The organism is Butyricimonas sp. DFI.6.44 (assembly GCF_022132345.1).
GTDB lineage: Bacteria > Bacteroidota > Bacteroidia > Bacteroidales > Marinifilaceae > Butyricimonas > Butyricimonas muris.
In genome coordinates this window covers 1-57,671 of sequence record NZ_JAKNJD010000021.1, presented here as the reverse complement: position 1 = coordinate 57,671, position 57,671 = coordinate 1, and the positions used below count along the sequence as shown (strand labels likewise).

The following is a 57,671-nucleotide window of genomic DNA, read 5'->3' as shown; positions in this document are numbered from 1 at the left end:
ATAGCGATTACCTCGAAAGCCCGTAATAAAATCCGGCAGTTTCTGACCGAACATTCCCGCGCACAAGCGACGCTGGGAAAGGAGATGCTGGCTCGCCGTTTTAAAAACTGGAAGTTGGAGTTGACCGACGAGGTAATCCACCGCCTGCAACAACATTATAAATATAAGTTCGCTATTGATCTCTATCAAGCCATTGCCGAGGAGAAACTTGATATGGCGGGAATCAAGGAATTTATTACCAAGCCGAAAGAGGAAGAACGGGCTGCGACCACTCCCCGGGAGGAAGTGCAGGTGATGCCCACCCGCCCGATTAGCGAGGATGTGTTGTTAATCGACCGGAACGTGGATAACGTGGTCTACAAGTTCGCGCAGTGTTGCAACCCCGTGTTCGGTGACGATATTATCGGTTTCGTTTCCATCGGGCAGGGTATCAAGATTCATCGGGCAGAGTGCAAGAACGCCCTCGACCTGCAACGCCGTTATCCTTACCGCATCGTGCAGGCGGCGTGGACAAAGGCGGGCTCAACGTCCTATCAGACCGTTTTGAGTATCGTGGGACGGGAGGATGCCGGGATGGTAACTAAAATTACCGAGGTGATCTCGAAAGACCCGAAGATCAGTTTGCGCGGCTTGTCTATCAATTCGAGTGAAGGGTTGTTTGACGGGCAAATCACCGTGTTGGTAAGTGACACGGATCATCTGGCGCAGTTGATTTCCCGTTTGAAACGGATTCAAGGAGTCATTCGGGTGTATCGTCAAGATTCGGTGAAGGAATAAGCCTGAAAGAATATCTATATTTGTTTTATGGTTGGGCAATCTGTTCTTAACTCTTGCCTAACCTCATGAACGTATCATGGACGTATCATGAACGTAGCATAGACGTAAATTTGCGTTTATGCTACGTTCATGGTGTGTATATACAAGATTTTTGTGGTTAGGCAACGATTATGCAATGAACATTCAAATGTTTACAAGAAGTTATTGTATCTATTTGATAATTTGTTCTTTCGTTAATTTATTTATGAATTAATAAATGATCGTTTAATGCGTTGCAAATATACATCATTTTTATTTTCCGCAAACTTTTTTGATTAGTTTTTTGGTTCTCTCAATTAGATATTTAGTTTTTTGTCGATTATTCATAAGTGCTTTTTTTGACCGTGTCATTAAACGATGGTTTTTTGATATAAAATATTGTTTAGTGAAACAGCTTTCGTGCATCTATAATAAATATCACTGTTTAAGTGGGGTGTGTGGAACACATGGCAATAAATCAGGACCGGTAATAGGGTTAGTGCGCGAAGCGTGTCCGGTCTGCTGATAGAATAAACAATTACATGATCGAGGAGAAAAAAATACACTGGTATGTCGCTTACACGCGGGTGAATCAAGAATTACTGATCAAGAAGAAATTGGATGAATTGGGAATCGAGAATTTTCTCCCGTTAGAGGAACAGGTGCGGGATACGCCGCTTGGGCGGAAGACCATTCGAGTACTTCTGATTCACGGTATGATTTTTATCCGTACGGATAAGGTGACGAGTTTCTCCTTAATTAACGAGCATTCACTGAATATCGTTTACTTGAAAGATTTAGAAGGACGTCGTTCCTTGATCGTTCCCGACAAGCAGATGGAAGATTTCATGTTCCTGCTGGATTTCTCTCCTGATGGTATCGAGATATTGAATAAAGACCTCAAGCGAGGTGATCGGGTTCGGGTTATCAAGGGACCCTTGCAGGGGCTGGTGGGAGAACTGGTGCGCCTGAGGGGACACAAGCGGGTGGTGATTCGTTTGGAGGGTGTGGTGTCAATCGCCACGTCTTACATCCCGGGTTCTTTTCTGGAAAGAATAGAGTAAAACAAAAGGATTAATTTAAGATTTATGAATTATGAATTACGATTTATGATTTAAGAAAGTGCCAACGAGTATAATTAAAATCATAAATCTAAAATCGTAAATCAAAAAATACAAATGGAAAAAGGTTTATTTCACGATTTGTACAAGCGCTTGGAGGAGCTTGACGTTCGGTCATATCCCCCGGGGCAGTTGTCGGGCTTGTTACACGGTTACCTGACGGTGTATTCTATGGTACGGGTATACCCGTGGTTGGAGAATGATTTCGGCACCCCCGGTGATATTCACGAGCGAGCGAAATCGATCGTTCACTTGTTCCCGAGGCAATTGAGAAACGAGGATGTCCCCATCGATACCCGTGCCGGTTACGCGGCGGACATGATGGATGTCTATCAGGTGTACTCGGATTTGGGTTACTTGAGAAACGGTTTGGATGCGGCGTACCGGATTTTTGCGGCACGGGGGAATGGTAAGATCGCGTTGCCTTGCCGTACTCCGAATGTTTGTCGTTTATTGTGCAATTGTTACTATTTTGCCGGGGACGAGGAATGTGGAGAACTTGCCGGACGATTGGTAACAGAGGTGTTGGGGTATATGCGGGGCGGAAACCGTGGAATGTTGTTATCTTGGTGGGATGCTATTTGTTTGTATGATGACGTTGTAGGTGCGATGGAGTTGCCGTTGGAAGAACACGTGCGATTCGGGGAAGAGCGTGCGCGTTTGGTTGTCACCGTGAGGCAAGAGGAGGAGGAGATTGTTAAACGATTCCTGCAATCGCGGGAGAATGATTTTGATGTTACAGTAAAAGTGTTTAATATACTTGCAAAGCGGGAGTTCGCCGTTTGCAACGAGAGATATACCGGGTAACGCAACCCCCGGTAACAGCGTCTCCCTCGACGGTACTTCATAGGCCGGATCAAGCTATTAATACCGGAGGGGACGCTTCTTTAAACTTTTAGAGAATAAGAAGCCTTATCATTTTATAAATGGAAAATTTGATAAACGAGGTATCCAAGTACTTGGTTGAAAGGAAAAGATACGTGAGTTATAAGGTGATTCTTTTGGCGGATGTTTATTTGTCGCTTACTAGTTCGCTTGTGTCGCTTTTTTTTATTGATAGTTTTATCGCGGATCTGTCTTGGTCGGCTTATGCCACGGTACTGTTCGCGGGAGGGGTGACGACTTTTTTAGTTTTTTGGCTCTCGGGAACGAGTAAGAACATCATCCGTCACGCGTCAATGAAAAGTATGGGGAGATTGTGTTTCGCCATACTTTTGAGCGATATTCTTTTAGGAGGAGTGCTTTTTTTGTCCGGTTGGTGCTTGTTCGGCCATCATCTTTTTGCTTTTTGCTTGCTTGATTTTCTCGTGACAACAGTAGTTTTAAGCGGTTTTCGCGTAACGCTGGTACTGGTTTACGATTATGCGATTTCACGGGATGTTTCGGGTAAAAGCCGTGTATTGGTTTACGGGAGCGGGGATAAAAGTGTTGCACTCAAGAAGCGGATGTACACGAGTAAACACTATCAAGTAGTGGGGTTCGTGAACCCGGAGAGGTACTTGAAGTCCTGCGTGATATCCGATTTGCCGGTTTGTTATTTCGAGGACGAGGAAAATTTTTCCCGTTTCGTGAAGAAATATAACATTAACGCGTTGTTGTATCCCTCGCACGAGGAGGCTCGTCGGGAGGCGGATCGTTTGGTGCGTTTTTGTTCGGATTGTGGATTGAAAAATTTAGTGACGCCTCCGGTTGACGTGCTGGGCGATGGATTGAAGAAGACTATCGTTCGTGAAATACGGGTTGAGGATTTACTGGGGCGTGAAGAGATCAAGATAAACACGCGGGAGTGTGCTGAAAATTTTGCCGGCAAGGTGGTGATGGTCACAGGAGCGGCGGGCAGTATCGGTAGCGAGTTGTGCCGCCAATTGACGATTTTGGGTGTGGGGCATTTGATCCTGTTTGATAACGCGGAAACCCCGATGCACGAGTTCCGCATGGAACTGGAAAGGAATTTTCCGGGTTTGAAGTTTAGCCCTTTTATCGGGGATGTCCGTCAGAAGGAACGTTTGCGAATGGCTTTTGAAAAGTATCGTCCGGCGGTGGTTTTCCATGCCGCGGCTTACAAGCATGTTCCTTTGATGGAGGAGAATCCCTGCGAGGCGGTGCGGGTGAATGTGATTGGGTCGAGGTTGGTAGCGGACTTTTGCGTGGAGTACGGGGTGGAAATGATGGTAATGATTTCGACGGACAAGGCGGTGAACCCGACGAACGTGATGGGAGCCTCGAAGCGATTGGCTGAAATCTATGTGCAGAGTTTAGGGTTGGCGATGGAACGGGGAGAGGTAGAGGGGAAGACACGTTTCGTGACCACTCGTTTCGGGAATGTGCTGGGGAGTAACGGTAGCGTGATCCCGTATTTCAGGAAACAAATTGAGCAAGGCGGTCCGGTAACGGTGACAGACCCGAGAATAACCCGTTACTTTATGACGATCCCCGAAGCTTGTCGGCTGGTGATGGAGGCGGCGGTCATGAGTGCGGGGAACCAGATCTTCGTTTTTGATATGGGTGAACCGGTGAAAATCGTAGACTTGGCGGAAAGGATGATTCGATTAGCCGGGTATATTCCGGGTGAAGATATTAAAATCAAGTTTATCGGGTTGCGTCCCGGGGAGAAACTGTATGAGGAAGTGTTGAGTAACGAGGAGAATACCCTCCCGACGGGACATGCCAAAATTCGGGTAGCGCGGGTGCGTGAATACAAGCGGAACGATATCCTGAAGGTTTACGATAAGTTGGCAGAATTGGCCTTGGCGGTAAAGGTGGAGGATACGGTGCGGCTGATGAAACGGGTAGTGCCGGAGTTTAAGTCGAATAATTCGGAGTACGAGAGGTTGGATGTGAAATAGACGAGAGTTGAAAATTGAAAAATTAAGAGATGATAATAGCTGTGGATTTCGACGGTACGATCGTCGAGCATAAATATCCGGCAATCGGTAAGGAGCTTCCTTTCGCCATCGAGACATTAAAAAAGTTACAATCGGAACACCATAAGTTAATCTTATGGAGTGTACGCGAGGGCAAGCTTTTGGATGAGGCTGTTGCCTTCTGCCGTGATCGCGGCTTGGAGTTCTACGCCGTGAACCGCGATTATCCGGAGGAGGAGAAAGAGCAAAACAACCATTTCTCCCGCAAATTGAAAGTAGACATCTTTATTGATGATCGTAATCTTGGCGGTCTCCCGGATTGGGGCATGATCTACGAGATGGTGAGCAAAAAACTTTCCTATGAGGATTTGATGCGCGAATACGAGTCGGAATACGAACCGAAGAAATCGAAAGGTCTTTTCTCTCGTTTGTTTCGTTAAATCCGCGTCATCTGTGTTCAATGAAATAAAAATGATAACAAAATAATATGAAAATCAAAAGATTACTACTTTTATTGGCTTTACCTCTGTTGGTAGCGAGTTGCACCTCTTACAAGAATGTACCTTACCTCAAGAATCCAGAGGCTGTGAACGATTTTAAGGAGACACTTCCTTTGTATGACGCGAAGATCATGCCGAAAGACTTGTTGTGTATCACGGTCAATACGACAGACCCGAAGGCCGCGACTCCGTTCAACTTGACGGTGCAGACTCCGCTCAATGCGGCTTTGACAAATATCAGTACGACTACGCAACCGACCATGCAGCAATACTTGGTGAATAACAAGGGCGAGATCGATTTCCCTGTTATCGGTCGCTTGGCGGTGGGTGGTCTTACAAAGAACGAGGCCGAGGATTTGATTCGCGAGCGTTTGAAACCTTATTTGAAGGAATCCCCGATCGTTACGGTTCGTATGGCTAATTACAAGATCTCGGTATTGGGTGAGGTAGCCCGTCCGGGTAGCTTCACGATCGGCAACGAGAAGGTGAACGTGCTGGAGGCTTTGGCTATGGCAGGTGATATGACGATCTATGGTGTTCGCGATAACGTGAAGCTAATCCGTGAGGATGTGAACGGCAAGCGTAAGATCATCAACCTGAATTTAAACAATGCCGGAATCGTGACTTCCCCGTATTATTACTTGAAGCAGAACGATATTATTTACGTGACCCCGAACAAAACAAAGGCAAAGAACTCCGATATCGGTAACAGCACGACCCTTTGGGTGAGTTCGATATCGATTCTGGTATCTATCGCCGGTTTATTAGTGAACATACTTAAATAATTGAAAATTGAGAATTGAAAATTAGGAGAGATGGTAGACGAACAGATAAATAGTAATAGGAGCTTGGAGAATGAGGAACAAGAGATTGATTTTCTCGCTCTTTTATTCAAATACCTTTTTTATTGGCGTTGGTTTGTTGCTAGTATATTGATATGTTGTATCGCTACTTACCTGTTTCTGCGTTATCAAACGCCTGTGTATAATATTTCCAGTTCCGTGTTGATAAAGGAGGAGGATAAGCGAAGTGGTTCGGGTAACAATCCATTAGCGGCTATTCAAGATTTGGGCATGTTTTCCATGACAAATAATTTTGATAACGAGGTGGAGATCTTGAAATCCCGTACTTTGATAAAAAAAGTCGTGAATGACTTGAATTTAAATATTCGTGTAGCGAAAAAGCGAGCGTTCGGTTACGCGATTCCTCTTTATAAGAACACTCCGGTGCGGATTTATATGACACCGGAAGAAGCTGCTAAACTGGAGGAACCGATAAAGTTGGAACTCGCCTTTACGAAAGCAGGGAAATTGTCTGTTAAGGCTGAATATGTGCAAGACGGAGAAGATCAAGAGATGGTGCAGGCATTTGACCAATTGCCAGCGGTGTTGCCGACACCCGTGGGCGTTTTAAGCTTTACGCGAGGTGATACCTCGTGTATGGAAGAAGAGGAAATCGCTTTACGTGCGACTATAAACACTCCGATAGAGACCGCTGAGGAGTATATGAAAGATTTGAGTGTGAGTGCCTCTTCCCAGACCACGACCATTGCAAAGATCAGCGTGAAGAATACGGTGAAGGAACGGGGAGTGGATTTTGTTAACCGTTTGGTGGCGTTTTATAATCAAGACGCGAACGACGAGAAAAATGAGGTAGCCCAGAAAACCGCCGAGTTTATCGAGGAACGCATCGGTATCATTAACCATGAGTTGGGTGCGGCGGAGAGCGAGCTTGCGGATTTCAAGCAACGGTCCGGTCTGACTGATTTGACAAATGATGCCCGTTTGGCTTTGCAAGAGAGTTCCAAGTATGAGCAACAACGTGTGGAGAACGCCACGCAAATCCGTTTGGTTCAATATCTGCGTACCTATATCAACGATCCGGTCAACCAAGAAGAGGTCATTCCTGCAAACGTGGGATTGCAAGATCAAAATCTGGCTAGGGTGATTGAGCAATACAACACGATGATCGTCGAGCGTAAACGTTTGTTGCGTACCTCTTCGGAAACTAACCCGGCGGTGATAAACATGAATACGGGAATCGAGGCGATGAGGCGTAGCGTGGAAACAACAGTGAATAGTGTTTTGCAAGGATTGCAAATTGCCCAAAAAGATATAGAGCGTCAAGCGAGTAAATTCGAGAGCCGGATCAGCGACACGCCCAAGCAGGAGAAAGAGTTTATGACGATTTCCCGCCAACAAGAAATCAAGGCAACTCTATATATCATGCTGTTGCAGAAGCGGGAAGAGAATGCGATCACGTTGGCATCCACGGCTAATAATGGTCGTATTGTAGAGGAGCCCTTACCCGGCAAGGAGCCGGTAGCCCCGAGGAAGCTCGTTTTTTTATTGGCAGCTTTGGTGGTCGGCATGATTGTTCCGGTGGGAATCATCTTTATCGTGGAATTATTGAAATATAAGATTGAGAACCGGGGTGATGTAGAGCAATTGACGAATGTTCCTATTCTGGGAGAATTACCGTTAAGCCCTCATAAGTCATCAGATAAAGGTGCTATCGTGGTACGCGAGAATAAGAACGACATGATGGAGGAGACCTTCCGGGGATTGCGAACCAATCTGCTCTTTATGCTACAGAAAAACCAGAAGGTCATACTTTTCTCCTCTACGCAGCCCGGCGAGGGAAAATCTTTTGTGACCGGAAATCTTGCTGTCAGCTTGGCTTTTTTGGGAAAGAAAGTGATAGTAGTTGGTATGGACATCCGCAAGCCCGGCTTGAACAAAGTGTTCGGGCTGTCGATCAAGAGGGAAGGAATCTCGAATTACTTGATGAATCCGGAAGATACCGATCTTTTCGGGCTCGTGCGGTCCTCCGGCATTCACCCGAACGTGGATATTCTTTTAGGTGGAACAATTCCCCCGAACCCGACGGAGTTGGTAGCCCGTGATGCATTAGAGAAGGCGATAGAACAATTGAAAGCTCGTTATGATTACGTGTTATTAGATACGGCTCCGATTGGAATGGTAACAGATACGGCTATAATAAGCCGTGTAGCCGATATGTGCGTTTATGTTTGCCGTGCGGACGTGACCCCGAAAGCCGCTTTCTGTTACATCAATGTTCTTAAGGACGAGCATAAATTCGATAAGTTGGCGGTTGTGATCAACGGAATTGACTTAAGCAAGCGCAAGAACACCTATGGCTACGGTTATGGTAAGAAATACGGTTATGGCTATGGAAAACATTATGGCTATGGTTATGGCTACGGGTATGGTTATGAGTCTCAAAAGAAGTAATAAGAAAATTTTAGAAATTACAAAGAGTCATGAGAAATATACTGTTTAGTCCTCCTGATATAACAGAGATAGAGATCAATGAGGTCGTTGAGGCCTTGAAGTCCGGTTGGATTACTACCGGGTCTAAAACAAAAAAATTAGAACAACTTGTTGCGGAACGTTGTCGTACCCAAAAAGCCGTTTGTTTGAACTCAAATACGGCATGTGCAGAGATGACTTTACGCATATTAGGTGTAGGAGCTGGTGATGAGGTAATAGTTCCTGCCTACACTTATACAGCTACGGCAAGTGTGGTCGAGCATGTGGGGGCAAGATTGGTCATGATAGATTGTGAGCCCGAGAAGTTCACGATGGATTATGAGAGATTAGAAGCTGCTATAACCGAGAGAACAAAAGCTATAATTCCAGTGGATTTGTTCGGTATCCCCTGTGACTATGATACAATTTTTGATATAGTAGAACGGAAAAAGAATTTATTCCAGCCAAGTGATAACTTGATTCAAAAAGCATTGAATCGAGTTATCGTTATGGCTGATGGGGCGCATTCTTTCGGGGCTTCATATAAACAACTCCCAATAGGTTCTGTTGCGGATTTCACGAATTTCTCGTTTCATGCTGTGAAAAACTTGACAACGGCGGAAGGTGGTGCGGTTACATGGAGAGATATTGAAGGGATAGATAATAATGAGTTATATCACCAATACATGTTATTGAGCCTTCACGGTCAGAGTAAAGACGCATTTGCAAAAACGAAGTTAGGTGCGTGGGAATATGATATCATTGGGCCATGGTATAAATGTAATATGACAGATGTTTGTGCCGGCATAGGTTTAGGGCAAATAAGAAGATATGATGGGATTTTGTCCCGCCGAAGAGAAATCATAGACCGTTATAATAAAGGATTAGCAGGTTTACCAGTTACAGTGCTGACACATTATACATCAGATAGGATGTCTTCCGGGCATTTATACGTTATAAATCTGGACGGTAAAGATACCGAACAACGGAACAAATTTATAGAGAGAATGGCAGAATTAGGAGTTGCTACCAATGTGCACTATAAGCCGTTACCTATGCACACCGGATATCAGAAACTTGGATTTAAAATAGAGGACTATCCGAATGCTTATGAGCAATTTAAAAATGTAGTGACGTTGCCGCTTCATACCTGTTTATCGGACGAAGATGTGGATTATGTGATCGAGTGTGTGAAGGAATGTTTAAAATGAAATAAGATATGACATATGAAAAGATTGTATCATATAGTTCGAATCTCTTTGCTGAAAAATGGGTTTCAAAGGGCAAGGTATCTGAAACAGAAAAATATTTTTGCCTTAATAGGTGAGAATTGTTTTTGGCAACCTAGAAATGTTCCTCCAGAAGCAAAACTTATAAAATTGCATGATAATGTAGTGATTGCGTCAGAAGTATTGTTCGTTAATCATGATGTTATTCATTATATGTTAAAAAATATTAACGGGGGGGGGTAATTTGAACCTTGGTGCTATAGAAATAGGAAGTAATGTTTTTATAGGAAGTAGAAGTATAATTCTTCCCGATACAAAAATAGAAGATAATGTGATAATAGGTGCTGGTAGTCTTGTTCGAGGAAAAGTGGCAGGAGGAGGCATTTATGCTGGAGTACCCATTAAGCGTATCGGTGAATTTGATGATTTAGCGGCTAAACGTAAAGCGATGCCTGTTGATAAACGTAGGAAGGTTGAGCGATTTGACGATGTTTGGCGTGTATTTAATAATAAATGGGAACGTTCGTAAATTACACAGGCGATTGTTGTTAGTTTGAATTTTATTTTGAAATATGATTAGTGTATTTTGTAGTTGAATTAAATTTTAGGTATGTATGAACGATATATAAAACGAGGAATAGATTTTATTCTTGCGTTGATAGTTTTGCCATTTGTACTATTTGTAATAGTCATAATGACTCCATTTATTCTTATCTCAGCTCCAGGCCCAATATTCTATAGTGGATTAAGAAGGGGACGTAAAGGAATACCTTTCAAAATGTATAAGTTTCGTTCAATGTATGTTAATTCTCCGGATGTAAGGAACGCTGATGGATCTACATTCAATGGACAGGATGATCCTAGAGTGACACCAATAGGTCGGTTTATGCGGAAGACTTCTATTGACGAAATACCACAATTGTTGAATGTCTTAATTGGGGATATGAGTTTTGTCGGACCGAGGCCTACTTTAGCGACGAAATCATTTGATGAGGTTGAAGTCGAAAGAAGAAAACGATATGATGTGAAACCGGGTATTACGGGATATGCCCAAGCTTATTTTAGAAATTCTATTTCTCAAGAAGATAAATTTAGATATGATTTATACTACGTAGATCATGTTTCTTTTAAGTTAGACTTGAAGATTATGTTACAGACTGTGTTTTCTGTGATAAGACGGGAAAATATTTATGTTTCAAGAGAAAAAAATAATGATAATCGATAAAATTAAACAAGAGCTATTTATAAGTGAAACGATTGTTAATTATAGGAGCTTCTATTTTGCAATTACCTGCAATACTGAAGGCTAAAGAAATGGGTTTGTATGTCGGGGTTGCTGATTTTAATCCACAAGCGATTGGTATATCTTATGCCGATGAATACTTTAATGTAAGTACAATTGATGAAGAAGGTGTGTATCTAGCAGCAAAAGAATTTAAAGCGGATGGTATTGTCACACTAGCCACAGACATGCCAATGCGGGCTGTTGCTTATGCCACACATAAACTAGGTCTTGTTGGAATATCATACGATACGGCGATTAAGGCAACTGACAAGGGAGAAATGATAAAAGCTTTTGAACTTGCAGGGGTGGAACATCCATGGTATTATATACTCCGTACACCAGAGGAATTGAGTAAGGTTGTTCAGGAAATTACGTATCCCTGTATCAGCAAGCCTGTAGATAATGCGGGTAGTAGAGGCGTTATTTTAATTGAAAGTTCTAAGGATTTGGAGAATGCGATTCAATATAGTTCTCTAAATGGACGAAATGGAGGGGTGATTGTAGAGGAGTACTTAAAAGGTCGTGAGGTCAGTGTTGAGGTTATGGTTATTAATTGTGATGTCCATATTTTACAAGTTACTGATAAACTGACAACAGGGAGTCCTCATTTTGTCGAGATGGGACACAGTCAGCCTAGTTTATTGGGTAATAAGGATATTTTGGCGATTAAAGACTTGGTAAAGAGAGCTGTGAGATCTATAGGTATTAATAATGGACCGGCTCATGTGGAAATAATGCTAACAGATCGAGGACCGAAAATGATTGAACTTGGAGCCAGGATGGGAGGAGATTGTATTACAACACATTTAGTGCCATTGTCTACGGGTATTGATATGGTGAAGGCTACGATACAAATAGCGTTGGGAGAGAAATCTTCTATTGCTCCAAAATTTGATAAAGGGGCGGCGATACGTTATCTAAAAGAGACAGAAGGTATTATTAAAAATATTTCGGGTGTTGATATAGTAAATAAAATGGATGGTATTAAGCAAGTTGTGTTGACTAAAACCGTAGGTGATATCGTTGGTCAAATTAGTAGTAGTGTAGATCGTGTAGGGTATGTAATTGCTCAAGCGAATACAGTTCAAGCTGCTATCGACCTCTGTGAAAATGCCATGAAACAGATCTATATTACTACAGAGTAATAATAAAAACTTGAATATTGTTATGGAATTGAAAGGGAAACGTCTTTTATATATAGGTGGAAGTGCTTCAATAAATGATATTGCATACTATACTAAGAGCCATGGCATAAAGTTACTTGTCGCAGGGAAATTTATATCACAAGATATACGTTCTTTAACAGATGAACAATATATTATTGATGTTTGTGATAGAGAATGTTTGAGGAAACTACTGGTAGAGCGGGCTGTTGATGGTATATTGGTTATCGGAAATGAGGATATTATAACTAGTGTGATTGATGTGGCTGAGAGCATAGGGCTTGATTTCTATGTGAAACGTGATCAATGGAATGAATTGCAGGATAAAAAGAATTTCAAAAAGAATTGTATAAAGTATGGTATTCCTATTGTGGAGACGTACGAACTGACAAGTGATTTTCATTCAGATCAAATACCTCAGAGTGCTTATCCGGTTATTTTGAAGCCGGCTGATAGTTGTGGGTCAAAAGGAATCTCGATATGTAATTCTGGAAATGAATTGAAACAAGCGATTCAGAAGGCCAAATTATATTCAAGAACAAGTCGATTCTTATGTGAAAAATATATGGATTGTCCAGAGATTACCATTAAATATTTATTTGATCGTGGAAATATGTATGTGTGGGAAATAAATGATCGATTTGTTAATAGAGAACAGAAGAATGTGGGGGCAATAGCTGATTGTACTATATATCCATCAAAACACGTGAAGCTATATTTTGAAACGATGCATCCGAAAATGATCAAAATGCTTAAAGATTTTAATTTTTATAATGGAACGATGTTTGTACAAGCATTTGTTGATGGAGAAGTTATTCGGCCTTATGATCCCGGGATTAGGTTTTCAGGAGGATTATCCTATTTTATCACAAAGCATGTTTTTGATGTAAATCCATTGGAGTTGATGATAAATACGTCACTTGTTGGACGAATGTGTTTAGGAGATGAAAATCTTATTGAACGAATAAGTGTAGATATGAATGGTCGTTTCTTAGCCAATTATTCAATTTTAGCAAAGAGAGGAACTATTGCTAAAATTGAAGGTCTGGATCGTGTTGCAAAAATGCCAGAGGTGTTTAGAATGCTACAGTTACTTCATGTAGGAGATGAGGTTAAAATGATAGGTACTTTGCAACAGGTTTTTGCAAGATTTCATATAGAAGCCAAGAATAGAGAAGAGTTGAATAGGGTGATAAATGAAATATATAGCACAGTTCAGCTAAAAGATACAGAAGGAGAAGATATGAAGCTCTGTCAAAAAATCAGTATATTATAAGTAGGTTTAGATATGGAGGGATATACTGATGTCTTAGTTGATTTTGTTGTTGCGCTTAAATATGAGGATTTACCGCATGGTGTCATTGAACAGACTAAATTGTTTATAGCTGATTATTATGCAGCAAGTATAGCAGGATATAGAGTTAATAAGCAGTTTAATAGGGTGGCAATGTCTATTATAAAAGAAGAGGGAGGAGCAGAACAAGCGTCAATATTATTTGAGAAGAAAAAATATCCAGTGGGTAATGCCGCTTTTATGAATGCGGCTTATGCACATGGCGCAGATATGGATGATGGCAATCGAAAATCAGCGGGTCATATAGGGACTCATGTAATATCTGCCGTTTTTGCGTTGGGTGAGAAGCTAGGTGTAGCATGGAAGGATATTATTGTTGCCATAAATGTAGGATATGAATTTTTTAATAGAATAGCGGGTGCTGCCCAGCCAGGACTTTATAACAAGGGTTTTCATTCTACAGGGATTGCTGGTGCGATGGCTTGTGGAGCTGCTTGTGCTAAACTAATGAGGTTAGATAGATGCGGGGTCTATAATAGTGTATCTTTAGCAGCGATTCAGTCTAGTGGTTTGATTATTATAGATGAAAGTGGACAAAGTTGTAAGCCGATTAATCCTGCAAATGCGGCAAGGATAGGTATCCTTTCTGCTTTAATGGCAGAAAAGGGATTATTGAGTTCTCGAAATCCATTGGAGAGTAAAAAGGGGTGGTTTCATGCTTTTACAGATCATGTTGATGAAACGATCCTTTTGAGAGGTCTTGGTGTTGATTTTACTATTGGTGAAAGTTATTTGAAGTTATATCCAACATGCCGTCACACACATTGTTGCATTGACGGTGTTCTGAAAATTCGGGAACGGATGAATGATAAGAATACTTTTTTACCTAAGATTATAGAGAAAATTGAAGTGTATATTTATCCAAGTGCGATTAAGTCAGCGGGAATAATTAGGAATCCTCGTTCACAGGAAGAGGCGAAATTCTCAATTTATTATGCGATAGCTGTAGCATTCAGCAATGGAGATTTCTCCATAGAGGATCTTCAGGTTGAAAAAGCGGATTCTGTAATAAATAATTTGTTAGCGAAAATAGAATTAGTACCAGAGCCTTTGATGGAAGATAGAGCGTGTGGGATTAGGGGAGCTCGAATAAAAGTTGTATTGTGTGATGGAGAAATTTTAGAGGAAACGATATTAATACCGAAAGGGGAAGGAATAGGAGCGCTTGATTGGAATGATCTACAAATTAAAATGCACGCATGTTCATATGGAGTTGTCTCTAAAGAAACGTCTAATCGATTGATAAATAGGTGTATGAATGTTGATGTTAATGAAACTTTCGGATCGGTTATGTCATTTTTCGATAAGGATTTGCGATTGTTGGGTTATAAAGATCAACATGATTGTTAATGAGTAAAAGTAAGTAGATATGTCTAAAGTCTCGATTATTATCCCTGTATATAATGCGGAAAAAACACTTTGTAGGTGTCTTGACAGTTTAGTTGCACAGACTTATGAAGATATAGAGATAATTTTAGTAAATGATGGCTCTGTTGATAGTAGCCGGAATATTTGTGAAACATATAAAGATAAATTCTCTCAAATTTTATTGATTAATCAGAAAAACGCTGGACCTGCTACAGCTCGTAATGCTGGAATAGATTGTGCAAGTGGTAAATACATTTCTTTCGTGGACGCAGATGATTATGTTGAATGTAATATGATTGAAGAAATGGTTTGTGCTGCGGAAACTAGTCATGCGGAAATGGTTATCTGTGGGTATAATCAAGAGCATTCAGGCATTATTGTAAAACATGAATATAAATATGATTCTGGATTATATGTAGGGGAAGAAGCCAAGAAAATAGCAATAGATTTGATTAGTGATGTATCTACTAAAAGAATACCTCCTTATTCATGGGTAAGAATGATATTAAAAGATTCTTTGGAAAATCCTAAAATTCGATATGCAGAAGGGATGATTCGGAGTGAAGATTACTATTTGTTTGTACAGCTTCATTTCCGTGTAAAGAGATTGTATTTATTGGCAGATAAACCTCTTTATCATTATATGGAAATAGACAATTCTGTAACTCATAGATATGTTCCAAACTATTGGGCTTCAGTGAAAGAAATATATTGTGGATTGTTAGAAAAACTTCCTGATGATGAGGAAATTAAGAAACGATTAGGAGTGATGCTTACGCAGCGTTCTTTGGTTGCTTTAAATAATGTATCCAAAAAGAAAAGTAAGGATATGTTAAGAAAAGAGTTGTATGAGATAGTTTTGGATGAAGATTTGAATTTTGTTATTTCTAGGATGAATGATACCTCATATTTGAAATCTTATGTTTGGTTAATGAGTAATCATATATATTTCATTATATATTGGAGGTATTTGTTGAAGTTTTATGGAAGTAAAATATTTTCATAATTTTAATTAAGTGGAAATGATAAAAGTAGACAGGGTGAAATTTAATACTATATTTCGATTTAGCTTAGCATTCTCTTTAATTTCGATATATATTCTTGCCGTAAAAGATTATTCAGTAGTAATAATTCTTCCTTGCATGGTGTTTCTATTAGGTATGTATTTTTGTGTCAAGAATATTTACAATAATATTTTTTTATTTTCATTTTTAATTTGTTTCTTCACTTTCCTATTAGGTGGACAGTTACTCGATAAATTCATTAATGTGTATGGTTACGATTTTTCAGAAGATATAGAATTACATACTGATTTAGTTTTATTGATTGGGCTGACAGGGTTGATGTTTGGATATTTTTTGGCAGATAAAACAAAAGAAAATAGGCATGTTTTTAGTGCTGTGGATTATAATAGCACTTATTACGTGAACGTAAGAACTGTTAGTAAATATTTATTTTTTGTGTCATATGCATTATGGATACTTATCTTGTTAGATAATATTCTCTATGTTGTTCAATATGGATATATTAGTTACTATTTATCATATTCGAGTAGAGTGCCTGCTCTTATAAGAGTGTTTGGTTATATGGCTCCATCAGCATTCTTTTTGTATCTTGCAACAATGCCTGCCAAAAGAGAAGCTAAAATAGTTATTATTATGTACTCTTTTTACCTATTATTGTCGCTAGGAACAGGGAGACGAATTTATTTTATGACAGGAATCTTGATCATATTTGCTTATATGATGCTACGAAATGTTGTTAATCCTGAAAGAAAGCCTTGGATTAGTAAAAAACAGTTAATTTATATAGGTGCATCAATTCCTATATTGTTAATGTCTATGTATTTATTTGAATATATTAGATCAGAACATGTGGTGGGTACAGCTTCTGCATATTCCCCTTTACTAGGTTTTTTTGTTCGCCAAGGAACCTCTATAAATGTTATCAAATATACAGAATTATTTGAGGCAAGGCTAGATCCTGATGCTTATTATTCATTATATAATACTTTAAAGTGGTTACAAGATAGTTGGATTGATCATCTATTGAATTTAAATTTGAACTTTGAATTTGGACGGCAATCATTGGAAACTGCAATGTCTGGAACGTATCTTGCTGATTTCGTGTCGTATAATGCTAATCCGGCTATCTATTTGACGGGTATGGGATATGGTTCCTGTTATATAGAGGAATTATATGTTGATTTTGGTTATATCGGAGTATTCTTAGGTAATGTTATATATGGTATTCTGTTGTGTGTGTTATTAAAAAATGCGATAAATAGAGGAAATATATGGAGGATTGCGATTGGATTGTTTATGATAGATGCAATATTTAAAGCTCCAAGAGCTACATTCGATGCTTTTTGGGGACAGTTTTTGTATTTTAATTCGTGGGGGCCATTTTTGCTGATCTTTATTTTTGTTAATGTTTACATGACAAAGAATAATAGATATGTGAGATAGCTTGTTATAAACTCTATTTAGTGTAATGGTAGTAGGTTCTAATAGTATTTCCAAAAATAATAAACGTATCGCTAAAAATACATTTTTCTTATATATCCGGACGTTTCTGATAATGTTAGTGTCCCTTTACACCTCACGTGTGGTGTTGAGAGTGCTGGGTGTTGAGGATTTTGGAATATATAACGTGGTTGGAGGTATAGTAGCGATGTTAAATATTATTGTAAATACTTTATCCAGAGCTAGTACTCGTTTTATTACCTTTGCTTTGGGAAAAGGCGATGAGGAAGAATTGAAACAAGTCTTTTCAACCGTGATTTGTGTTCATCTTCTTTTGGCCGGACTTCTTGTTCTTGTAGGGGAAACTGTTGGTTTGTGGTTTGTATGTAATAAATTGGTTATACCGGCAGAAAGAATGACCGCTGCTTTATGGGTGTATCATAGTTCTATTTTAATTGCAGTTATCACTTTTGTAAATATACCGTATAATGCTTTGATAATTGCGCATGAGCGGATGGGTGCTTTTGCTTATATTTCTATAATAGAGGTGTTTTTGAAGTTGTTAATAGCATGGGCTTTGATTTATACGGCTCAGGATAAATTGATCGCATATGCCGTACTTCTATTTGTCGTTCAACTTTTAATACGGATAGTATATGGCTATTATTGTTCTACTCATTTCCCGGAGTGCAAGGTTAAGTTGGTTTGGAATGTACAATGGGTAAAAAAGATCTTTGCTTACGTGGGATGGACATTAAATGGGAGTTTTGCGATTGTGGGATATACGCAGGGTATTAATATACTCTTAAATCTTTTTTTTGGCCCTGTAGTCAATGCAGCACGAGCTATTGCTATTCAAGTAGAAGCCGCTGTTGTTGCTTTTGTGCAGAATTTTCAAACAGCGGTAAGACCTCAGATTGTAAAATCATATGCCGTATCTGATATGTTGTATATGCATAAATTGATTATGATGTCTTCAAAGTATGGTTTTTTTTTGATGCTATTAATCGTTTTGCCACTTACATTGTGCATAAATCCAATATTAAAGATATGGTTAGAAGATGTGCCTGAATATACTGCCGGTTTTGTACGTATAATGTTTGCTGTTGCACTGTTATGGCCTTTACGCGGTGCAATGATTGATGCAATTCATGCGACGGGGGATATAAAGAGGTTTCAAATATATGAAGGGACTTTTCTTTTATTGACTGTTCCTATTGCTTATCTGGCATTGAAATTTTATCATATTTCTCCAGAAATGGTCATGTGTATCTACCTTTTTGTTGAACTTTTAACACAGGGCATACGAATTTGGATTGTTTTGAGTAAAATATCTATTTCCTATCGTTGTTATTTTAGAGAAGTCTTATATCCGATTGGTATATCTTCTTTGTTTGCTTTTATTCCACTCTTCTTGATTCGTATGACAGAAAACGAGGAATTTTCTAAAGTTGTGCTTTATATGGCTACGTCTTTTTTTTACGCATTGATGTGCATATTGATTTTTGGAATGAAACGGACGGAGCGGATTTGGGCATTTAATTATATTAAAAAATTAGTATAGATATTTATAAGGAAAGTGACTTTCTGGTGATGAAGTGTATCAGTTGGTTAATACTGAAGGAACGAAAGTTCGGAAGGTTATGAAAATCATAAAAGGAGGTATAAAATGAAGTTAGTACTTGGAACAATGACATTCGGAGAGTCCGTATTTGCTCCGAATGTGGGTGAGTTTGTTGAGATGTTTCTGGATGCGGGATATGAGGAGCTTGATACGGCATACGTCTACAACGAAGGGAAGTGTGAAAAGCTGTTGGGAGAGGTTCTGCCTAGACTCCGCAACCCGTATAAAATTTCAACAAAAGTGAATCCTCGGATTACCGGTAAGTTGGACGGAGAAGCTGCCTATATTCAATTGAACGAGTCGTTGAAAAGATTAGGGGTTCCTGCAGTAGATACTTTCTATCTTCATTTCCCCGATCCTGCAACATCGGTGGAAAACGTTTTGGAGGCCTGTAATAATCTCTATCGAGAAGGAAAATTCAGAGAGTTGGGACTTTCCAATTTTCCCGCATGGATGGTTGCGGATGTATGGCGGATATGCGATAAAAACGGTTGGGTATCGCCGACCGTGTTCGAGGGCATTTACAACCCTTTGACCAGAAAAGCGGAAACTGAATTGAACGCATGCCTGCATCATTTTGGAATACGCTTCTATGCCTATAATCCGATGGCAGGTGGATTGCTCACGGGACGTTATGGAAGATATGAAGACACTCCGACAGATGGGCGCTTCACTCATCGTCCTAACTATCAGAAGCGTTACTGGAAAAAGAGCTATTTTGACGCTGTAGAAATTATCAAATCATCCTGTGAGAAAGAGGGTATTACTATTATTGAAGCAACTTATCGTTGGCTTGCTTATCATTCTATGTTGAGTGCAGAACGCGGAGACGCGATTATTATAGGTGCATCCAAGTTGAATCATTTGAAACAGAATATGGAAACGGTGAAAGCGGGTTCCTTGCCGGATTCTATTGTAGATGCCTTTGAAAAAGCGTGGCAGACCAGTAAGGCGGACAGTCCCGAATACTTCACTTTGTATAAAGGTAAAGGCTCTGTAGGAGGAGAGAAAAAATAATGTTGAATCAAGAAAGAGTATTTGAAGAGTTAGCAAAGCATGGTGTTACTTTCTTCACAGGTGTGCCGGATTCTTATTTGAACGGTTTTTGCAACTATGCCCTAAATAATTGTGGAAGCAGGAATATTATTGCTGCCAATGAAGGGAATGCGGTTGGTATTGCCTCCGGGCATTATTTCGCAAGTAAAGAGATTTCGCTTGTCTATATGCAGAACAGTGGGCTGGGAAATACGGTGAATCCTCTGGCAAGTCTTGTGGATAAGGATGTGTATGCTGTTCCCATGCTTTTGCTCGTCGGCTGGCGTGGGCAGGGAAACACTGAGCCGAATCATCCGCAGCATAAATTACAGGGGGAGATTACACCTGAACTGCTGGAAATCATGCATATCCCTTACACCATCCTTGAGGATGATGATGATAAGTTTGCTAAGACTGTGGAGAAAGCGGTCAAATATTGTAAGGAAACTCGACAGCCTTACGGTTTGATTGCACCGAAGGGTGTCATGGCGGCGAGCGATAAGCCGAATAACGTGGACAATACTTATCCGATGAGCAGGGAAGAGGCAATGGAAATCATTTTGAACAATATGCCGGGAGATGCCATCTATTCTGCAACGACAGGAAGAGCAACCAGAGAACTGTTTTTCTTGCGAGAAAAGAGATGCGAAACAAAAGAGCATGATTTTCTGAATGTCGGTTCTATGGGGCACGTGAGTTCTGTTGCGCTTGGGATTGCATTGGAGAAACCCGGACGGAAAGTTGTTGCTTTGGATGGTGATAGCGCCTGCATGATGCATATGGGTGCGATGACAATGGTCTGCAAACTTGATGTTCCAAACTTTATGCATATTGTATTGAATAATGGAGCGCATGAATCTGTGGGAGGACAACCATCTGCCGGTCATAAGGTTGACTTTACAAAAATAGCGGAAGCGTGTGGTTATGCGACAGTCGGACATTCTGTAACAACGGAAGTGGAATTGGTGGAGGCTTTGGATGTTCTACGTGATTGTGGTAAAGCATCTTTCATTGACTGTCGAATTCATAAGGGGTTGAGTAGGAAATTGCCTCCGATTGTATTTGACCACCGGGAAGTGATTGATGCTCTGATAGATGATCTGAATAAATGAAGAATTACAGTGAGAAATAAAATAGAGTCCCGTTTTAATCGGGAGAAAGAAATGTGATTATGAACAGTATGGAAAAAACAAGAGAATTTCTGAAGTCAATCGGGCTTCCTGGAGGGGATGCATATGATTTGCCGACTTCTGAAAAACGTTTCGTTGATGGCGGACAATACCGCTTTGAAGTCCCCGGGATTCAAGGCCCGAAGGTAATGCAGGCTCTTCTGGAGGCGATGGATGGGTACGGGCTGTATCTGCACCGTGTAACACAGACACAGGGTATTATGCGTTTAACTGATGAGGAAATCTGTAAGATGGTGGAGCTTGCTCACAAATGGCAGACCGATCTGATTCTTGCCATCGGTCCTCGAGCAACCACGGATACATCAGCATCGGTGCATACGGAGGAAGGTGTGCGTATGGGGTATCGTCTGCGTGGTCAGGAGCAGATTGTCCGTGCCATAGAGGATGTGAAACGCGCCGCCCGTCTAGGATGCCGCGGTTTCTTGGTTTATGATGAAGGATGCTTGTGGGTATTGAACGAAATGCGCAAAGCGGGAGAGATTCCCGCAGACTGTCACTTTAAGATATCTGCCCATACGGGACACGGAAATCCCTGTTCCGCAAAACTGTTGGAGAGTATTGGTGCAGACTCTATAAATCCTGTTCGTGACATCCAGCTCCAAATGTTGGCTGCTATGCGCCAGGCGGTGGACTGCCCAATCGACATTCATACCGAAAATCCGAAGTCCACAGGTGGTTTTATCCGTCATTATGAGGTACCGGAAATGATCCGTATTGCCGCACCGATTTACCTTAAGACCGGAGGTTCCGTGGCTGCGACTCATAGTTGGAACAGTACCGAGGATGATGCGCGTAAGCGTGCAAAACAGTGCAGTCTAGTGAAGCGCATGATTGATGAGTATTATCCGGAAGCAGTTTGGTCTCCGAGAGGTAGTCTGCTTTAAGATTGAGTTCTGATAGATTGAAAAGTCTGCATACATTGTCCGGAATCAATGTCAAAACATTATTCTGATAGATAGTAAAGGAAGAAAATAATCATGAGACATCATAGGTATAATCCGGGTTTCAAGTTTGTCGTGGAACCTGAGCCTTTTAATAAATATACTGACCGAGAGTTGCTTCAGTATTGCCTTGGCGCAACTATGTATATGCCGGGTTTTAAAGATTTTACTCCAAAAATATTAAATAACTCGATACCTGGCTTGACAACCATAGTTCTATGTTTCGAGGATGCTTGCCCGGAAGAAAAAGTTCCGGAGGCTATGAAGAATGTTCATTATTTGTTGGCAACGGTAACAGAAGCTGTGGAAAATGGAACGCTGGATGTCGATAAGGTCCCGTTGATTTTTGTCCGTATTCGTAACCTCGCTCAGTTCAAAGCGTTTGGGGAAAAACTGACGAAACAGGAGGTTAAGTCATTGTGTGGTATTAATTTCCCGAAATTTACCGCAGAGAATGGTTACGAATATTATGTATATCTGCAAGATCTGAATGACCGTTTTGATGAGATCCTTTATGGCTTGCCGATTATTGAGGATGCTGAGGTTGCCTACAAAGAAACCCGTATGCCTGAGTTGATAGGTATTAAAAAGATTTTAGACAAGTACCGAGACTTGGTGTTGCAGGTTCGTGTTGGGGGAACGGACTTTAGTTCCGTTTTTGGTGTGCGTCGTGGTGTTGATTATTCAATTTATGACATCATGATGGTACGTGAATGCTTGTCGGATATCATCAACGTTTGTGGACGTAACAATGATTATGTAATTTCGGGTCCGGTCTGGGAGTTTTTCCGTGTTCCAAAGGAATTGATGTTTGAGGAACTCCCACATCATGGCATTGAAGATTATCTGATGAAGCGTTTACCCATCGTAAATAATGAAATCGATGGACTGCTTCGGGAGGTCATTCTGGATAAAGCGAATGGATTCGTTGGACGTACTGTTATTCACCCCACCCATGTGAAGTTTGTTAACGCGCTGATGGCGGTAACGAAAGAAGAGTACGATGATGCCTGTCAAATTCTCGGTACGGGAGGTGGTGTAGTAAAGGGTTTTGGCGGCAATAAGATGAATGAAATCAAGCCGCATACTAATTGGGCGAAGAAGGTTTACAATAGAGCACGTGCTTTTGGCGTTATTGAGAATGAAAGCGCTTATGTTAAGTTGTTTGCTGTAAACGAGTAATGCGATAGAAGAATATTATGAATATTGAAATACATACACCTATCGCAGAAGAGGTTGCGGCCGGCTTGCAAATTGGAGATACTGTTACTATTACAGGTTATATACTCTGTGGTCGCGACGCTGTATTACCTATGGTAGTAGAAATGGTAAAAGAGGGCAAAATAAATGAACTTGGTGTTTCTCTACCGGGAAATGTCATCTTTCATACAGCGGTTAGTCCTGCTGGTGTCGGACCGACATCCAGTAATAAATTAGAGATTGAGAGTAGTATTGAGCCGCTAAGTAAAGCAGGAATCAAATTGCATCTTGGAAAGGGAGCGATCCATAAGGAAACGGTGGAAGCCCTAAATAAGTATAATGCTGTTTATGCGGTTATTCCACCCGTGACAGCTTTGCTTGCAGATAAAACCATTGAACAAAAATTAGTGGCTTTTCCACAACTTGGTATGGAAGCGTTATATCAATTGAAGGTTGTACGATATCCGGCTATTATTGCGGCAGCACATGGGAGGAGCATCTATGAATAAGAGTTTTGAGGAGATAGTTTCACTTGTTTGCGAAACCATTGTAGAGGCTGGCTCTACTTTTCGTGAGGATAAAAAGGAAGCTTATAAAAGAGCAATTATATCGGAAGATAATAAGAAAGCTAAGTGGGTTTTGGAGACCATACTTGCAAATGCGGAAGCTGCGGAGAAAAATCATTGTCCGCTCTGTGATGATACCGGCATTCCACATATGGTACTGGAAGTTGGCCGGGATGTGGCAGTGACAGGTCGGATGTTAGACGCTATTAGGGAAGGAATAGCTGAAGGTCTGCGTAAACTTCCAGGACGACCCATGGGCATTATGGGAGATGACAGTCATAGAATTGACCAGTCTGGTGGCCTGAATCCGGATAGTGCCGGAGTGGAGCCAGCCCCGATATTGCTCCGACGTTGTCAAGACAATGTTGTCAGATTGCATATTCTGATGTTTGGTGGCGGTCCTGCGATTAGAGCAAAAACCTATCGAGTATTCCATAAGCACAATACGCGGGTGGTGTTGGATGAAATCGTGAGTTGGGCGACAGAAGCTGTTGCTCAGCTTGGGTGTTCACCGTGTACATTGGCTGTAGGTGTTGGGAGGAGTCATTTTGAGGCTACATCTATGATGCTTCAGGCACAAGTGGATGGTAGATATGATTTTCAAAGTGAGATGGAACAGGAAATCACAAGACGTGTGAATGAAGCAAATATTGGACCTCTTGGTCTTCATGGTAAGACAAGCGTGATCGCGACTTTTATGAAGGTGGGACCACAGCGTGCAAGTGGCGTTCGAATTGTCTGTGTTCGTCCGAACTGCTGCTTTGAGCCAAGGATAGCGAGTGTTGAACTTGAGTGATCACTTACAAAGCGATGAATAGAATGGTAAGTTGTCACTTTAGGTCGTATTGATTGGCATCATCCGAATCGATAGTTTCGCTACGAATTAAAAAACATGGTGGATCATGAACAATAAAAAGAAAGAAGGAGGCTTCTACGCCTCAAAAGTTCGTTTGTTCTTAAATGAATATGGTGGCATGAACTAGGAAAAGTTCTGCAAGATAGAACGTGCGGTTTTGAGAAAAAGTTTGTTGTGAGTTATCAGTTCATGAAAGTAGAGCGTGAAGGTATGGAACGTGTGTATAGAATAGATTGGACGGATGTGATTCTGAAGTAACTTTTAAGTTGATGTTTTTCCCGTCAGAGGGTATAACGAAAGTTGTAAATGCTTTTGTTATACCCTTTTTGTTTTTTAGAGTTTCGCCACATGGGGCGTTTGCAGGTGAAAAGGTCATTTCGCGAGATATAAAATCAGGAAGTTATGAAAGAAACGAATGATCAATCGCAACGTCTCGTGGGAGATTGTTTTTTTGTACGTCAGGGAGAACGTATGGAGAAGTGTTTTTACTCGGAAGTCTTGTACGTGGAGGCTTCGGGGTGTTATAGTTATATTTATCGTCGGGATAAGCCCCGGCTTTCGATCGCCTATCCTCTTTTAGTGGTGGAACCTTGGTTGCCGAGGGATATGTTCCGCCGGATTCACCGGAGTTATATCGTGAATCTTCGGGAAGTGGAGGGATTTATAGGTAAGGCGATCTGCATTGCAGATCGGGTGTTGCCCGTGAGTCCACTTTACCGGGAAGAGGTGTTCGGGTGTTTCCTGTTCTGGGAATTAAAGCGCAAGAAGAAGGTGCAATAGAATGAAGGGATATAGAAGATAAGAGTAGTTAATCGTTCTTGTGAGGTGACCTTTCAAGGGAAGTTTTGTTTAGATAAATTTTCCGGGGATTCAGATGATAAATCGGGGCATTCGGATAATTTGGTTGGTAAAGGGCGTTCCGGGATGTACTTTTGGAATACAATTAAAAATTACAAAAGATTATGGGAGTGTTACAGAATGTGATTAGAGAGCTAGGTAAAGAGGTTTGCCGTTTTACAGGAGGAGTGGTACAAGATCAAATACCTCGTGAGTCGGATATCGTTTTAATCGTTTTTTGGGACAAGTAGGGCGGGGAATCAAAATTCTTTCTTTATATTTGTAAATCCAAACGATGTACAGGACACGAATAAATTTATGTCAGAACGGGAAGAAATAGAATGGCTGCGGGGATTGAAGGCTGGGGAAGACGGTGCTTACAAGGTGCTGTTCGAGAAATATTATGCCCCACTCTGTGCTTTTGCCACGGGGTTCGTGAATGACGCGGCTGCGGCGGAAGACATCGTGCAGGAAATTTTCTTCAAATTATACACGGACAAGCCGACATTCGAGGCGGTGGTTGCCTTGAAATCTTACTTGTATCTGGTGACGAAGAACCAGTGTCTGAATTACTTGAAACACGTTCGTATTGAACAAGAGTACGTGTCTTTGATGGACGAGAAGGAGAAGACAACCTTCTTTTTCAACCAGATCGTGGAGCAGGAGTTATTAATGTTGCTTTCGGAGGCGATCGAAGACTTGCCGGAGCAGACGGGCAAAGTATTTCAACTGGTCATGGAGGGGTTCGATAACGCGGAGATAGCGGAAAAATTGAATCTTTCGATTGACTCGGTGAAATCTCATAAAAAGCGTGGTAAGCAATTCTTAAAGAATAGATTAAGCGATATCACGGCTATCCTTTTGATTCTATCCAATTGTTAAAATCGCGGGAAAATGACATTTCGGTGACACTTTTTTGCCACTCGGTTGTTTTTAGTCCGTAAACAGATAAAGAAATGAAAGAGGCATTTGAAATAGCACGATTGATAAGGAAGAGTCTGCGGGGCGAATTGTCCGGGCAGGAGGAAAAGATACTTTCCGACTGGCGGCAAGCGTCACGTGATAACGAGGCGGCTTTTCAAAAAATGACCTCAGGAAGCTTTTATACTGACGGGACGGAATTGTGGGAAACGTTCGATTCTCGTGTTGCTTACGGGCGTTTTTTACAAAGGAAATACCAACAACGCCGCTCGAGGAGGCTGTTGTTTCGTGCGGCTCGTGTGGCGGCTGTTGTTCTACCGCTCACGATAGCGATTGTACTTTATATCGGTCTCGGGAAAGAGAGCGTGCCCGTGACGGATTATGCCACCGCCGCGACCATTTTGCCGGGAACGAGCAAGGCGGTGTTGACGACGGGCGATGGGAACACGATCATGTTGGGACAGGAGTATTCCGACAGCACGATTATCGCGGACGGCACGCGGATCGATGCCTCGACGTCGGGGCTGACTTATGCGGGTATTTCTGGGAACAGCGCTCTCGTGTATAATAAACTGGAAATACCGCGGGGCGGGGAGTTCTGCCTGACGTTGTCCGACGGGACGAAAGTGTGGCTGAACTCGGCGACTTCAATCCAGTACCCGGTAGCTTTCGGGACGAAGGAACGAAGGGTGTTCGTGCAGGGAGAGGCGTACTTCGAGGTAGCGAAGGATGCCAAGAAGCCGTTTATCGTGCAATTCATGAGTTCGGCGGTGACGGTGCTGGGAACGTCGTTCAACGTGCGGGCTTATCCCGAAGAGGGACACTCCTTGACGACGCTTGCCGAGGGTTCGGTATGTATCACGGGGGGCGACAACACGATAAGCATAAAACCGGGCGAACAGGTGGAAGTGGATGCTTTGTCGGGTAATATGGTGAAACGGGAGGTGGAGGTACGGGATTTTACCAGTTGGAAAGACGGACGATTCGTGTTCGTGCGACGACCGCTGGAAGAGATCATGCGAACGTTGGAACGATGGTACGATATCCGGGTAGTGTTCAAGGACGAGGAGGCGAAACGGATTTCTTTATCGGGTGATTTAAGACGATACGATAATTTCTCCCGTGTGGTGGAAATGTTGGGACTGACAGGAGATGTACGGTTCGAGATTAAAGGAAATGATGTCTATATAACTACTGAGTAGAGTTGCCCCGATGGCCACGGGGGAACGAGAGTGTGAACCATTTAAAATTAATAATTTACGTTATGAAGAAGAACCAGAATAAGTCTCTTCCGGGAGGTTTATGGTTATTAAAAAACCAACTGATGATGAAATTGACGGTTGTTTTCCTCTTCTTGTCGTCGTTCGCCGTTACGGCACAGAACGTGACGATAAAGATGCAGAACAGCACGTTCACGGGAATAGCTAAAGAGATACAGAAACAGACGAACTTGACCTTCTTGTACAATGATGCGAAGGTGGGTACTATCGTGAATTTGAATCCCGATTTCACGAACACGGACGTGAAGACGGTACTTGAATATTGTTTGCGGGGAACCGGTTTGACTTTCTCGATCGTGGATAACACGGTGGTGATATCTCCCGCACGGGTGACCGCCCAGACGGGAAGGAACGATTTGAGGGTTTCCGGTAAGGTGACCGACGAGAAGGGATTACCCTTGCCCGGCGTGAATATTTTAATCAAGGGGACGACGGTTGGTTTCGTGTCTGACGTGGATGGGAAGTTCTTGGCATTGTGCAGCAAAGGCGATACCTTGCTTTTCACGATGATTGGCTTCGAGTCCCGGATGATGGCCGTGAGTGACGACACGCCGGTCACGGTGCAGATGAAAGAAGCTACCGAGTCGCTGGACGAGGTGGTCGTGGTATCGACGGGATATACCCGCTTGCCTAAAGAGCGTGCCACGGGATCATTCGGCGTGGTTACTGCCAAGGAATTGGAGAAACGTCCCAGCCCGAATATACTGAACCGTTTGGAAGGTGTAGTCCCCGGCGTGTATGTGGATATCAAAAATTCGGACATGACATTCCTGTACGGGTCTAACCGTTCGGACGGGCAACTGGAGGAACAGAACAATATTTCGATGAATATCCGGGGAAGAAGCAGTTTCTCGGATGCGATGGCTCGCCCGTTGCTTGTTGTTGACGGATTCCCGACAGATATGGAATTGAAAGGTCTGAACCCGAATGACGTGGAGTCGATCACTTTCCTGAAAGATGCGGCCGCTGCTTCTATCTGGGGTGCCCGCGCAGCTAACGGGGTGATCGTTATCGAAACGAAAAAAGGAAAGAAAAACGGCAGACCGGGTACGGCGGTGAGTTTCGGGATGAATATCATGACATCGGGTTCACCGCGTTTCAGTTCGTTGCCCGTGATGAATTCGGCGGAGATGATTGATTACGAGCGGGAGATGGTGGAGAAAGGTTATATCACTCGCCCGGTAAGTTCGGCATGGGGGGCGGGATACGCTATCTCGGATGCGGCGAAGATTTTGCTGGATGCCAAGGACGGCGTGATTACTCAAGCGGATGCGGATGCACAGTTGGAGAAATTGGCAAGCCGCAAGTCATACCGTGACGTGAAAAAGTATCTATTGCAACCGGCTTTCTCGCAACAGTATAACCTGTCATTCAGCGGGGCTTCCGAGCAGATGTCTTATTTCTTGTCGGCTTCTTACGCTAATGAACAGTCAAACACGAAAGGCGAACAAGGTGACCGTTTCACGTTGACTTCCAATTTGAATTTCAAGATTATGAATTGGGCGACACTGACCACGGGTTTGAGGGCTTCGTTGATCAATATCAAGAACAACGGTCTGGGGCTTTCCGCGATGCAGGCGTCGCTGGGTATACTGCCTTTGATGCCGTATAATCAACTCGTGGATGATAATGGCAACCGGGTGGATTATTACCGGTATGAAGAGGATTTCGTGAAGGAGAAAGAGGAACAGGGATACAAGAACTGGAAGTATAATTATCTTGACGAGTTGGATAACATGGATAATACGCGGAAGGAGCAAGCTGTTTCGCTGACAATGGGATTGAATATTCCGGTTCCGGGCGTGAAGGGATTGGCGTTGGACGGATCGTTCATGTACGAGAAAACGAACGCGAGAACCAGAAATCTCGAGAACGAGGATACTTACGCTTCACGTGACAGGTATAATTATGCCACGCGATATAACGAGAGTACGGGTGAATTGACACACGGGCTTCCCGATGGCGGATTGTTGAACCTTTCTCACACGGATTCCCGGAATTATAGTTTGCGGGGGCAATTGAATTACAATAACACGATTGACGAGATTCATCAAATATCCGCGTTGGCGGGGATGGAATTCCGCGAAACCAGAATGTGGCAGAGCAGCGCGTGGTATTACGGTTACAACGGACAGACCTTGCAGTCGGCTTCCCAGATAACGAATCCCTACACGAATATATGGGGGTGGACTTCTTACTTGAACGAGGGCAGCCCGGAACAGGATTTGCAACGCCGTTTCCTGTCATATTACGGGAATGTGTCGTACACGTTGATGAGTAAATACGTGTTGACAGGTAGCGTGAGATATGACGACTACAATAATTTCGGTGTTGACCGGAAATACCGGGCTACCCCGATGTGGTCGACCGGGTTGGCATGGCATATCGGCAGAGAGGATTTCATATTGGATAACGCGGGATGGTTGAACAAGTTGACTTTCCGTGCCACCTACGGGTATAACGGGAATATTGACCAGAATCAGTATCCGTTCACGCAGATATCCTTGACGACGGGTAATGACGGGTACACGCAATTGCCTTCTTCCAGTATTAACTTTGCGGCGAATCCTTCCGTGCGTTGGGAGAAAACAGGCGTGTTGAATTTTGGTTTGGACTTTGCCGTGCTGAATAACAGGCTTTCCGGTTCTATCGAATTGTATCGCAAATATTCGAGGGATTTATTCGCGGATTACGTGATTAACCCGATATTCGGGGCAAACGCCTCGTCGATGTACACGCTTTCCCGTAACGCGGCAAAAGTAAACGGTAAAGGTTTGGATGTGGCGTTGAACGGGACTATCGTACAGAAAGGAGATTTCAGGTATGAGGCAAGCCTCACATACTCCTATAACACGAACGAGGTGAAATCTTCGCCTTACGAGATGTCGTCTTATTTCTACTCCAGTGGTGGCGGTAGCGGTCGCATGTTGGAAGGGTATAACATGAGCAACTTCTGGGCTTACCGTTGGGCAGGTCTGGACGAGAACGGGGATTCACAAGTGTACAATGCGGACGGGGAGATCGTCAAATCGACAGAGAACGTGACAAATGATGACCTCGTGTACGTGGGAACTTTGACTCCCAAGTATTTTGGCGGGTTCTTCAATACCTTCTCGTATAAAGGGGTGTCGCTTTACGTGGGTATAACTTATAAACTGGGATATATCTTCCAGAAACCGACGATCGCCCAACAGGCAGGGGGGAGAAACACGTATTACGAGATTAACGAGGATATGGCAAAACGGTGGCGAGAGGCAGGCGATGAAGCGACTACAAACGTGCCCCGTATCGGAACGAATGCGAATAGTTTCGTGCGCTACCGAGGTGCGGATATACATATCGAGAAAGGAGATCATATCAGGTTGAGAGAGATTTCATTGACTTATAATATCCCGTCCAAGTGGTTGAATAAACTCATGATCAATAGCGGGTCTGTCGGTTTCAGCGCAAACAACGTGGGGATGATCTGGAAGAAGAATAATGCGGGTATCGACCCCGACTTTATCCCGAACAGTCGTAACTTGACCATGTCACCCACGCCGTCTTATAATTTCTCGTTAAACCTTAACTTCTAAAGCATGAACGATATGAACAAGAATATATTATTGAGTTTGGTTGTCGGGCTTTCCTGTTCGCTTTCCGCTTGCTCGGATTGGGTGGATATCAAGACGAAGGGGAAATTGATCCCGGAGGAAACGGTGAATTACCGTTACCTGATGAATAACACGGAGAATTTCAAGTACACGCTCGCGTACCATGATGTGGCTTCGGACGACATCAATATGTCCGATGAAACGCAGCAGAACGCTGTATACGAAACGGATAAGTTTATCCCGATATACACGTGGGCGGACGAGATTTACAGTCAGTCGGAAAATGATCAGGAGATGAATGCCGTTTATCAAGTGATTTATAATTGTAACGTGGTGATCGATGAGGTGATGGGTAGTAAAAACGGAACGCAGGCAGAGAAACTATCGATTCGTGCCGAGGCGCTCGTGCATCGTGCCGATGCTTATCTGGCATTGGTGAACGTGTACGGTAAGCCCTATAACACTGCGACTGCTGCGACCGATCAGGGGGTGCCTTTATTGACGACTCCCCGCGTGGAGGGTTCTTTGCCCCGTGCGTCCGTGGAGAGGGTATACGAGCAGATTATCAGTGATTTGAACGATGCTTTCGAGTATCTGCCGGACGTACCGCAGTTCAATTTCTACCCGAGTAAATGTGCCGTTTACGCCTTGAAAGCGAGGGCTTATTTGCTGATGGGGAATTACACGGAGGCAAAGGCTAATGCCGTGGAAGCGTTGAAGTTGCAGAGTGGACTGGAGAATCTGAATCTTTATATCGGTGATGCGGTAACTTACCCGGAAAACTTGAAGGACAAGGAAGTGATACTTGCCAAGATGCCGAGAACGACTTTCTCGTTAACTTCTTATAGTGCCGTTGATCTCGTGTTGAGTGATGGTTTGTTGAACTTGTTTGACCGGGATTATGACCTGCGTTACTTGTATTTCACCAGACCGATGTCCGAGTTAGGCGTGGAGTACACGGGACGGATCTATTTCAAGAATCATTTGTATAATAGTAGTTACCCGAAGTATGAATCCCGTAGCATGGGTCCCTCTGTGCCGGAAATGATGTTGATTGAAGCGGAGTGTTGGGCTCGCGAGGGAAAGACGACGGAGGCGATGAATATCCTGAACACTCTGCGGGAATATCGTTTCTCCCCGGACGAGTACTATACGTTAAGTGCTGCGACCGCGACCGAGGCTTTGGGACACGTGTTGCAAGAGCGACGGAAAGAGTTGATGTGTCGCGGGTTGCGCTGGATGGATCAACGCCGTCTGGCGAACGATCCCGATTTCCCGACACAGACCGTTACCCGCGTGTTTAAAGGTACTACTTATACTTTACAACCCGGTGCGGTACGCTACACGTTCCCGATGGGCGAGTTGTACTTGGAGGAAAACCCGGAGATCGGGCAGATAGAATAAAGAGTCTGTAAGGTCTGTAATGTCCATAAAGTCGAAAGTCCATGGACTCCGAAGGACACGATGACTTTATAGACTTTATAGACCTTATGGACTTTATAGACTTAATTATAATTCGTATTGTATGAAAAAAATCACATTGTTAGGAAGTATCGTGGTACTTCTGTTTATCTCGTGCGCTTTGAGTGCGCAAAATCGCAGACCGTTTCATATTATTCCGCTAGTGCCTGTCGTGGGGCAGGAGGTGAAGTTCACGTATGATAACTCGTTGACTTCGCTTGCCGGGGAAGAGACTGTTCACGGGACGGTCTATTACTGGCAGGATCTACGCTGGGAGGCGGAAGACTTGAATCTGGTGAAAAACGACACGGCTTGGGAGGCTACTTGCATGATTCCTGACCGGTGCGCGTTGGTGGTATGTAAATTTTACGCGGGTGACAAGCAGGATTCGGGCGGACGCGCGACTTATGCCACGATGACTTTCGACCGGGACGGGCGGAACTTGCCCACGTCGTACGTCGGGTGGGGTATGCTGCGCAACAAGAAGTTGGAATCGTTACCCGGTTATTGCGAGGAAGAGGCTTATATTGATGATGACGTGATGCGTTTCTGGCTTAATCAACAGTTACTGAAAGATCCGGGAGCACGGCGGTACGTGTTTTATTACGCTGCCAAGTTATTGAATCAAATGATGCCGGGAGAGAAACACGAGCAGATGTTGAGCGATGTGAATTTTATCGTGAACTTGCCCGAGGTGGACGAGGAAACCCTCTTGAAAGCATTGGAAGTTGCCCGGAATATCGTTAAGGATACAGCGGTTGCCGCCGTTGTGGAACAGCGTATATTAAAGGAATACCCTGACGGGATTCTCGCTCGTGACCGGGAGATATGGCGTATATTCAGAATTAGCGATCCGGACGCGAAGACGCCCGAGTTCGAGGCATTTCTGAAGCGTTTTCCTGTGGAGAAATTCCGAGACACGGAAACGGAAATGACCGGTATGTACCTTGGTAAGATATTCCAATCGGTGGTTTATCAGCCTATTATCAAGAAGGACGATTACAGCCAGTTGTACAAGTATATTCATGATGTGCCCCAGAATTTGTTGCTCACCTTCTACTGGCATATGGTACAAGTACCTTTGAGCACGAACCAGCGGACGCCGGAACAGGTATTGCCTTTCGCGAAGTTGATCTATGACGAGGTGATGACCCGTCCCTGCGAGGGTTCTGCCCGGGTGTATTCCGACCGGGAATGGAAACAGCAACTGCTCGCCAGGGGAAAAGACATGATTCTTGCCCATGCTTCCGTGCTGGCTGCCACCGGGTCACCTGCCGAAGCCTTGGAACTGATGGAGGAGATAAAGGATATTTACGCTTACAAGTCAGCCGTTTACAACGAACTGTACGTGCAGTTGTTGCAGAAGAATGATTATTCCTCGCTCGTGATCCCGACTATCATTACCGGGGTTCGGGAAGATGCCGTGACTCCCGGAATGTTGGATATTTTGCGTGCCGATTACTTGAAGACACACAAGAATGACAAGGATTTTGATGCTTACGTCAATTCTTTGAAGTCACGGGAAAAGCAGCAGGAGATGCAGGCGCATTTGAAAGAGTCGATGATTAAAGAAAAGATCACGCTTTATGCCTTGGAAGATTTGGACGGGAAAAAGGTTGATCTTTCCAAGATGAAAGGAAAGATTATCGTGTTGGACTTCTGGGCAACGTGGTGCGCTCCCTGTAAAGCATCTTTGCCGGGAATGCAGATGGCGGAGAACAAGTACAAGAATGATCCTGACGTGGCTTTCTATTTTATCGCCACGATGGAAACAAAAGCCGATTTCCGGCAGAAGATCAGGGAATTTCTGAAAGAGAAAAATTATTCTCTTGACGTGCTTGTCGATAACGTGAATCCCCAAACGGGTACTCGGTCGGCTGTTTACGACGCGTATTGCAAGGCGTTTAAATTCTCCGGTATTCCCCACAAGATGATTATTGACGGAGAGGGAAACCTGCGTTGGAGCGTGGGCGGGTACATGGGTAGCCCCTCTGCTTTGGCGGAGGAGGTTAGCTTCGTGATAGAAACATTAAAGGCGGAATAAACGAAATGAATAGAAACGGGAGAGTGTTACCGACTCTCCCGTTTTTATTATTTATTGGTTTCCAACCAGTCACCCAGTATTTGTAAGGCTTCTTCCGAGAATACATCTTCAAGATCGGGTATTTCTTCCCGTGTTCCGGTAACACAGCGTTGGAACATATGATTCAAGCCGGGGAGTTCCACGATTTTATAGCGGGTATTGCCACCTTCATCCAACAGTTTTTTTATCGAAGCAAGGTTCTCGTCAGAGGGAACCATGATATCCCGGTCGCCGTTGAGTGCCAGCACGGGACAAGTAATCCTCGGGATATAATCGGCAGGATTGTATTGCACCATTTCACGGTACCAGCGACTTTGTGCCTGATAAAGGTATCGGCTGAAAAAGGATTCTTCCCTGCCGCCGGTGAGGTTTACGGCTTCGAGAGTCGCCTTGTCCTGACGGGATATCCAATTGTCGAAAGCGGCACGCAGGGGGCGTTCAAGAGGCTGCTCGAGAGGAACGGAATGTACCGTTTGAAAAAGAGTGTTGAATAAATCCATAAACTGTCCCACTTGCGCGGAAGTGATGCCCGGGGTGGTTTCAAGAATCGCTTTATTCTGCAATTCCAGAATCTGCAAACCGTCCACGCCGACACCCGCGAGGGAAACCACGAATGAAACATCGGGAGATTCTGCCCCAAGTATAAATGCCACTTGACCGCCTTCGCTGTGCCCGATAACCCCGATACGTTCTTTGTCGGTTTCGGGACGTGTTTTCAAGTAATCGATGCCTGCTTGCGCGTCACGGGCAAAATCTTTCGTGGTAGCCATTTCATACATGCCGTTTGTCTGTCCCGTTCCCCGGTCGTCTGTCCGCAGGACAATAAATCCCCGCCTCGTCAATTCATCGGCCACGCGAAAGAAAGGTTTGTGACCGGAGAACGTGCCGTCACGGTCTTGCTTTCCGGTGCCGGATACGATAATCGCTGCCGGGAAAGGTCCTTTCCCTCGCGGAACGGTCAACGTCCCCGCTACCTGTATGGAGTCGCACGAGGTATAGGTGATGTCTTCGGAACGGTAAGGATAGGGGGGACGGGGATTTTGTGGGAAGTAGAGAGGTTGCAGACTGTCGACCTTGCCAAGATTGAATTCCCGGGTTTTCCCGTACGTTGTCACTTTTGCCCGAATAGAATCCTTGCCGGAATGGAATGTCCCTTCAAACTGAATACCGTCCCGCTCGACAATTGCCAGAATGTCCTTGTCGGAGAAGATGAGCGAATCCGCTTCTGCGTTGTTTACCCATTGTTCCGGGAGCGACAGGAAAGCCCGGTTTATTCCCTCCGGTGTAGTTTGTAACTCGATAAAAATCCGTTTACTGCCTGCTTGTCCCTGCCATGTGTGCGGCGTGGAAGTACAACCGAGTAACGGTAAAAAGAATAATAACGTGATTGTTTTAAGGTATAACATACTTTTGTGATTTTAGTTTCACTCAAAACACCCGAACGGGCGAAAAGTGTCACCGGAAAGGGAAATTTAGAATTTGAAATGAAAGGATTCCCGAAGCGGAGAGAGTAACTAGCTCTCCCTCTGTTTATAGAGGGAAACTGGCGAGTAAGCGAGGGCAGCAGGGAAGCTTGCTTCCTTGTTGCCGAGCGAGAGCCAGTTCGAGACCGGTTTCCGGGCTCAATACCCCGAAGGGGGGAGGGAGTTTTTGTATATGGTGATCGTAAACTCCTCCGGCACTTCGTGCCACCTCCTCTATAAACAGAGGAGGAGCTAAGTTACAGCCTTGCTTCGGTTCTGAATCCTACATTTTTTTCAGCGTGATGACCGTGATTTCCGGCCATGCACCGAAACGCAAGGGCATAAGCCCGATGAATCCCAGCCCGACGTTGACGTACAGACCTCGCGAACCTTCCATGTATAGTCCGCTCCATTCGGGGTACATGAGGGAGGAGGGAGAGAGGCGACCGAGGGCGAATTGCATGGCGTGCGTGTGCCCGGAAAGCGTGAGATCGATGTCCGTGTCGAGCACTTCCCGGCGCCAGTGCGTGGGGGTATGACTCAACAACAGCTTGAAAGCGGTTTGTTCCGTGCCTCGCGTGGCGAGAGGGAGATCGCTGTATCGGTCGAGAGTACGTCCGTCGTCGTCCCCGACACCGAGCAAGGCAATGCTATCCGTGTCACGGTGCAGCATCACGTGTTTATTGTCAAGTAGATACCACCCCATGGCGGCTTGTCGTTCCTTGATGTCTTGCAGGTTCTTTTCACGAGCTTTCTTGCTCGACCAATGACGGTACGGGCTGTAATCATGATTCCCGAGTACGGAATACACCCCGTCGGGTGCTTGCAGGCGGGAGAGAATATCCTCGAAAGGATCGAGCTCCGCCGCCTCGTTATTTACAAGATCACCCGTGAACACGATGATGTCCGCCCGCTGGGCGTTGACGAGGGCGACGGCTTCTCGCAACGCCTCCCGGTTATCGCGCCAGCTTCCGGTGTGTATATCCGAGACCTGTGCCACCCGGTAGCCGTCGAAAGCCGCGGGGAGATCGGGAGACGTGAAGACGATCTGTTTTACCTCGAATTGTTTCCGTCCCCAAAACGTGCCGTACAAAATGACCAACATCGTGGCGGTTCCTGCGACAACACCTAACCACGCGAAGGGATGGGACTGTAATTTCAGCGTGTATCTTGTCGGCAGGTCGAGTAGCGAACAAATGGAAAAAATCACCTTGGGCAGCACGATGGCAAGGTATGTGATCGTGAAAATCCCGATAAAAGATTGTCCGCCGTGTCCGCCTCGTGAAAACAGTAATATCCATAGAAGACCAAGCATCAAGATAACCGACGGCACGAACCACAGCAATCGGGTACGTCGGTTGGCGATATGCCGTTTGATATATAGCTTGTAAATATAGATGTCCGGAATAACGAGTAAGAATATAAAATAGATGGCTAATTTTTCGATCATAGTTCACGAGTATATTTTTTGAAACTCAAAGTTATAATTTCTTTTTTGTTTGATGCGTTATTGATGAAAATATATACCTTTGTCGTGTTAAGTCACGTAATACGGGTGATAGGAGTAATGGTTACATCTGAAAATCAAAAGCGATTTGAAACGATATATCTTGAATATTTTCAAGCTATACGGGATTTTTGTAGCTCCTATCTAAAGGACGAGGAGTTGGCACGGGATGTAGCCCAAGATTCGTTTTTCTCGCTTTGGAATCATTTTAATCCGGTTTTCTCGGAGAAGGAGATCCTTTCTTTTTTGTACACGTCGGCACGGAATAAATGTTTGGATCATTTGCGATTGCAAAAAGTGATCGAGAGTAAGTTTCAGGAATTGAAGGACGAGGTTTACGGTGAGGAGTTTTTTCTGGACGAGGTGACGCGTAATGAAACTTACCGGATCGTGCGCGGGGCCGTGAATAAGTTGCCCGAACGTTCCCGGCAGATTGCCACACTCACGTTGCAGGGGTATTCACTGCAAGAGATCGCCGACGAGTTAAGTGTTTCGATCAACACGGTAAAGACTTTGAAAAAAAATGCTTACGAGAAGTTAAGAGAAATGATTAGTAACCAGTATATTGTATCCGTGCTGTTGAAAATATTCATCTAAATTATATTTTCCATTCACCCGTTTTTTCGACTTCTTCGTATGATGTGTGTTAAAATAAATACGATGAAGCGTGAAATAGAAAAACGAATAGATTTGGCAAGGCAATTTGCGAAGCGTCTGGCTGATGAGAAGGTGGGGCAGGGAGAGGTTCGTGTACCGGAGAAGAAATTGCCTTTGCGGAAACTTTATGACGATATAGAGGTAAATCTTCCCCGTGTGTGTTGGGAGTCGACAGGACAAGAGGAATGGGAGATTTTCCAAAAGAGGTATTTGTCCAAGGAACGGGGACGTCGCCTCGTGTTGGGGTATTCGGCAGTAGCGGCTTGTGCGGTGGCACTATTGGCGGTGGCGTTGTGGCTGTATTTTCCGACTCAGAAGCAAGTAAAACCTTTGATGATTGTGCCCGTGGCGAGTAATTTACCGACGATTTCCGTGAGTGACAAAGAGTATGTTTTGGATTCTGCGGGGATCGATCGTTTGCAACAACAAAACGAGATCGCCGTTATACAGAAGGGGAAGGAGTTAACTTATGCGACAGATTTAGTTGCCGTGGAGGAACCCGTGTGGCACACGATACGGGTGCCGCGGCAGGCGGAGTTCTCGCTGGTACTCGGTGATGGTAGCCACGTGCGGATGAACACGAATACCGTTCTTCGTTATCGGGTGCCTTTTACCGGAGCGACCCGGGAAGTATGGATCGAGGGAGAGGCGTATTTCGAGGTAGCCCCGGACAGAACAAGACCTTTTGTCGTTCATTTTGCGGATAATAGCGTTACGGTATTGGGAACGCAATTCAATATTTCCTGTTACAATGAACAACCGAGTCGTACGACGTTGGTCAGCGGTTCCGTGTGTTTGAGTAATTCTATTGATTCGGTAGTCCTTCTACCGGGACAAGAAGGGGTGATCGGTGCGGATCGACAGGGGATCAATGTGCAGGAGGCGGATGTGGATGTCAACACGGCATGGTTGAACGACCGGTTTTATTTCAAGGAGCGTTCGTTATTCGAGATCATGAGGGCTTTGAGTGATTGGTATGACGTGACAGTTCGTTTTAACGACCGGGATCTCGGGAGTATGCTTTTTTCCATGGAAACGAAACGTTACGAGGATATCGACAGCGTGTTGGAGATTCTGGAAAACACGAAAAAGATTTGTTTTGTAAAAAAAGATGACGTGATCGAAGTAAGACGTAATGAATAGAAAAGCGGGAAGTTCTCGCAAAACTTCCCGTTCTCTATATTCTCGCGGAGCGAGAACTAGTTGTTATTTTAAAATTCAATTCAAAATTATGAAAAAAAACGGTTACACCTGCAAGAAAGGAGTAATTAAATTCCCTCTTGCATTTGTTCACAGGTTTTTGTACCTGTTATTAGGTTTTGTCTTCTTGTCGAGTGTCCCGGGGAACGCACAGGCACAGGAGAAACGATTTGATTTGAAGATGCAGAACGTGTCTTTGGATCGGGTAATTGAAAAGTTGAGGGAGGTAAGTAACCTGACTTTCGCTTACCAGCTTGACGACGTGAAGGCTTATACCAAGGTTAGCTTTGACGTGAAACAAAAAACGGTGGGGGAGATTCTTGACGAATGTTTAAAGAAAACAGAGTTGTCCTGGAAACAGGTGGATGAAACGATTATTATCTATAAACGTCAAGTGCATAAGGAGTTGAGAGCAACGGTGATTAAAGGGGAGGTGCTGGATGTGAACAAGGCACCGATACCGGGAGCCACAGTTAAGCTGGTGGGTACAACGGTGGGTGTTGCCACGGATAGCGAGGGTAAGTACACGATTTCGTTGCCGGTGGAGAAAGGAACGCTGGAATATTCCTGTATCGGGTACAAGACTAAACAGGTGGCTTTTTCGGGGGCGAAGGATATGTTGCGTGTGAGTTTAGAGGAGGATGTGGAGGCGTTGGAAGAGGTTGTGATCACGGGATACCAGGTGATCAAAAAGAAGATGAGTACCGGGGCTACGAGTGATGTAGATATGGGAGATTTAGCATTGGACGGTACGCGGACTTTGGAATCGGCTTTGCAAGGTAAAGTTCCGGGTATGATGGTCATTAACCGTAGCGGTTTGACGGGAACCCGCCAGAGAGTCCGCGTGCGGGGTACTTCCACGTTGTTGGGTAATGCCGAGCCCGTGTGGGTGGTGGATGGAATTATTCAGGAAGATCCGCTTCCGTTCAAGACGAATGATTTCAATAACTTGGACCCTAGTAACACGGATATGATCAATGATTTCGTGGGAGGTGCTATTTCTTGGTTGAATCCTAAAGATATTGAATCAATCACGGTGTTAAAAGATGCTATAGCAACTGCTATTTACGGTACGAAGGCAGCCAACGGTGTGATCGTGATTACGACAAAGAAGGGGAAAGTGGGACGTATGTCTGTTAGTTATTCCGGGGGTATGTCGTATTCTCCGCGGATGACATACAAGAAGTTGGAGTTGATGAATTCGCAACAACGTGTGGATGTATCTCGCGAGGCATACGAGACGAATATTCCTTTGTCCGGAAGCCAAGATATCGGTTATACGGGATTGGCGAAGGCTTACCGTAACCGAGAGATCACATTGGAAGAGTTTACGGCAGGAGCGAAACAATTGGAGATGAATAATACGGATTGGTTCAAGGTGTTTTTCAGAGATGCTATCAGTCATAATCATACCGTGAGTATCTCGGGAGGTAGCGAGGCTGGTACGTATTACGCTTCTTTCGGTATTAATGATAGTAATAATACTGCGAAAGGTAACGGTCAGACTCAATACACTGGTAATCTGAGTATTTCTGCCCGTTTGTGGGAGAAAATCACGTTGAGTACTTCGTTAGCCGGTAGTGTTGCGGAAACGAAAGCTTTTGTGGGAACAGTGAACCCGTATACTTACGCAAGTACAACTAATCGAGCCATTGCAAGATTTACGCCGGAGGGAAAACCTTTCTTTTATGCACACAAGGAGAACGGGTATTTGTATAACTTGGAGAACGAGTTGAAAAATAGTGGTAACGAGAATACAACTTCTTCTTTAAACGGGTCATTGAGTCTTCGTTGGCAGATACTGGAGTCGTTGTCTTTTACGACAACTGCAGCATACAGTTTTTCAAATGTGAATGGGGAAACTTATTACACGGAGCAGTCGAATTATATTGCTGCTAAGCGAATGTATAATTTTGACGAGTTTAGACCGGGAGATCGGGAATATGAAAACTCACTTTTGCCTCATGGTGGAGAGTTGACGCAATCCTCGAGTAGATCGGTGGGATACACTTGGCGTAATCAGTTGGATTTCGTGAAGGTGTTTAATGGAAAACATTCTGTTTCGGCAGCTCTTGGTTACGAGGTGCGTAGTTCAAGAGGAAGAGGTTCCTCGGAAACTGTTTATGGGTATATGCCGGATAGAGGAAAGGTTATTGTAAATATTCCCGCTTATAGTGGAGACCCTTCTTGGGGAAATGTAAATGATATGCATCGTACAACTCCGAGTATTAGTGATTCACAGACAAATACGATGTCTTATTACTTGACATTAGGATATATGTTCGATGATCGTTACGCTTTCAACATGAGTGTGCGAAGCGATGGTTCGAATCGCTTCGGGCAGGATAAGAGTGCTCGTTTCCAACCGGTGTGGGCATTGGGATTCCGTTGGAACATGGAGATGGAACCTTGGATGCAGAATCAGAATATCGTGCGTGGTTTGAATTTTAATTTTTCTTACGGTTACCAGGGGAATGTGGTGAATAATGTGAGTCCGTTCTTGATTGCTACTATAGGTAAAGATCCGTATTCTTATGATTACACGTTGAATGTGAAAGATTTGCCGGCACCAGATTTGAAATGGGAGAAGACACAGAGTATAAATTATGCGATCAGCGGTAGTTTGTTTGACAATAAGATTTCTTTCTCTTATAATGGGTATTACAAAAAAACAACCGATATGGTGATTGCTATGGACGTGCCGTATGAAAATGGGGTGCCCTCTCGCCCGATTAACGGTGGGAAGATGGAAAATTCCGGTTGGGATGCCAGCTTTGGTTTTACGCCAGTGAAAGGAAAGAATTTTATTGTGTCAACAAGTTTCAACATGGGGAAAGTGCATAATAAGGTAAAATCGGAGATAGAGCCCAAGGGTAGTTGGCAGGAAGCTGCCGGCGGTAATTTACCTAAGGAGGGGTATCCGGTATCCAGTTTCTGGGCGTTTCGTTTCACGGGATTAAATTCTGAACACGGAGGACCGATGTTTGACTTGACGGGCTCGGAGTTGGAGGAAGCTAAGAGGGACGCTACGCTTTACATGGAGTATGCAGGGAAGATGGAGCCGGACTTTAATTGCGGGATGTCATTTTCTATCCGTTATAAGACGCTCTCGTTATCCAGCGGTTTATACTTGAGTGTGGGTAACCAGACTTATTTGGCTCCGATGGGTAAGATGTCGCAAAGTATTCCGAGCGAATACGAGAATATGTCGACCGAGTGGGTAAAACGTTGGCGTAAGCCGGGTGACGAGAAAATCACGAATGTGCCCTCGTTGCCGAATAAGATCTCTAGTGCCCGGACGATTAAGGTCGTGGGAGAACAAACAAATCCCTATGATATGTATGCTAAATCGACGGTGCGCGTGGTTGACGCCTGGTATTTGCGTTGTGGTAATATATCGCTCTCTTATAGTTTGCCGGAGAGATTGTTACCGGGTTCTTTGCAGAATCTTGGCTTTTCGTTCTCGTTTGGAAATCCCTTCCAATTGCGGAGTAAGGATTTCAAGGGACGTGATCCGGAGGTTGCTTTGGGTGGGCAGCCGTTATCAAGAACGATGTCGTTGGGTGTTAGTGTAAGTTTTTAATTTTAAAGGAATAGAATATGAGATTGAAGTTATTACTGTTATTTCTGGCATTTTGCTTTATTCAATGTAGCGATTTCCTGGAGGAACAGAGCCAGAGTGAGATCCGTCCGTCGACCGTGTCGGATATGGAGAAGATACTGGAAACAATGGCTTATCCTACTTCAGAGGTGGGGACATTGCTTGCCCGTGGGACGGAGATATTCACGGATAACGTGAGAAGTAATATTGTTACGGAGGCCTCTTATATCAGCATGAAAGAGAAGGAACTTTGGCGTTTCCGTTGGGATCCCCAGATGTTCAACGAAGGTGGTGGAGGTAATGATATTACATTTTGGTCGTTGCCTTATGATCGTATCAAAGGGTGTCATCTGATTTTAGAGTATATTGACGATATGATAGGGAATGATAACCGAAAAGCTCACATAAAGGGAGAGGTATATGCGTTGCGGGCGTATTACTATTTCTCGTTGGTGAATTTCTTCGGTTTACCGTATAATTATGGCGATCCATCAAAGAATCTCGGGGTGCCCTTGAAGTTGACTTCCGGGGTTACGGATGAGAAATTTAAAAGGAATACGGTGAAGGAGTGCTATGATCAGATTATTGAGGACTTGAATAATGGTATCGATTTGATGAAAGCGAATCAAGAAGGAGAGTCGAAATTGATTGCGCGTATGAGGTATACTGCGGGGTATGCGTTGTTGTCTCGTGTTTATCTTCACATGAATGATTGGGATCGGGTGATTACTTATGCTGATTCGGTATTGGATGTGCGTCCCCAATTATTGGATATGAAAGAAACGTCGACTTCTTCTACTGGGGTGTATCACGAATACACTCCTACTGAAGCATTGTGGGCTGTAAGAGAAACGTTTGATGATAACTGGAATATGATGAAACCTTGTTCACCTTCTTGGGATTTGACGGATTTGTACACGATGTGGGATATGAATTATGAGGGGGCAAGTGATAGGCGGCTTCAGAATAATACTTTAGCTTTTTTTAGAAAGGATAGTTGGAGTGTAGACGGGTTGTGGAGATGCGTGATCAAAGGACAGATGGGAAAGTATTGGAATAATGGGGGAATCCGGACCTCGGAGGTGTATTTGAATCGGGCTGAGGCGTATATACGAAAGTATATTGTATCCGGTAATCGACAAGAGGCACAGCAGGCTTTGGATGATCTGAATATGGTGCGCCGTCATCGGTTTGATAAGAATTATGTGGATTTTACATTAAATGATTTTGCTAATGCGGATGAATTGTTAGCTTTCTGTTTACGGGAACGACGTAGAGAGTTATGTTACGAGTCTAATCACCGTTGGTTTGATTTACGTCGTTTGGGCATGCCGGAAATCAAGCATGTTTTTGTGGATCAAGATAACGGGTACGAAACCGAGTATGTTTTGCAGAAGGAAGATCCTCGGTATGTTTTGCCGATACCGAATGCTGTGACTGAGCGTAATCCTAATTTGAAGGGGAATGAATAGTAATAATTGTAACGTTGTAAATTAGAGTATATGAAATTCAGATATTTGTTGTTTATCGTTTTTATCATGGTGCTGTCAGCCGGATGTTACGATGAGGATAAAATTGTACCTACTGAAGGAAGTGAGCGAATGTATTCGTTGCCACAGGGTGATCATGATTATGACGAGGATATTGTCGAGTGGTTCGAGAAATACGGATTCTACACGCTTTATGATTATAATCTAGATGATTTGTATTGGGAGAATACCGGTTGGAGTGAAAAATTGGAACCGAATTTAGGTGGGCGTTTGTTAGCCAAACAGGGAGATCCCGAATATGTGGGTAAGATGTTGAAGTTGTTCAAGGAGTTGTTCTTGGATTATTATCCGGAAGAGTGGCTCAGAGAGTGTATGCCGTTGAAGGTGTTCTTGTGTTCCGGATTGTGGGATGTTGATTGGAAAGAAGGTGGAAGTCTTGAATTTGGCGATTCTACACGACTTTGGGTATATAATGGGTATGACCATATTGCCATTAACGGAGCGAGTCAAGAGATCGACACGATTGGCGAAAGCATGAAAACGAAGTTTATGAAGGATATTAATATGTCTTTTATGGCAAGGTTGATCAATGCGAAGAAGATGGTGGCTCCGAATGACTTTTTGAGACGCAGTAGTTATATATATAAAACTTATTCGAATAATAAGTGGTTCCCTGCGGTGAATGATTTTTCCAATTATCCTTGGGGGTTCGGACCTAATAGTCTTTTTAAAGACGGGTACTTGAACATCCAAACGGTAAAAGAAGGAATGAGTAAAGAACAGTGCCAATTGAATGATTTCTATTATTACGTGGTCATGGTGATGTCTTATTCTTTGGCCGAGTTGGAACAAGAGAATGCCTATTGGAATCAAAGTTATAATGGAACCAATGTTGATTTGCGGGGAGTATTGTATGAAAAGCGCGGTTTCACAAAAGTTCGTGAGAAATATGATGCTCTTGTGAAGTATATAGAGGAAGACCTTGGTGTAAATTTAGATCGTATCCGTTTCCCAGAGCGTTTCGAGACCGAAGAAGAGGAAAATAATAACTGATTTTAGTTTAATTTTTTAGTGATTGTTTATATGTGATGCATCGCCCGTTTTTTGCGGGACGGGCGATGCTTTTAGGGTGTATTGTATGTAAAAATATAACGGTGTTATGGAAGAGATTATAGTAAAAGTAGAACATTTGTCACATCGGTATAGTATCCAGTGGGCAGCGAGAGATGTAAGTTTTGAGATTCCCAAGCACGGGATCTACGGGTTGCTGGGTGCAAACGGGGCGGGGAAATCGACCGTGATGAATATCATGTGCGGGGTGTTGAAGCAGACTGAGGGAGATGTGATAATTGCGGGTGTGAACACGAAGCGGGACACGATTGCCGCCAAGCGGCATATCGGTTTTTTGCCGCAGAAACCTCCTTTATATCAGGATTTAACGGTAGAGGAGTATTTGACACATGCGGCGGATTTACGTTGGATGGCACCCAAGGAAATCAAGAAGGCGGTGGAAGAGGTTATGGAACGTTGTGCCATCACTCACTTCCGTAAGCGGTTGTTAAAGAATCTGTCCGGAGGATACCAGCAGCGGGTTGGTATTGCGCAGGCTATCGTGCATAAGCCGGACTTAGTGGTGTTTGACGAGCCAACCAACGGTTTGGACCCGAACCAGATCGTGGAAATTCGTCGGTTGATCAAGAGTATTGCAGAAGAACGCACGGTGATTCTCTCCACGCATATCTTGTCGGAGGTGCAGGCTACTTGTGACCACATATTGATGATGGATCACGGGAAGTTGGTTTTTTCCGGTACCGTGGACGAGTTTGACAATTACATCGTGCCGAACACGATATATGTTCACTTTGCTAATGCGCCTACTGCCGAGGTGTTGGGGCAAGTGGAAGGTGTGACCGGGGTGGAGGACTTGGGCGGACAACAATTCCGGGTGCGTTTTACCGATGCGCAGGAGGTGATTGAACGCCTCGTGGATCTGAGCACCGAACAGCATTGGCGGATGCAGGAGATTCGGCAGGAGAAAAATTCGCTGGATACGATATTTGCCAAGTTGACCGAGAAGGGAAATTAATTGCTAAACGTTAAAGAGATTTATTATGAGAGCCATATATAAAATAGCGAAGACGGAATTACAGATGCTTTTTTATTCGCCTATCGCTTGGTTATTGTTATTGTGTTTTATTTTTCAGACGGTGTTTTTTTACACGGGTATGCTCGAGGGATTTGTGCTTGACGTGGAAAATTCCGGGAGGACTTATTGGTGTTCTTATCGTTTATTTATCATGGGACATGGCGGCGGATCGGGTTTGTGGCCGAGCGTGGTAAAAATCCTGTACTTGTATATCCCCTTGTTGACAATGGGGGTAATCAGTAAGGAGTTGAGTAGCGGTTCGATAAAATTATTGTATTCTTCACCGATTAGCAACACGCATATCGTGTTAGGAAAATTCTTGGCGATGGTGGCGTATGCGTTTTTGTTGACCTTGATATTGTTCGTGTATGTCGTGTTTGCTTGGTGCACGATCGATAACTTCGAGTGGGCATGGATATTGACCGGGTTGTTGGGAATATTTTTGTTGACCTGTACCTATATGGCGGTGGGTATATTTGTTTCCAGTTTGACTTCTTATCAGGTGATTTCAGCGGTAGGTACGTTTATCGTGTTGATGTTGTTGGGTATGGTGAGCGGCTGGGGACAGCAGTATGACCTTGTGCGGGAAATTACCTATTGGTTGGGGATGAACGGACGTGTGAATACTTTTATTAGTGGTATGCTTTGTAGCGAGGATTTGATTTATTTCTTGACAGTGATTGCTTTGTTCCTGATGTTGACGATTATTCGTTTGCATGCTATTCGCCAGAAACAGAAATTCACGATTACGCTTTACAAAAATCTCGCGGTGATTGCTTTGGTTTGCCTAGTGGCTTTTATTTCGTCACGTCCGGCATTGTTAGCTTACGCGGATACGACTTCCACGAAAAAAAACACGTTGACTCCCGTGGCTCAAGAGATCGTGGGGAAATTGGATGGGGGATTGACGATTACTTCTTACGTGAACGTGCTTGACTCGAGATACGGTACTTACGCTTATCCTCATTTTATCATGAAGAATCGAGAGGCTTCTCGTCACTTTACACGTTTCAAGCCGGAAACAGAGTTGAAAGTCGTGTATTATTATGCGGATCCGAACGAGGGGATGCCGGGACGTCCTTCCGCTTGGCAGCAAGCCCGGCGATTGTGCGAGGTGTACGAGATGGACAGTACGATGTTGTTGTCGAGAGCTGAGGTGGATAAGATGGCGGATTTGGCGTCACAAGGATATAAGTTTATACGGGAAGCAGTCCGCGAGAACGGACAAAGAGAGTGGTTACATGATTTCACGGGTAGAGGATTGTTGGAAGAGGGTGCGACTGCCGTGGCGTTGAAACGTATGGTTATGGATGTGCCCAAGATCGGTTTCGTGACGGGACATCGGGAGAGAAGTATGTACGGGGATGTGCCGTATGACATGGGATACTTGTTGACGCATAGATGGAATGGCGGTTCCTTGGTAAACCAGGGATTTGATATGGTGGAGATAACCTTGGATAAAGATATACCAAAAGATATTAATATATTGTGGATTGCGGATATGCGCACGGAGTTGACTCCGGAAGAAGAGAGCGTGTTGGGGAAATATATTGAACGGGGTGGAAACCTGATGTTTATGGGAGAACCCAGTCACCGCGAGGCTCAAAACAAGGTGTTGGGTAAGTTTTTCGGGTTGGAATTGACACCTTTGTTGGTGGGACCGGATGTTCGGTTCAAGGGAACTTTACCGACGGCAAACCTTTTGGCAACGGTTCCGACTCAACGGGTGAAAGATTTGATGTACCAGATGAAATCTACTTATCGGATTGCCCACGAGAATTGCGCGGGGATCGAGCAAGTGGAGGATAAGGGGTTCAAAGTGGAAGCTTTCTTGAAAACGGATACGATCGGTCCGGTGTGGACAGAATTGGAAACCACCGATTTCGTGGATGACACGGTGAAATTTAATCCGGCAGTGGGAGAGGTGTCCAAAGTGTTTAATACTGCGGTGGGGCTGACCCGTCAGGTGGGAAACAAGGAACAACGGATTATGGTGACGGGAGATGCCGATTGTTTGTCGAATAACGAGTTTGTAATTACGAGAGGGGTTTCTGCTGCCAATGGTAATTTGTTGGCGGGGTGCGCTCTTTGGATGTCATACGGTGAGGTTCCCTTGGATACGCGGCGTCCGGACACGAAGGATTCAACCGTGTCGATATCTATGGCTTGGTACAGGATATTTAAAGCCGGGTTTAAATTCGGGTTGCCGATCTTGTTGCTGGGATGCGGGGTGTTTATTTGGTTCCGGCGGAGAGGAAGATAAGCGAGTGTGAAAATTTTGGTATGATAAAAAAGAAATAAAAGATATTTATGGAAGAAGCTATCGTAAAAGTGGAACATTTGTCACATCGTTACAGTGTGCAATGGGCTGTCAAAGATATTAGTTTCGAGATCCCGAAGAGAGGTATATACGGTTTGTTAGGCTCTAACGGGGCGGGGAAATCGACCGTGATGAATATTATATGCGGGGTGTTGAAGCAAACGGAAGGAAATGTGCTTATTCATGGTGCGGATACGCGTTTGGAACCTTTGGAGGCGAAGAAACATATCGGGTTCTTGCCTCAGCAAGCACCCTTGTACACGGACATGACAGTGGAGGAGTACTTGACGCATTCGGCTTATTTGCGCCGGATGCCGGATAAAGAGATTAAATCGGCAGTGGAGGAGGTGATGGAGCGTTGCTCTATTATGCATTTCCGGAGCCGTTTGATCAAGAATCTTTCCGGGGGATACCAGCAGCGTGTAGGTATCGCGCAGGCTATCGTGCATAAGCCTGCCTTGGTGGTGTTTGACGAGCCGACAAACGGGTTGGACCCGAATCAGATTTTGGATATTCGCCGCCTGATACAGGATATCGCGAAAGAGCGGACGGTGATTCTCTCCACGCATATTTTGAGGGAAGTACATGCGATATGCGACTACTTGTTGATGATCGAGCAAGGGAAGTTGGTGTTCTCCGGAACGGTAGACCAGTTTGATAATTATATCGTGCCGAGTACTATATTTCTACAATTGGCGGACGCCCCGGCTCCCGAGGTGTTGATGCAGGTGGAGGGTGTGACTGGCGTGGAGGAGCTGGGAGGACAACGTTTCCGCATCTCGTTCGAGGAAGCGGAAGGCGTGTTGGAACGCTTGATAGAAGCCAGTTCCCGCAATCGCTGGCGATTGATGGAAATCCGGCCGGAGAAGAGTTCGCTGGACGATATTTTCGCGGCATTGTCGAAACAAGCGCACTGATGTATGAATTTAAGGTATGTGACTATAAAAAAATGAGATTATGAAATTGATATATAGAATAGCGAAGGCGGAGTTGCGGATGCTTTTTTGCTCTCCGGTGGCATGGTTCCTGTTGGTGATATTTACTTTGCAGACCGCTATGTACTTCACCGGAAGATACGAGTGGTTTATGAAAGGGAATGAATACGGGAGCGGGAGAACGATGATGGCTTCCATGTCTTTGTTCGCGAACGGGATTTGGGGTATCGTGCAGAATTACTTGTATTATTATATTCCGTTGTTGACGATGGGGTTGATCAGTCGGGAGTTGAGTAGCGGATCTATCAAATTGTTGTATTCGTCGCCGATACGTAATTCGCAAATTATCTTGGGTAAGTTTTTGTCAATGGTGATTTATGCCGCTTTGATGTGCGGGATACTGTTGCTTTACGTGGTTTACGCGGCATTTACCGTGGAGAATTTTGAGTTGCCGGTAGTGTTGGTCGGTTTGTTGGGATTGTTCCTGTTGACTTGCACGTACGTGGCGGTGGGTATTTTCGTGTCCAGTTTGACTTCTTACCAGTTCGTGGCAGCTATCGGGACGTTTATCATCTTGATGCTGTTGAGCATGGTAGGTGGCTGGTGGCAGGAGTACGACATCATTCGTGACGTGACTTATTGGTTGAGTATCAACGGGCGGGCTTCTACTTTTATTATGGGTATGCTTTGCTCGGAGGATGTGTTGTATTTCCCGGTTGTGACGGCTTTATTCTTGTTTCTAACGGTGGTACGTTTGAATGCGGTGCGTCAGAAAGTGCGTTGGCAGGTTTCTTTCGGTAGATATATGGCGGTCATCTTGATTGCTTGTACGATAGGATATTTTTCTTCCCGCCCGAAATTGATGGGGTATTACGATGCATCCTCCACGAAATGGAACACGTTGACGCCGCATAGCCAGGATATCGTGTCTAAATTGGATGGTGGCTTAACGATTACAGCTTACGTGAATATCTTGGGACCGAATTATCAGATGTTCGCTTTCCCCGATTTTATTCAACGTAATCGGGAACAATTTAAACTGTACGAACGGTTTAAACCGGAGATGAAATTGAAAGTGGTGTATTATTACGACACGATCACCCCGGCTGACGGGGTATACGGGGAAACCTTTGCCGAAAGATTGGCGAGCAAGAATCAAACCGTACACCAAGCGGCTAAGAAAATGTGCGAGTTATTCCAGTTGGATACCGTTTACCGGGTATTGAGTCCGGAAAAAATTCGGAAGATAGCGAATTTGGAGGGAGAGAGAACGTTTGCTTGGGAATTGGTGCGTGAAAGTGGTGAAAGAGCTTGGTTGCGTACGTATGATGACCCGATGCAACCTTTCCCCGGAGAGGCGGAGATGTCTGCTGCCATGAAACGGATGACGTTGGAAGTTCCGAAGATCGGTTTCGTGAAAGGTTACGGTATGCGTTCCATTCATGACACGAAAACTCGCGGTTATCACTTTTTCGCTTACAAGAAAGATTTCCGTCAGGCATTAGTAAACCAAGGTTTTGAAACGGTAGAAATTGATTTAGAGAATGGTATTCCATCCGATGTGAATATTGTAACAATTGCTGATATGCGTGAACCCTTTACCGAGAACGAGGAACAGGTTTTGGCGAAATATATCGAAAGAGGAGGTAACTTGTATATTTTGGGCGAGCCGAGAAGACGGGACGTGATGAATTCCCTGTTGAACAAGTATTTTGGCGTGGAACTATTGGAAGGTACGTTGGTTCAATATCGTTTGGAATGGTTACAACCGGATATATTGAATTGTATGATTACTCCCATGGCGAGAGAGTTCAGTTACTATTTCGGGTTGGCTAATGGAGTCATGTTACCGACGGCTGCCGGGTTGGAGCAAGTGGCTGACCGGGGTTTCAAAGTAACTCCCGTGTTGGTAAGTGATACATTGAATATTCAGAGGAAAGAGAATCGTTCATATGCAGTGTGGAACGAAATGGAGTCTTTGGATTACGTGGAGGAGCGTTTGACACTTAATCCGGCGAAAGGTGAGGTTGCTAAGGATTATTGCACGGGAATGGCATTAACCCGTATGGTGAACGGTAAAGAACAACGTGTTATGATCTTGGGAGATGCTGATTGTATTTCTAACGGGGAGATCACGGAAGGTCGTTCCCAGACGAATTTCATCATGGATTTGGGTACGTTCCATTGGTTGAGTAATAATGAATTACCTATTGACGTGAGAAGACCGGGTACTACAGATAACCGGGTTGATATCGGCAGATACGGGTTTTACGTGATGAACTGGGGATTCAAATGGATTATCCCGTTGTTGCTTGCCGGTGCCGGAATCGTGTTGTGGATTAGAAGAAGATCCAAGTAATTAAGTGATTTATGATTTACGATTTATGATTTCGGAAGGCCGGATGATTGAATCGTAAATCTAAAATCTAAAATCATAAATTGAATCATGAGTTTCAAAATAGATAAGCAAACATTGACGGATTTGGCTATATTCGGCACGGGTAAGAGCCAGTCGGTTTATGAGATTTTCAACCGGACTCACTCTCGCGGGGGTGCTCGGTTGCTGGAAGAGATGTTCCAGTATCCTCTTTCTGAAATTGACGCCATTGAAAGCCGGAGTAAGGCTATCGCCTATTACATGGATAGCCGGATGTCCTTTCCTTTTCGGGGGGCAATATTTGATGCGATTGAATTTTACCTGAATAACACGGACAGCAGGACTCAGTTGATGGCACAGGACAATACCTTGGGACGGAAGGTAAAAAACATCATGGGTTCCGACACGGATTATACATGGATACACAATGGAATCATGGGATGTCTGGAAATGTTGAATACCTTGAATGACTTTCTGGATTCCGGGGGTGAAGCGAGTGACCAGAATGTCAAGAAAGCCAATGACGAACTGAAAACATTGCTCGCCAATGAGAAATGGAATTGGTATCGGCAGGAGAAAGGGAAGAAGAAAGTAAATTACGAGCAAGCGGTAAAATACGATAAGGTGTTCCGGTTTGAAGAGCGGAGTAAATTGTTCAAGATGATGTACAATATATACTTGATGGACGTGTATATTACGGTGGGTGAAGTTGCCAGAGAACGGAATTTCGTGTTTGCCAAAGCTTTGCCGGCGGGGGAAAACGTGTTGAAGATGAAAGGCGTTTTTCACCCGTTCCTGAAGAAACCCGTGGGGAACACCATTAACGTGGACAAGAACAGCAATGTCATATTTCTCACGGGAGCGAATATGGCGGGTAAATCAACCTTTATGAAGTCTTTCACGATAGCCTTGTTTCTGGCTCACGCGGGATTTCCCGTGCCGGCGGAGGAGATGGTGTTTTCCGTGCGTAACGGGATGTTCACGACCATTAACTTGCCGGACAACCTGAGCATGGGGTACAGTCATTTTTATGCCGAGGTGTTGCGTGTCAAGAAAGTGGCACAGCACTTGTGCCAGACGGAAAATCTGGTTGTCGTGTTTGACGAACTTTTCCGGGGCACGAACGTGAAAGATGCTTATGATGCCACGTTGGCGGTGACGGAAGCGTTTGCCGGGATACCGGATTGTTTGTTCATGATTTCGACTCATATCATTGAAGTGGGGCAGGTTTTAAAGGAGCGTTGTAAAAACATCCGTTTCGTTTACTTGCCGACGGTGATGGAAGGAAGTGTGCCGAGATACACGTATCAATTGACAGAGGGAATCACGAATGATCGTCACGGGATGATCATTATCAACAACGAGAAGATAATAGAAATAATAAACGGGGAAGGGGGCACGTTATGAGTTTCGAAACAGACAAGCAGACATTGGAGGATTTGAATATCTTGGGGCGGTACAAGAATAATTCGGTTTACAGTATTTTTTGTAATACGGTAACACGCGGGGGTGAACGCCTGCTGGAAAGGATGTTTCTCAATCCTTTGACGGATGCCGCAGAGATTAACCGACGAACCCAAATCTTCCGGTATTTCAAAGAGCATGATATTGCTTTTCCCGGCGAAACGAGAGAGTGTGATATCGTGGAGCAATATTTGTCGGGCGCCAGCGGTAAACATTGGGTATTTAATCTGGCGGTTCTATTAAGGGCGAAAACGCTGGAATTAATAGGAAATGATACCGTTATAAATCAGTGGCATGAACAAGTGATAACCACGTTGTTTTTCTTGCAAAAAGCTCAGGGATATTTAGACGAGATTGTCAAGACAATCACGGGAAACCCGTTGGAAGAGAGAATCAAGTGGGGACATTCCCTGTTGCGGGACAAGGCGCTTGCCCGTGTGTTGGGTTTTCGGGGAGAAAAGCTAAGTTTGAGCGAGATGTTTAAGTTTGACAAGATATTGCGTTGTGATTTAAACAAGAAACTCGTTGATTTCGTGAAATTATTTTATGAAATAGACTTGAATACCGTGGTAGGGCGGGTTGCCCGGGAGCGGGAATTTTGTTTTCCGGTGGCTTACGCGGATAGTGAGGTTTCCATGGGGATACGGGGTTTGTTTCATCCCGCTTTGCCGGGTGCTGTGTCTAACGATCTGGAAATCACGAAAAGCAGGAATATCTTTTTCCTGACGGGAGCGAACATGGCAGGTAAATCCACGTTGATGAAATCTTTCGGCATAGCTGTTTACATGGCACACATGGGATTCCCCGTGGCGGCGAAAAGTATGGAGTTCACGGTACAGGACGGGATATATACTTCAATCAACGTGCCGGACAACATTAACTTGGGATACAGCCATTTTTACGCCGAGGTTTTACGGGTGAAAAAAGTGGCCGTGGAAGTGAGTTTGTCAAAACGATTGGTCGTGATCTTTGACGAGTTATTCAAGGGCACGAACGTGAAAGACGCTTTCGACGCCACGCTGGCAGTGACACGGGCTTTGGCAAATCGTCGGGCTTGTTCTTTCATGATCTCCACGCACATCATTGAGGTCGGTCAAGAATTGGGGAAGACGTGTGATAACGTGACTTTCGCGTATCTCCCAACTGTGATGAAAGACAAGGTGCCGACTTACACGTACCGTTTAGAAAATGGGATAACGAGTGACAAGCACGGGATGATTATTATTAATAACGAGCGAATCGTGGAAATCATTCGTTCGAGAGTAAGATAAACTGCAAGAATTTATTTATGAGAAAATTAAATGATGTTTATTCACGTTCGGGAAACGTGAAGTGGGGAAACCTTATGTCTTTGGTGTGCATATGTATCATAAATTTGAGTGCGATAGACGGGATGGCACAACAGAAGCCATGGTCTTTGCGGGTATGTATTGAACATGCCAGAGAACATAATCTTCAAGTAGAATACGCCAGAGTATCTTTGGAAAATACTTCAGTTGACTTGTCAAGGGAGAAAGCCCAGCGGTTACCATCACTTGATTTTTCGAGTACCCAGGGGTGGGGACACCAAAAGTCAAGTTCCTACACGGGTAGCTATTCCTTGAACGGAAATATGGCGCTTTACCAGGGAGGCAAACTCTCCCGTTCCATCCAGCAGCAGGAATTGGTTGAAAAAGCCATGACGCAAGATGTACTTGTTGCCCAAAATGATATTGAAATAGCGGTGACAAAGGCATATTTGCAAATTCTGTACGCGAATGAAACTTTAAAAACCGACAGGCAGACGCTGGAAAGTTCCGGAGAGCAACTGGCACGGTCGAAAGCCTTGCTTGATGCGGGTTCTATCAGCACAAGCGATTTCGCCCAAATGGAATCTCAATATAGCAACGATCAATATCGGGTGATACAGTCCGAAAATGATCTGGCTTTTTCCAAGTTACAATTGAAACAACTTTTGGAACTCGGACTGGAAGACGATTTCGATGTTGTGTTCCCGGAATTGGACGAGAGAAATGTGCTCGTTGCTATTCCCGGGTTAGATGAGGTCTACCGGGAGGCATTGCGGGTTATGCCTGAAATGAAAAGTAGCCGGTTGAACGTTGAATCGGCAATTCTGGGTGAAAAAATCGCCAAGGGAGATTACTTGCCAAGTATCTCGCTCACGGCTTCCGTCTCCACGAATCATGATTCCAAGAGTTCGGGGTCTTATTTTTCACAAATGGATGATCGCTTGAATGAAAATGTCGGGATTAATATTAGCATTCCGATCACGAACCGGAAGAAAGCTCGTTTAAATGTTTCAAAAGCTAGGCTTCAAACCGAGCAATCCCGGCTAGCCGAACGTAATACCCGAAAAGATCTGTTGCAAACTGTGGAATCATTACATCAGGATGTCGTGGCAGCCCAAAGTCGCTATTCGGCAGCCAATCAACGGGTAAAATCGGCTTACACGAGTTACCGGCAGGTGCAAGAGGAATTTGATGCCGGAATGAAGAACCCAGTTGATTTGCTGGTGGAGAAAAATAACTACCTGTCAGCCTTGCAGGAACAGATTCAAGCGAAATACCAAGCAGTCCTCGCGTTTAAGCTATTGAATTTTTACAGGAATGAATCGATAGATATATAATTTGATAAAAATAATTGAAGATGAAAAAGATAGTTATTGCAATAATTATTGTTGTGGGAGCCATACTCTTGTTTTTCTCCTTTCGCCCGAAAGAGAAAGAAACAGTGAATTACGAAGTGTTCGAGGTTAAGAAAGGGGATATTCGTAACACGATCACGGCGACGGGCACCATAGAACCGATCACGCAGGTTGAGGTCGGAACACAGGTTTCCGGGACGATAGCCCGTATTCTAGTGGATTATAATTCAGAGGTGAAAAAGGGTCAGCTTATCGCTGAACTGGATAAAACCGTGCTGGAATCGGAGTACGAGTCACAGTTGGCAACGCACTATTCCAACCAGAACGAGTACGATTACCAGAAGAAAAATCACGAGCGCGTGGCAGGATTGCACGCCAAGAATCTGGTGAGTGATTCGGATTTCGAAACCTCCGAATACCAGTACGAGAAAGCTCGCCGGGCGTTGGAACGCTCCCGTTCTGATTTATTGAAAGCGAAGACGAACCTGAATTATTGCATGATATACTCGCCGATAGACGGGGTCGTTATTTCCCGAGCCGTGGACGAGGGACAGACCGTGGCGGCAATGTTCAACACGCCGAAATTATTCGTTATCGCGAATGATTTGAGAAAAATGCGGGTGATTGCCGACGTGGACGAGGCTGATATCGGTCAGGTGAAAGAGGGACAGAAGGTGATATTCACGGTAGACGCCTTCCCGGACGAACATTTCGAGGGAGCGGTGACACAAGTACGATTGGAACCGATCGTGACATCGAACGTGGTTACTTACGAGGTGGTGATTGACGCGCCGAATCCTGATTTGAAGTTGAAACCGGGTTTGACGGCGAGTATCACGGTGTTGACGCACGAGAAGACGAATG

The 57,671-nt window shown here is 44.1% G+C and carries 44 protein-coding genes (1 of these 44 running past the window's edge); 42 read left to right on the top strand and 2 right to left on the bottom strand.

Annotated elements, in window-relative coordinates:
• The 29 genes from L0M98_RS21645 to L0M98_RS21505 form a co-directional block, all read left to right on the top strand.
• Nucleotides 1-777 carry the 3' end of a RelA/SpoT family protein gene (locus tag L0M98_RS21645; RefSeq protein WP_227217784.1) on the top strand. Its footprint begins 1,407 nt before the window's first position, so only the last 777 of its 2,184 coding nucleotides appear in the window; its start codon lies beyond the left edge, outside the window; the stop codon is at nucleotides 775-777.
• A 560-nt stretch (nucleotides 778-1,337) separates the two neighbouring features.
• Nucleotides 1,338-1,859 (top strand): UpxY family transcription antiterminator, encoded by a 522-nt coding sequence (locus tag L0M98_RS21640; RefSeq protein WP_227217783.1) that lies wholly within the window; start codon nucleotides 1,338-1,340, stop codon nucleotides 1,857-1,859.
• 114 nt (nucleotides 1,860-1,973) lie between these two features.
• Nucleotides 1,974-2,723: a hypothetical protein gene (locus L0M98_RS21635; RefSeq protein WP_227217782.1), complete on the top strand. Its 750-nt coding sequence runs from the start codon at nucleotides 1,974-1,976 to the stop codon at nucleotides 2,721-2,723.
• Between the two features lie 119 nt (nucleotides 2,724-2,842).
• Nucleotides 2,843-4,762, top strand: a complete 1,920-nt coding sequence (locus L0M98_RS21630; protein ID WP_186976421.1) for a polysaccharide biosynthesis protein — start codon at nucleotides 2,843-2,845, stop codon at nucleotides 4,760-4,762.
• Between the two features lie 29 nt (nucleotides 4,763-4,791).
• Nucleotides 4,792-5,220, top strand: coding sequence for a BT0820 family HAD-type phosphatase (locus L0M98_RS21625; protein ID WP_099293435.1), 429 nt, complete (start codon nucleotides 4,792-4,794; stop codon nucleotides 5,218-5,220).
• 47 nt (nucleotides 5,221-5,267) lie between these two features.
• Nucleotides 5,268-6,065: a polysaccharide biosynthesis/export family protein gene (locus L0M98_RS21620; protein ID WP_186976425.1), complete on the top strand. Its 798-nt coding sequence runs from the start codon at nucleotides 5,268-5,270 to the stop codon at nucleotides 6,063-6,065.
• 30 nt (nucleotides 6,066-6,095) lie between these two features.
• Nucleotides 6,096-8,534: a GumC family protein gene (locus L0M98_RS21615; RefSeq protein ID WP_227217781.1), complete on the top strand. Its 2,439-nt coding sequence runs from the start codon at nucleotides 6,096-6,098 to the stop codon at nucleotides 8,532-8,534.
• A gap of 29 nt (nucleotides 8,535-8,563) precedes the next feature.
• Complete coding sequence (locus tag L0M98_RS21610) at nucleotides 8,564-9,763, top strand: DegT/DnrJ/EryC1/StrS family aminotransferase (protein WP_227217780.1); 1,200 nt, start codon at nucleotides 8,564-8,566, stop codon at nucleotides 9,761-9,763.
• Between the two features lie 15 nt (nucleotides 9,764-9,778).
• Nucleotides 9,779-10,024, top strand: a complete 246-nt coding sequence (locus L0M98_RS21605; protein ID WP_227217779.1) for a hypothetical protein — start codon at nucleotides 9,779-9,781, stop codon at nucleotides 10,022-10,024.
• A 1-nt stretch (nucleotide 10,025) separates the two neighbouring features.
• Nucleotides 10,026-10,310 carry an acyltransferase gene (locus L0M98_RS21600; RefSeq protein WP_227217778.1) on the top strand — a complete coding sequence of 95 codons (285 nt, stop codon included), beginning with the start codon at nucleotides 10,026-10,028 and terminating at the stop codon, nucleotides 10,308-10,310.
• Between the two features lie 81 nt (nucleotides 10,311-10,391).
• Nucleotides 10,392-11,006, top strand: a complete 615-nt coding sequence (locus L0M98_RS21595; RefSeq protein WP_227217777.1) for a sugar transferase — start codon at nucleotides 10,392-10,394, stop codon at nucleotides 11,004-11,006.
• A gap of 23 nt (nucleotides 11,007-11,029) precedes the next feature.
• The gene (locus tag L0M98_RS21590; RefSeq protein ID WP_227217776.1) at nucleotides 11,030-12,211 is read left to right on the top strand and encodes an ATP-grasp domain-containing protein; all 1,182 of its coding nucleotides are present in this window, start codon (nucleotides 11,030-11,032) and stop codon (nucleotides 12,209-12,211) included.
• Between the two features lie 22 nt (nucleotides 12,212-12,233).
• Nucleotides 12,234-13,505 carry an ATP-binding protein gene (locus L0M98_RS21585; protein WP_227217775.1) on the top strand — a complete coding sequence of 424 codons (1,272 nt, stop codon included), beginning with the start codon at nucleotides 12,234-12,236 and terminating at the stop codon, nucleotides 13,503-13,505.
• A gap of 12 nt (nucleotides 13,506-13,517) precedes the next feature.
• A complete protein-coding gene (locus L0M98_RS21580; RefSeq protein ID WP_227217774.1) occupies nucleotides 13,518-14,933 on the top strand; it encodes an MmgE/PrpD family protein in 1,416 nt (471 codons plus the stop codon).
• A gap of 19 nt (nucleotides 14,934-14,952) precedes the next feature.
• Nucleotides 14,953-15,957, top strand: a complete 1,005-nt coding sequence (locus tag L0M98_RS21575) for a glycosyltransferase family 2 protein (RefSeq protein WP_227217773.1) — start codon at nucleotides 14,953-14,955, stop codon at nucleotides 15,955-15,957.
• A 16-nt stretch (nucleotides 15,958-15,973) separates the two neighbouring features.
• Complete coding sequence (locus L0M98_RS21570; protein ID WP_227217772.1) at nucleotides 15,974-17,419, top strand: O-antigen polysaccharide polymerase Wzy family protein; 1,446 nt, start codon at nucleotides 15,974-15,976, stop codon at nucleotides 17,417-17,419.
• 25 nt (nucleotides 17,420-17,444) lie between these two features.
• Nucleotides 17,445-18,980, top strand: a complete 1,536-nt coding sequence (locus tag L0M98_RS21565) for an oligosaccharide flippase family protein (protein ID WP_227217771.1) — start codon at nucleotides 17,445-17,447, stop codon at nucleotides 18,978-18,980.
• A 105-nt stretch (nucleotides 18,981-19,085) separates the two neighbouring features.
• Nucleotides 19,086-20,057: an aldo/keto reductase family protein gene (locus tag L0M98_RS21560; protein WP_227217770.1), complete on the top strand. Its 972-nt coding sequence runs from the start codon at nucleotides 19,086-19,088 to the stop codon at nucleotides 20,055-20,057.
• Entirely contained in the window at nucleotides 20,057-21,187 is a 1,131-nt protein-coding gene (aepY, locus tag L0M98_RS21555; RefSeq protein WP_227217769.1) for a phosphonopyruvate decarboxylase, read from the top strand. The genes L0M98_RS21560 and aepY overlap by 1 nt, the downstream gene beginning before the upstream one ends.
• A gap of 59 nt (nucleotides 21,188-21,246) precedes the next feature.
• Complete coding sequence (locus tag L0M98_RS21550) at nucleotides 21,247-22,149, top strand: peptidase (protein WP_227217768.1); 903 nt, start codon at nucleotides 21,247-21,249, stop codon at nucleotides 22,147-22,149.
• A gap of 93 nt (nucleotides 22,150-22,242) precedes the next feature.
• Nucleotides 22,243-23,388: an HpcH/HpaI aldolase/citrate lyase family protein gene (locus tag L0M98_RS21545; RefSeq protein ID WP_227217767.1), complete on the top strand. Its 1,146-nt coding sequence runs from the start codon at nucleotides 22,243-22,245 to the stop codon at nucleotides 23,386-23,388.
• 17 nt (nucleotides 23,389-23,405) lie between these two features.
• Complete coding sequence (locus tag L0M98_RS21540) at nucleotides 23,406-23,915, top strand: fumarate hydratase C-terminal domain-containing protein (RefSeq protein ID WP_227217766.1); 510 nt, start codon at nucleotides 23,406-23,408, stop codon at nucleotides 23,913-23,915.
• On the top strand, nucleotides 23,908-24,768 hold the full coding sequence (locus tag L0M98_RS21535) for a fumarate hydratase (protein WP_227217765.1): 861 nt from the start codon (nucleotides 23,908-23,910) through the stop codon (nucleotides 24,766-24,768). Before L0M98_RS21540 ends, L0M98_RS21535 begins: the two co-directional genes overlap by 8 nt.
• A gap of 462 nt (nucleotides 24,769-25,230) precedes the next feature.
• On the top strand, nucleotides 25,231-25,608 hold the full coding sequence (locus tag L0M98_RS21530; RefSeq protein WP_099293413.1) for a LytR/AlgR family response regulator transcription factor: 378 nt from the start codon (nucleotides 25,231-25,233) through the stop codon (nucleotides 25,606-25,608).
• A gap of 375 nt (nucleotides 25,609-25,983) precedes the next feature.
• The gene (locus L0M98_RS21525; RefSeq protein WP_186976451.1) at nucleotides 25,984-26,547 is read left to right on the top strand and encodes an RNA polymerase sigma-70 factor; all 564 of its coding nucleotides are present in this window, start codon (nucleotides 25,984-25,986) and stop codon (nucleotides 26,545-26,547) included.
• 74 nt (nucleotides 26,548-26,621) lie between these two features.
• Complete coding sequence (locus L0M98_RS21520; protein ID WP_227217764.1) at nucleotides 26,622-27,788, top strand: FecR family protein; 1,167 nt, start codon at nucleotides 26,622-26,624, stop codon at nucleotides 27,786-27,788.
• Between the two features lie 62 nt (nucleotides 27,789-27,850).
• The gene (locus tag L0M98_RS21515; protein ID WP_186976455.1) at nucleotides 27,851-31,441 is read left to right on the top strand and encodes a SusC/RagA family TonB-linked outer membrane protein; all 3,591 of its coding nucleotides are present in this window, start codon (nucleotides 27,851-27,853) and stop codon (nucleotides 31,439-31,441) included.
• A gap of 12 nt (nucleotides 31,442-31,453) precedes the next feature.
• Nucleotides 31,454-32,863 carry a RagB/SusD family nutrient uptake outer membrane protein gene (locus L0M98_RS21510; RefSeq protein WP_227217763.1) on the top strand — a complete coding sequence of 470 codons (1,410 nt, stop codon included), beginning with the start codon at nucleotides 31,454-31,456 and terminating at the stop codon, nucleotides 32,861-32,863.
• A gap of 121 nt (nucleotides 32,864-32,984) precedes the next feature.
• The gene (locus L0M98_RS21505) at nucleotides 32,985-34,964 is read left to right on the top strand and encodes a TlpA family protein disulfide reductase (protein WP_227217762.1); all 1,980 of its coding nucleotides are present in this window, start codon (nucleotides 32,985-32,987) and stop codon (nucleotides 34,962-34,964) included.
• A 47-nt stretch (nucleotides 34,965-35,011) separates the two neighbouring features.
• Here the strand turns inward: L0M98_RS21505 and L0M98_RS21500 are convergent, their stop codons facing one another.
• Nucleotides 35,012-36,409, bottom strand: coding sequence for an alpha/beta hydrolase family protein (locus tag L0M98_RS21500; RefSeq protein WP_227217761.1), 1,398 nt, complete (start codon nucleotides 36,407-36,409; stop codon nucleotides 35,012-35,014).
• Between the two features lie 340 nt (nucleotides 36,410-36,749).
• Entirely contained in the window at nucleotides 36,750-37,916 is a 1,167-nt protein-coding gene (locus L0M98_RS21495) for a metallophosphoesterase (protein WP_227217760.1), read from the bottom strand.
• A 117-nt stretch (nucleotides 37,917-38,033) separates the two neighbouring features.
• On the opposite strand from L0M98_RS21495, the gene L0M98_RS21490 reads away from it, so the two are divergent.
• The 13 genes from L0M98_RS21490 to L0M98_RS21430 form a co-directional block, all read left to right on the top strand.
• Complete coding sequence (locus L0M98_RS21490) at nucleotides 38,034-38,570, top strand: RNA polymerase sigma factor (RefSeq protein ID WP_176555120.1); 537 nt, start codon at nucleotides 38,034-38,036, stop codon at nucleotides 38,568-38,570.
• Nucleotides 38,571-38,633: 63 nt separating this feature from the next.
• Nucleotides 38,634-39,773, top strand: a complete 1,140-nt coding sequence (locus L0M98_RS21485; RefSeq protein WP_227217759.1) for a FecR family protein — start codon at nucleotides 38,634-38,636, stop codon at nucleotides 39,771-39,773.
• A gap of 88 nt (nucleotides 39,774-39,861) precedes the next feature.
• Entirely contained in the window at nucleotides 39,862-43,413 is a 3,552-nt protein-coding gene (locus tag L0M98_RS21480) for a SusC/RagA family TonB-linked outer membrane protein (protein WP_227217758.1), read from the top strand.
• A gap of 17 nt (nucleotides 43,414-43,430) precedes the next feature.
• Nucleotides 43,431-44,903 carry a RagB/SusD family nutrient uptake outer membrane protein gene (locus tag L0M98_RS21475; RefSeq protein WP_227217757.1) on the top strand — a complete coding sequence of 491 codons (1,473 nt, stop codon included), beginning with the start codon at nucleotides 43,431-43,433 and terminating at the stop codon, nucleotides 44,901-44,903.
• A 30-nt stretch (nucleotides 44,904-44,933) separates the two neighbouring features.
• The gene (locus L0M98_RS21470; protein WP_227217756.1) at nucleotides 44,934-45,974 is read left to right on the top strand and encodes a hypothetical protein; all 1,041 of its coding nucleotides are present in this window, start codon (nucleotides 44,934-44,936) and stop codon (nucleotides 45,972-45,974) included.
• A gap of 106 nt (nucleotides 45,975-46,080) precedes the next feature.
• Nucleotides 46,081-47,007 (top strand): ABC transporter ATP-binding protein, encoded by a 927-nt coding sequence (locus tag L0M98_RS21465; protein WP_227217755.1) that lies wholly within the window; start codon nucleotides 46,081-46,083, stop codon nucleotides 47,005-47,007.
• A gap of 25 nt (nucleotides 47,008-47,032) precedes the next feature.
• Complete coding sequence (locus tag L0M98_RS21460; RefSeq protein ID WP_227217754.1) at nucleotides 47,033-49,330, top strand: Gldg family protein; 2,298 nt, start codon at nucleotides 47,033-47,035, stop codon at nucleotides 49,328-49,330.
• 47 nt (nucleotides 49,331-49,377) lie between these two features.
• Nucleotides 49,378-50,304, top strand: coding sequence for an ABC transporter ATP-binding protein (locus L0M98_RS21455; RefSeq protein ID WP_186976476.1), 927 nt, complete (start codon nucleotides 49,378-49,380; stop codon nucleotides 50,302-50,304).
• Nucleotides 50,305-50,344: 40 nt separating this feature from the next.
• Entirely contained in the window at nucleotides 50,345-52,681 is a 2,337-nt protein-coding gene (locus L0M98_RS21450; RefSeq protein ID WP_227217753.1) for a Gldg family protein, read from the top strand.
• 87 nt (nucleotides 52,682-52,768) lie between these two features.
• The gene (locus L0M98_RS21445) at nucleotides 52,769-54,106 is read left to right on the top strand and encodes a MutS-related protein (RefSeq protein WP_186976478.1); all 1,338 of its coding nucleotides are present in this window, start codon (nucleotides 52,769-52,771) and stop codon (nucleotides 54,104-54,106) included.
• Nucleotides 54,103-55,434 carry a MutS-related protein gene (locus L0M98_RS21440; protein ID WP_227217752.1) on the top strand — a complete coding sequence of 444 codons (1,332 nt, stop codon included), beginning with the start codon at nucleotides 54,103-54,105 and terminating at the stop codon, nucleotides 55,432-55,434. Before L0M98_RS21445 ends, L0M98_RS21440 begins: the two co-directional genes overlap by 4 nt.
• A gap of 17 nt (nucleotides 55,435-55,451) precedes the next feature.
• Nucleotides 55,452-56,789, top strand: a complete 1,338-nt coding sequence (locus L0M98_RS21435; protein ID WP_186976482.1) for a TolC family protein — start codon at nucleotides 55,452-55,454, stop codon at nucleotides 56,787-56,789.
• A 20-nt stretch (nucleotides 56,790-56,809) separates the two neighbouring features.
• On the top strand, nucleotides 56,810-57,671 hold an 862-nt coding region (locus L0M98_RS21430), incomplete at its 3' end, for an efflux RND transporter periplasmic adaptor subunit (protein WP_227217751.1).

Coding starts and splice junctions, on each gene's coding strand:
- L0M98_RS21640 (WP_227217783.1), top strand. CDS start 1,338: ATGATCGAGGAGAAAAAAATACACTGGTATGTCGCTTACACGCGGGTG.
- L0M98_RS21635 (WP_227217782.1), top strand. CDS start 1,974: ATGGAAAAAGGTTTATTTCACGATTTGTACAAGCGCTTGGAGGAGCTT.
- L0M98_RS21630 (WP_186976421.1), top strand. CDS start 2,843: ATGGAAAATTTGATAAACGAGGTATCCAAGTACTTGGTTGAAAGGAAA.
- L0M98_RS21625 (WP_099293435.1), top strand. CDS start 4,792: ATGATAATAGCTGTGGATTTCGACGGTACGATCGTCGAGCATAAATAT.
- L0M98_RS21620 (WP_186976425.1), top strand. CDS start 5,268: ATGAAAATCAAAAGATTACTACTTTTATTGGCTTTACCTCTGTTGGTA.
- L0M98_RS21615 (WP_227217781.1), top strand. CDS start 6,096: ATGGTAGACGAACAGATAAATAGTAATAGGAGCTTGGAGAATGAGGAA.
- L0M98_RS21610 (WP_227217780.1), top strand. CDS start 8,564: ATGAGAAATATACTGTTTAGTCCTCCTGATATAACAGAGATAGAGATC.
- L0M98_RS21605 (WP_227217779.1), top strand. CDS start 9,779: ATGAAAAGATTGTATCATATAGTTCGAATCTCTTTGCTGAAAAATGGG.
- L0M98_RS21595 (WP_227217777.1), top strand. CDS start 10,392: ATGTATGAACGATATATAAAACGAGGAATAGATTTTATTCTTGCGTTG.
- L0M98_RS21585 (WP_227217775.1), top strand. CDS start 12,234: ATGGAATTGAAAGGGAAACGTCTTTTATATATAGGTGGAAGTGCTTCA.
- L0M98_RS21580 (WP_227217774.1), top strand. CDS start 13,518: ATGGAGGGATATACTGATGTCTTAGTTGATTTTGTTGTTGCGCTTAAA.
- L0M98_RS21575 (WP_227217773.1), top strand. CDS start 14,953: ATGTCTAAAGTCTCGATTATTATCCCTGTATATAATGCGGAAAAAACA.
- L0M98_RS21570 (WP_227217772.1), top strand. CDS start 15,974: ATGATAAAAGTAGACAGGGTGAAATTTAATACTATATTTCGATTTAGC.
- L0M98_RS21565 (WP_227217771.1), top strand. CDS start 17,445: ATGGTAGTAGGTTCTAATAGTATTTCCAAAAATAATAAACGTATCGCT.
- L0M98_RS21560 (WP_227217770.1), top strand. CDS start 19,086: ATGAAGTTAGTACTTGGAACAATGACATTCGGAGAGTCCGTATTTGCT.
- aepY (WP_227217769.1), top strand. CDS start 20,057: ATGTTGAATCAAGAAAGAGTATTTGAAGAGTTAGCAAAGCATGGTGTT.
- L0M98_RS21550 (WP_227217768.1), top strand. CDS start 21,247: ATGAACAGTATGGAAAAAACAAGAGAATTTCTGAAGTCAATCGGGCTT.
- L0M98_RS21545 (WP_227217767.1), top strand. CDS start 22,243: ATGAGACATCATAGGTATAATCCGGGTTTCAAGTTTGTCGTGGAACCT.
- L0M98_RS21540 (WP_227217766.1), top strand. CDS start 23,406: ATGAATATTGAAATACATACACCTATCGCAGAAGAGGTTGCGGCCGGC.
- L0M98_RS21535 (WP_227217765.1), top strand. CDS start 23,908: ATGAATAAGAGTTTTGAGGAGATAGTTTCACTTGTTTGCGAAACCATT.
- L0M98_RS21530 (WP_099293413.1), top strand. CDS start 25,231: ATGAAAGAAACGAATGATCAATCGCAACGTCTCGTGGGAGATTGTTTT.
- L0M98_RS21525 (WP_186976451.1), top strand. CDS start 25,984: ATGTCAGAACGGGAAGAAATAGAATGGCTGCGGGGATTGAAGGCTGGG.
- L0M98_RS21520 (WP_227217764.1), top strand. CDS start 26,622: ATGAAAGAGGCATTTGAAATAGCACGATTGATAAGGAAGAGTCTGCGG.
- L0M98_RS21515 (WP_186976455.1), top strand. CDS start 27,851: ATGAAGAAGAACCAGAATAAGTCTCTTCCGGGAGGTTTATGGTTATTA.
- L0M98_RS21510 (WP_227217763.1), top strand. CDS start 31,454: ATGAACAAGAATATATTATTGAGTTTGGTTGTCGGGCTTTCCTGTTCG.
- L0M98_RS21505 (WP_227217762.1), top strand. CDS start 32,985: ATGAAAAAAATCACATTGTTAGGAAGTATCGTGGTACTTCTGTTTATC.
- L0M98_RS21500 (WP_227217761.1), bottom strand. CDS start 36,409: ATGTTATACCTTAAAACAATCACGTTATTATTCTTTTTACCGTTACTC.
- L0M98_RS21495 (WP_227217760.1), bottom strand. CDS start 37,916: ATGATCGAAAAATTAGCCATCTATTTTATATTCTTACTCGTTATTCCG.
- L0M98_RS21490 (WP_176555120.1), top strand. CDS start 38,034: ATGGTTACATCTGAAAATCAAAAGCGATTTGAAACGATATATCTTGAA.
- L0M98_RS21485 (WP_227217759.1), top strand. CDS start 38,634: ATGAAGCGTGAAATAGAAAAACGAATAGATTTGGCAAGGCAATTTGCG.
- L0M98_RS21480 (WP_227217758.1), top strand. CDS start 39,862: ATGAAAAAAAACGGTTACACCTGCAAGAAAGGAGTAATTAAATTCCCT.
- L0M98_RS21475 (WP_227217757.1), top strand. CDS start 43,431: ATGAGATTGAAGTTATTACTGTTATTTCTGGCATTTTGCTTTATTCAA.
- L0M98_RS21470 (WP_227217756.1), top strand. CDS start 44,934: ATGAAATTCAGATATTTGTTGTTTATCGTTTTTATCATGGTGCTGTCA.
- L0M98_RS21465 (WP_227217755.1), top strand. CDS start 46,081: ATGGAAGAGATTATAGTAAAAGTAGAACATTTGTCACATCGGTATAGT.
- L0M98_RS21460 (WP_227217754.1), top strand. CDS start 47,033: ATGAGAGCCATATATAAAATAGCGAAGACGGAATTACAGATGCTTTTT.
- L0M98_RS21455 (WP_186976476.1), top strand. CDS start 49,378: ATGGAAGAAGCTATCGTAAAAGTGGAACATTTGTCACATCGTTACAGT.
- L0M98_RS21450 (WP_227217753.1), top strand. CDS start 50,345: ATGAAATTGATATATAGAATAGCGAAGGCGGAGTTGCGGATGCTTTTT.
- L0M98_RS21445 (WP_186976478.1), top strand. CDS start 52,769: ATGAGTTTCAAAATAGATAAGCAAACATTGACGGATTTGGCTATATTC.
- L0M98_RS21440 (WP_227217752.1), top strand. CDS start 54,103: ATGAGTTTCGAAACAGACAAGCAGACATTGGAGGATTTGAATATCTTG.
- L0M98_RS21435 (WP_186976482.1), top strand. CDS start 55,452: ATGAGAAAATTAAATGATGTTTATTCACGTTCGGGAAACGTGAAGTGG.